Source organism: Wolbachia endosymbiont of Culex quinquefasciatus Pel (assembly GCF_000073005.1).
In the GTDB taxonomy this organism is placed as follows: Bacteria; Pseudomonadota; Alphaproteobacteria; order Rickettsiales; family Anaplasmataceae; genus Wolbachia.
This window is the reverse complement of the sequence record NC_010981.1, coordinates 1,326,572-1,384,242: the sequence shown is the minus strand read 5'-3', so window position 1 is coordinate 1,384,242 and position 57,671 is coordinate 1,326,572. Positions and strand designations below refer to the sequence as shown.

The 57,671-nt window shown below is 34.6% G+C and carries 47 protein-coding genes, 1 tRNA gene and 5 pseudogenes (2 of these 53 running past the window's edge); 25 read left to right on the top strand and 28 right to left on the bottom strand.

Annotation, left to right across the window (positions count from 1 at the left end; genetic code table 11):
* From WP_RS06530 to WP_RS07245, 13 genes are all read left to right on the top strand, one after another.
* Positions 1-33: the 3' end of a gpW family head-tail joining protein gene (locus tag WP_RS06530; protein ID WP_007301848.1), read on the top strand. 192 nt of this gene lie to the left of the window's left edge; the window shows 33 of its 225 coding nt (coding positions 193-225); the start codon falls outside the window, past its left edge; its stop codon occupies positions 31-33.
* A 26-nt stretch (positions 34-59) separates the two neighbouring features.
* Positions 60-1,091, top strand: coding sequence for a PDDEXK nuclease domain-containing protein (locus WP_RS06525; RefSeq protein ID WP_012482036.1), 1,032 nt, complete (start codon positions 60-62; stop codon positions 1,089-1,091).
* Positions 1,091-2,503 carry a phage portal protein gene (locus tag WP_RS06520; protein WP_007301845.1) on the top strand — a complete coding sequence of 471 codons (1,413 nt, stop codon included), beginning with the start codon at positions 1,091-1,093 and terminating at the stop codon, positions 2,501-2,503. Before WP_RS06525 ends, WP_RS06520 begins: the two co-directional genes overlap by 1 nt.
* 14 nt (positions 2,504-2,517) lie before the next feature.
* Positions 2,518-3,555 carry a S49 family peptidase gene (locus WP_RS06515; RefSeq protein ID WP_012482035.1) on the top strand — a complete coding sequence of 346 codons (1,038 nt, stop codon included), beginning with the start codon at positions 2,518-2,520 and terminating at the stop codon, positions 3,553-3,555.
* A 125-nt stretch (positions 3,556-3,680) separates the two neighbouring features.
* Positions 3,681-4,052 carry a head decoration protein gene (locus tag WP_RS06510; protein WP_012482034.1) on the top strand — a complete coding sequence of 124 codons (372 nt, stop codon included), beginning with the start codon at positions 3,681-3,683 and terminating at the stop codon, positions 4,050-4,052.
* 25 nt (positions 4,053-4,077) lie between these two features.
* Entirely contained in the window at positions 4,078-5,082 is a 1,005-nt protein-coding gene (locus WP_RS06505) for a major capsid protein (protein ID WP_012482033.1), read from the top strand.
* A gap of 74 nt (positions 5,083-5,156) precedes the next feature.
* Entirely contained in the window at positions 5,157-5,462 is a 306-nt protein-coding gene (locus tag WP_RS06500; RefSeq protein ID WP_007301839.1) for a head-tail joining protein, read from the top strand.
* A 1-nt stretch (position 5,463) separates the two neighbouring features.
* On the top strand, positions 5,464-5,955 hold the full coding sequence (locus tag WP_RS06495) for a phage tail protein (protein WP_007301838.1): 492 nt from the start codon (positions 5,464-5,466) through the stop codon (positions 5,953-5,955).
* Positions 5,952-6,428 carry a hypothetical protein gene (locus WP_RS06490; RefSeq protein WP_007301837.1) on the top strand — a complete coding sequence of 159 codons (477 nt, stop codon included), beginning with the start codon at positions 5,952-5,954 and terminating at the stop codon, positions 6,426-6,428. The genes WP_RS06495 and WP_RS06490 overlap by 4 nt, the downstream gene beginning before the upstream one ends.
* Positions 6,415-6,879 (top strand): phage baseplate assembly protein V, encoded by a 465-nt coding sequence (locus WP_RS06485; protein WP_012482032.1) that lies wholly within the window; start codon positions 6,415-6,417, stop codon positions 6,877-6,879. Before WP_RS06490 ends, WP_RS06485 begins: the two co-directional genes overlap by 14 nt.
* Complete coding sequence (locus WP_RS06480; protein WP_012482031.1) at positions 6,879-7,133, top strand: PAAR domain-containing protein; 255 nt, start codon at positions 6,879-6,881, stop codon at positions 7,131-7,133. The genes WP_RS06485 and WP_RS06480 overlap by 1 nt, the downstream gene beginning before the upstream one ends.
* A 37-nt stretch (positions 7,134-7,170) precedes the next feature.
* Positions 7,171-7,587 (top strand): DUF1016 N-terminal domain-containing protein, encoded by a 417-nt coding sequence (locus tag WP_RS06475; RefSeq protein WP_158307662.1) that lies wholly within the window; start codon positions 7,171-7,173, stop codon positions 7,585-7,587.
* Between the two features lie 48 nt (positions 7,588-7,635).
* A protein-coding gene (locus WP_RS07245; RefSeq protein WP_087740684.1) for an IS5 family transposase occupies positions 7,636-8,428 on the top strand; the annotation gives its coding sequence in 2 pieces (ribosomal slippage) (positions 7,636-7,899 and positions 7,901-8,428; 792 coding nt in all).
* Between the two features lie 95 nt (positions 8,429-8,523).
* Here the strand turns inward: WP_RS07245 and WP_RS06460 are convergent.
* Complete coding sequence (locus tag WP_RS06460) at positions 8,524-10,506, bottom strand: ankyrin repeat domain-containing protein (RefSeq protein WP_007301831.1); 1,983 nt, start codon at positions 10,504-10,506, stop codon at positions 8,524-8,526.
* Positions 10,507-11,401: 895 nt separating this feature from the next.
* A complete protein-coding gene (locus tag WP_RS07445) occupies positions 11,402-11,758 on the bottom strand; it encodes a hypothetical protein (RefSeq protein WP_012482029.1) in 357 nt (118 codons plus the stop codon).
* 149 nt (positions 11,759-11,907) lie between these two features.
* Between WP_RS07445 and WP_RS06450 the strand changes: the two are divergent.
* A pseudogene (locus tag WP_RS06450) lies at positions 11,908-12,978 on the top strand (C48 family peptidase); the annotation flags it as partial.
* Between the two features lie 1,133 nt (positions 12,979-14,111).
* The gene (locus tag WP_RS06445; RefSeq protein ID WP_007301954.1) at positions 14,112-14,984 is read left to right on the top strand and encodes an IS982-like element ISWpi16 family transposase; all 873 of its coding nucleotides are present in this window, start codon (positions 14,112-14,114) and stop codon (positions 14,982-14,984) included.
* A 188-nt stretch (positions 14,985-15,172) separates the two neighbouring features.
* Here the strand turns inward: WP_RS06445 and WP_RS06440 are convergent, their stop codons facing one another.
* From WP_RS06440 to WP_RS06430, 3 genes are all read right to left on the bottom strand, one after another.
* Complete coding sequence (locus tag WP_RS06440) at positions 15,173-16,000, bottom strand: hypothetical protein (protein ID WP_007302638.1); 828 nt, start codon at positions 15,998-16,000, stop codon at positions 15,173-15,175.
* 120 nt (positions 16,001-16,120) lie between these two features.
* Positions 16,121-16,945 carry a hypothetical protein gene (locus WP_RS06435; RefSeq protein WP_007302637.1) on the bottom strand — a complete coding sequence of 275 codons (825 nt, stop codon included), beginning with the start codon at positions 16,943-16,945 and terminating at the stop codon, positions 16,121-16,123.
* Positions 16,946-17,050: 105 nt separating this feature from the next.
* On the bottom strand, positions 17,051-18,199 hold the full coding sequence (locus tag WP_RS06430) for a hypothetical protein (RefSeq protein ID WP_007302636.1): 1,149 nt from the start codon (positions 18,197-18,199) through the stop codon (positions 17,051-17,053).
* A 173-nt stretch (positions 18,200-18,372) separates the two neighbouring features.
* Between WP_RS06430 and WP_RS06425 the strand changes: the two genes are divergently transcribed.
* Positions 18,373-19,245, top strand: a complete 873-nt coding sequence (locus WP_RS06425; protein ID WP_007301954.1) for an IS982-like element ISWpi16 family transposase — start codon at positions 18,373-18,375, stop codon at positions 19,243-19,245.
* Positions 19,246-19,494: 249 nt separating this feature from the next.
* Here WP_RS06425 and WP_RS06420 read toward each other — a convergent pair whose 3' ends face one another.
* The 5 genes and pseudogenes from WP_RS06420 to WP_RS06400 all read right to left on the bottom strand — a co-directional run bounded on the left by WP_RS06420 (position 19,495) and on the right by WP_RS06400 (position 28,278).
* Positions 19,495-20,358 carry a hypothetical protein gene (locus WP_RS06420; protein WP_007302635.1) on the bottom strand — a complete coding sequence of 288 codons (864 nt, stop codon included), beginning with the start codon at positions 20,356-20,358 and terminating at the stop codon, positions 19,495-19,497.
* A 146-nt stretch (positions 20,359-20,504) separates the two neighbouring features.
* Positions 20,505-21,698 (bottom strand): hypothetical protein, encoded by a 1,194-nt coding sequence (locus tag WP_RS06415; protein WP_007302634.1) that lies wholly within the window; start codon positions 21,696-21,698, stop codon positions 20,505-20,507.
* A 76-nt stretch (positions 21,699-21,774) separates the two neighbouring features.
* Positions 21,775-24,983, bottom strand: a pseudogene (locus WP_RS06410) (glycoside hydrolase/phage tail family protein).
* Between the two features lie 494 nt (positions 24,984-25,477).
* Positions 25,478-26,815, bottom strand: a complete 1,338-nt coding sequence (locus tag WP_RS06405) for an ATP-binding protein (protein ID WP_007302631.1) — start codon at positions 26,813-26,815, stop codon at positions 25,478-25,480.
* A 305-nt stretch (positions 26,816-27,120) separates the two neighbouring features.
* Positions 27,121-28,278 (bottom strand): ankyrin repeat domain-containing protein, encoded by a 1,158-nt coding sequence (locus WP_RS06400; RefSeq protein ID WP_007302630.1) that lies wholly within the window; start codon positions 28,276-28,278, stop codon positions 27,121-27,123.
* Between the two features lie 482 nt (positions 28,279-28,760).
* On the opposite strand from WP_RS06400, the pseudogene WP_RS07755 reads away from it, so the two are divergent.
* Positions 28,761-29,042: pseudogene (locus WP_RS07755) on the top strand (transposase); the annotation flags it as partial.
* 114 nt (positions 29,043-29,156) lie between these two features.
* Here the strand turns inward: WP_RS07755 and WP_RS06390 are convergent.
* Together WP_RS06390 and uvrA are read right to left on the bottom strand one after the other, a co-directional pair.
* Positions 29,157-29,861 carry a ComF family protein gene (locus WP_RS06390; RefSeq protein ID WP_007302628.1) on the bottom strand — a complete coding sequence of 235 codons (705 nt, stop codon included), beginning with the start codon at positions 29,859-29,861 and terminating at the stop codon, positions 29,157-29,159.
* Positions 29,862-29,912: 51 nt separating this feature from the next.
* On the bottom strand, positions 29,913-32,726 hold the full coding sequence (gene uvrA, locus WP_RS06385) for an excinuclease ABC subunit UvrA (protein WP_007302627.1): 2,814 nt from the start codon (positions 32,724-32,726) through the stop codon (positions 29,913-29,915).
* 325 nt (positions 32,727-33,051) lie between these two features.
* Between uvrA and WP_RS06380 the strand changes: the two genes are divergently transcribed.
* Complete coding sequence (locus WP_RS06380; RefSeq protein WP_007302626.1) at positions 33,052-34,353, top strand: ankyrin repeat domain-containing protein; 1,302 nt, start codon at positions 33,052-33,054, stop codon at positions 34,351-34,353.
* Positions 34,354-34,413: 60 nt separating this feature from the next.
* Complete coding sequence (locus tag WP_RS06375; protein WP_007302625.1) at positions 34,414-35,412, top strand: pyruvate dehydrogenase complex E1 component subunit beta; 999 nt, start codon at positions 34,414-34,416, stop codon at positions 35,410-35,412.
* Positions 35,413-35,414: 2 nt separating this feature from the next.
* On the opposite strand, the gene WP_RS06370 is transcribed toward WP_RS06375, so the two are convergent.
* Positions 35,415-35,771: a TrbC/VirB2 family protein gene (locus tag WP_RS06370; RefSeq protein WP_007302624.1), complete on the bottom strand. Its 357-nt coding sequence runs from the start codon at positions 35,769-35,771 to the stop codon at positions 35,415-35,417.
* A gap of 199 nt (positions 35,772-35,970) precedes the next feature.
* Here WP_RS06370 and lepB point away from each other — a divergent pair, with 199 nt between their 5' ends.
* On the top strand, positions 35,971-36,756 hold the full coding sequence (lepB, locus tag WP_RS06365; protein ID WP_007302623.1) for a signal peptidase I: 786 nt from the start codon (positions 35,971-35,973) through the stop codon (positions 36,754-36,756).
* Positions 36,757-36,759: 3 nt separating this feature from the next.
* Here lepB and WP_RS06360 read toward each other — a convergent pair whose 3' ends face one another.
* Genes WP_RS06360 through iscU form a run of 4 tightly spaced genes read right to left on the bottom strand, consistent with a single transcriptional unit; the run spans position 36,760 to position 39,850 of the window.
* The gene (locus WP_RS06360) at positions 36,760-38,646 is read right to left on the bottom strand and encodes an Hsp70 family protein (RefSeq protein WP_007302622.1); all 1,887 of its coding nucleotides are present in this window, start codon (positions 38,644-38,646) and stop codon (positions 36,760-36,762) included.
* Positions 38,624-39,082, bottom strand: coding sequence for an iron-sulfur cluster co-chaperone HscB C-terminal domain-containing protein (locus WP_RS06355; RefSeq protein WP_007302621.1), 459 nt, complete (start codon positions 39,080-39,082; stop codon positions 38,624-38,626). Before WP_RS06355 ends, WP_RS06360 begins: the two co-directional genes overlap by 23 nt.
* Positions 39,075-39,461, bottom strand: coding sequence for a HesB/IscA family protein (locus tag WP_RS06350; protein ID WP_006012614.1), 387 nt, complete (start codon positions 39,459-39,461; stop codon positions 39,075-39,077). Before WP_RS06350 ends, WP_RS06355 begins: the two co-directional genes overlap by 8 nt.
* A 5-nt stretch (positions 39,462-39,466) precedes the next feature.
* Positions 39,467-39,850: a Fe-S cluster assembly scaffold IscU gene (gene iscU / locus WP_RS06345; RefSeq protein WP_007302620.1), complete on the bottom strand. Its 384-nt coding sequence runs from the start codon at positions 39,848-39,850 to the stop codon at positions 39,467-39,469.
* A 177-nt stretch (positions 39,851-40,027) separates the two neighbouring features.
* Between iscU and ftsY the strand changes: the two genes are divergently transcribed.
* Both ftsY and WP_RS06335 read left to right on the top strand, forming a co-directional pair.
* Positions 40,028-40,939 (top strand): signal recognition particle-docking protein FtsY, encoded by a 912-nt coding sequence (ftsY, locus tag WP_RS06340; RefSeq protein ID WP_007302619.1) that lies wholly within the window; start codon positions 40,028-40,030, stop codon positions 40,937-40,939.
* A gap of 629 nt (positions 40,940-41,568) precedes the next feature.
* Positions 41,569-41,853 carry a hypothetical protein gene (locus WP_RS06335; RefSeq protein ID WP_007302618.1) on the top strand — a complete coding sequence of 95 codons (285 nt, stop codon included), beginning with the start codon at positions 41,569-41,571 and terminating at the stop codon, positions 41,851-41,853.
* Positions 41,854-41,960: 107 nt separating this feature from the next.
* Here the strand turns inward: WP_RS06335 and radA are convergent, their stop codons facing one another.
* Both radA and WP_RS06325 read right to left on the bottom strand, forming a co-directional pair.
* The gene (radA, locus tag WP_RS06330; RefSeq protein WP_007302617.1) at positions 41,961-43,304 is read right to left on the bottom strand and encodes a DNA repair protein RadA; all 1,344 of its coding nucleotides are present in this window, start codon (positions 43,302-43,304) and stop codon (positions 41,961-41,963) included.
* Between the two features lie 66 nt (positions 43,305-43,370).
* Complete coding sequence (locus tag WP_RS06325; protein ID WP_012482023.1) at positions 43,371-44,642, bottom strand: MFS transporter; 1,272 nt, start codon at positions 44,640-44,642, stop codon at positions 43,371-43,373.
* Between the two features lie 648 nt (positions 44,643-45,290).
* Here WP_RS06325 and topA point away from each other — a divergent pair.
* The gene (gene topA / locus WP_RS06320) at positions 45,291-47,741 is read left to right on the top strand and encodes a type I DNA topoisomerase (RefSeq protein WP_007302615.1); all 2,451 of its coding nucleotides are present in this window, start codon (positions 45,291-45,293) and stop codon (positions 47,739-47,741) included.
* Between the two features lie 174 nt (positions 47,742-47,915).
* Here the strand turns inward: topA and WP_RS06315 are convergent.
* Positions 47,916-48,302 (bottom strand): annotated as a pseudogene (locus WP_RS06315) (P44/Msp2 family outer membrane protein); the annotation flags it as partial.
* 72 nt (positions 48,303-48,374) lie between these two features.
* Between WP_RS06315 and WP_RS06310 the strand changes: the two are divergent.
* Positions 48,375-49,613 (top strand): IS256-like element ISWpi15 family transposase, encoded by a 1,239-nt coding sequence (locus WP_RS06310; RefSeq protein WP_007301911.1) that lies wholly within the window; start codon positions 48,375-48,377, stop codon positions 49,611-49,613.
* A gap of 33 nt (positions 49,614-49,646) precedes the next feature.
* Here the strand turns inward: WP_RS06310 and WP_RS06305 are convergent.
* The 8 genes and pseudogenes from WP_RS06305 to WP_RS06270 form a co-directional block, all read right to left on the bottom strand.
* Positions 49,647-50,081 (bottom strand): annotated as a pseudogene (locus WP_RS06305) (P44/Msp2 family outer membrane protein); the annotation flags it as partial.
* 100 nt (positions 50,082-50,181) lie between these two features.
* The gene (locus WP_RS06300) at positions 50,182-52,200 is read right to left on the bottom strand and encodes a type IV secretory system conjugative DNA transfer family protein (protein ID WP_007302613.1); all 2,019 of its coding nucleotides are present in this window, start codon (positions 52,198-52,200) and stop codon (positions 50,182-50,184) included.
* 30 nt (positions 52,201-52,230) lie between these two features.
* Complete coding sequence (virB11, locus tag WP_RS06295; protein WP_007302612.1) at positions 52,231-53,223, bottom strand: P-type DNA transfer ATPase VirB11; 993 nt, start codon at positions 53,221-53,223, stop codon at positions 52,231-52,233.
* A gap of 1 nt (position 53,224) precedes the next feature.
* Positions 53,225-54,736, bottom strand: coding sequence for a TrbI/VirB10 family protein (locus tag WP_RS06290; protein WP_007302611.1), 1,512 nt, complete (start codon positions 54,734-54,736; stop codon positions 53,225-53,227).
* A 16-nt stretch (positions 54,737-54,752) separates the two neighbouring features.
* Complete coding sequence (virB9, locus tag WP_RS06285; protein WP_029237539.1) at positions 54,753-55,544, bottom strand: P-type conjugative transfer protein VirB9; 792 nt, start codon at positions 55,542-55,544, stop codon at positions 54,753-54,755.
* Entirely contained in the window at positions 55,531-56,211 is a 681-nt protein-coding gene (locus tag WP_RS06280; RefSeq protein WP_007302609.1) for a VirB8 family type IV secretion system protein, read from the bottom strand. The genes virB9 and WP_RS06280 overlap by 14 nt, the downstream gene beginning before the upstream one ends.
* Positions 56,212-56,283: 72 nt before the next feature.
* Positions 56,284-57,369: a GTP cyclohydrolase II gene (locus tag WP_RS06275; RefSeq protein WP_007302608.1), complete on the bottom strand. Its 1,086-nt coding sequence runs from the start codon at positions 57,367-57,369 to the stop codon at positions 56,284-56,286.
* Between the two features lie 20 nt (positions 57,370-57,389).
* A tRNA-Leu gene (locus WP_RS06270) sits at positions 57,390-57,477 on the bottom strand.
* A gap of 190 nt (positions 57,478-57,667) precedes the next feature.
* Here WP_RS06270 and WP_RS06265 point away from each other — a divergent pair.
* Positions 57,668-57,671, top strand: partial view of a metallophosphoesterase family protein gene (locus tag WP_RS06265; protein WP_007302607.1) — the start only. 1,232 nt of this gene lie beyond the right edge of the window; only the first 4 of its 1,236 coding nucleotides appear in the window; it begins with the start codon at positions 57,668-57,670; its stop codon lies off the right edge, out of view.

Here is a 57,671-nt window from a genome sequence, read left to right as displayed (position 1 = left end):
ATTGTTTTTTCAACGAGTAAGGGGATCATATAATGATGAAAATCGTTGAAAGGAACCGTATGACAAAAATTATAGCAAAAGAATATACAGAATTTTTAGAGCAGCTGAAAGAACAGATTGCTATTAGTCGTTATAAAGCAGCAAGAACAGTAAATAAAGAGCTACTACTACTTTATCATTATATTGGAACACAGATTCTAGAAAAACAAAAGAGCCAAGGTTGGGGATCCAAAGTAATTGAGCAGTTAAGTAGAGACTTAAAGGCTGAGTTTCCAGAAATGAAAGGTTTTAGCACAAGAAATCTAAAATATATGAGGCAGTTTGCAGGGGAATATCAAGATATTGAATTTGTGCAACAACTTGTTGCCCAATTGCCATGGGGACATAATGTATTTCTGATGGACTTAGTTCGGGACAAAGAAGCGAGGCTATTCTACATAAAAGAAGCTATAGAACATGGCTGGTCAAGAAACATCATGGTAATGCAGATTGAACTTGGGTTACATAAACGTCAAGGAAAGGCTATCACTAATTTTAAAGAGAAGTTACCTTCACCTCAATCAGATCTAGCGCATTACACGTTAAAAGATCCATATATTTTTGATTTTTTAAGTATAGGAAAGGATGCTCATGAAAGAGAAGTAGAAAAAGGTCTTGTAGGACATATGGAGAAGTTTTTGTTAGAACTTGGTGAAGGCTTTGCATTTGTAGGTAGACAATTTCATTTAGATGTTGGTGATGAAGACTTCTTTGTCGATCTATTATTCTACCATCTAAAATTACGTTGTTTTATAGTAATTGAATTGAAAGATAATAAGTTTAAACCAGAATACGCCGGTAAAATGAATTTCTACCTTTCAGCAGTAGATGACTTGCTAAAACACGAGACAGATCAACCATCTGTAGGGTTGATTTTATGTAAATCTAAAAATGATGTACTAGCAAAATACACTCTAAAAGATATGACAAAACCAATAGGACTAGCAGAATATCGAATAACTGAAAGTCTACCAGAGAATATAAAGACAGCTTTACCAACGATAGAGGAATTAGAAGCTGAGTTATCTAAAGTTTCAGATAAAGAGAAGTAATGCTACTCAAATCATTCAAACAACTATTTAGTAAGCCAAAAATCAAAAGCTCAGCCTGGGATGCAGCAGGATCAGGAAGAAGATTTTTTCACTTTCAACCAGAGTTAGGAAGTATAAACAATTTGCTGTCTCAAAGCCTTGAAACTTTACGTAGTAGATCACGTGATATGGTGAGAAAAAATCCTTACGCTGCAAATATAATTGATACGATAGTAAGTAACTCTATCGGAACAGGAATAAAACCAAAATCAAAAGCAAAAGATGGAGAATTTCGAAAGAAAGTACAAGAATTATGGCTAAAATGGACAGACGAAGCAGATAGCTGTGGAATAAGTGATTTTTATGGATTACAAGCTCTAGTATGCAGAAGTATGATAGAGGGAGGAGAATGTTTTGTACGTTTAAGAACGAGAAAGCTGGAAGATAGATTTTCTGTGCCATTACAACTGCAAGTACTTGAGTCTGAACATTTAGATAATAAAACAAATCAAACTTTAGGAAATGGTAATGTAATAAGAAACGGGATTGAGTTCAATAGACTTGGGCAAAGAGAAGCATATTACTTATTTAGAGAACATCCAGGAGAAGGCTCATTTGGCGAATCAGTTAGAGTACCAGCAAACGATGTTTTACATATCTATAAACCACTGAGACCTGGGCAAATTAGAGGAGAGCCATGGCTTTCGAGTATACTGCTAAAGCTCTATGAACTTGATCAATACGATGATGCAGAATTAGTAAGAAAAAAGACAGCAGCGATGTTTGCAGGGTTTATTACGAGACTTGATCCTGAGGCAAATATTTTAGGTGAGGCGCAAGCAAATGAGCAAGGAGTAGCATTATCTGGCCTAGAACCTGGAACAATGCAGCTTTTAGACCCAGGAGAGGACATAAAATTTTCAGAGCCATCAGATGTTGGAGGAAGTTATGAAGCATTCATGAGACAGCAACTGAGGGCAATAGCAATAGGCACAGGGATAACATATGAGCAACTAACAGGAGATTTAACGGGTGTTAATTATTCATCAATCAGAGCAGGACTGATAGAGTTTCGTCGTAGATGCGCTATGCTGCAACACAACATTATGGTATTTCAATTTTGCAGACCAGTATGGAATAGATGGCTAGAGTTAGCAGTACTTTGTGGAGAACTCCGTATAGATGAAAAAGTGGCAAAAGCAGCGAAAGAAGAAGTAAAATGGATACCACAGGGATTTGATTGGGTGGATCCACTGAAAGACCAGCAAGCACAGCAAATGGCGGTAAGAAATGGCTTCAAGAGCCGCTCAGAAGTAGTATCAGAAATGGGTTACGATGTAGAAGAAATTGACCAAGAAATAGCAGAAGATCAAAAGCGTGCTGATTCTCTCAACCTTTTCTTTGATTCTGATGTTAGGACACAAACAAAATAAATCTCGTTTACTTTATGGAAATTTTACAAACCAACTGGCTATGTAGGCCGATGATGATAGAGCAAAAAAGCTTTGACCTGTTGTCACTATATAACGGAAAACAACCTATCTTTAAAAAGATAAAACATGCAGTAAATCAGAATATAGAAAAAACAGCAGTAATAGAAATACATGGAATTTTGACCAAAAAACCAGGAGCTTTTGACGTCTTTCTGGGAATGACATCATATGAGCAAATAGAAGAACAAATTACACAAGCATTAGCAGATAGTAGCATAGAGACAATTATACTGGAAATAGACAGCCCCGGAGGAGAGGTAAACGGTATATTTGACCTAGCTGACTTTATTTATGAATCAAGAGCAAAAAAGAGGATAATAGCGATAGCAAATGATGATGCATACTCTGCTGCATATGCTATAGCCTCTAGCGCTGAGAAGGTATTTGTGAGCAGAACTTCTGGTGTTGGCAGTATAGGAGTAATAGCAAGTCATATAGATCAAAGTGGGTTTGATGAAAAATGTGGAATAAAATATACCACAGTATTTGCAGGAAGTAGAAAAAATGATTTAAATCCACATGAGCCAATGACGTCTGAAAGTCTGGAAAGCTTACAAAAAGAAGTAGACCGACTATATGAAATGTTTGTGCAGCTAATAGCACGAAATCGAAACCTTTCTATAGAAGCAATCAAATCAACGGAAGCAGGGCTATATTTTGGGGAGAAAGCAGTAGAAATAGGTCTTGCAGATGGAGTTACAACATTTTTTGAATTTATCAATAATCATAGGAGTGTTAGTATGACAACTAATGAGTTAACTGAGGAGAACTGTCGTAGAGAAATTTTAGAGATAATAAGATTATGTAATATATCAAAGATGCCAGAAAAGATAGGAGAATTTATAGAGCAAGGCTCAAGTGTTGAGCAAGCCAGGGAAGTTTTAATGGAGTTACTTGCAGAGCGAACGAAAAAAACAGAGATACTGAGTGCAATACCACAGAATGCAGGAGAAGAATTGATGATGCAGGTAGCGAAAAGTCGGTGCATTTGATGGTCTTAACCGTGGTATATAATCGCCGCGGTAAATAAGTGTTCAAAACGCGCCACAATTATAACCGCTGCATATAACAACTACAAATATGGCGATAAAAAAATAAAAAAAGGAGAAAAGGAAATATGACATGTATAACCGAACAAAATAATCTAGGTGACTTATTAAAGTATGAGGCATCAAGTCTATATTCAAGAGATCAGATAACAGTAGCCAAGGGGCAAAATCTGAAGCTAGGAACAGTAGTTGGTTATGATACTAAAGATAATTTAATTAAAGCTTTAAATCCAACTGCCACAGATGGGACACAAACGGCGATAGGAGTGATAACAAGCGATGTAAACGCAAAGGAAAATAGTAAAGGAGTAATTATTGCTCGCGGTGCAATGCTAGCAGATTATGCAGTTGTGTGGCCAGCAGGTATCACTGAAGAGCAAAAAGCTGCAGCAATAAAGCAACTTGAAGGACGAGGGATCATTGTCCGCAAGGGAGTGTAACTTAAATTAATAAGGGGGAAAAAGAATGCAAAATCCATTTACAAATACAGCATTTAGCATGACGGCACTAACAAATGCGATGAATATATTGCCGATAAATTATGGACGAGTTGAAAATTTAAATTTGTTTCCAAGTAGGTCAGTAAGATTTAGACATATTACAATAGAAGAACATAACGGAGTTTTAAGTTTACTACCAACGCAAGTTCCAGGGGCGCCAGCAACAGTAGGAAAAAGAGGAAAAAGAAAGGTAAGAACGTTTACGATTCCGCACATTCCGCATGATGATGTAGTGCTGCCAGAAGAAGTACAAGGAATAAGGGCATTTGGATCAGAGAGTGAACTTAAAGCGCTGGCAGATGTAATAACTGATCATTTGCAGCTAATGAGAAACAAACATGCAATAACATTAGAGCATTTGCGAATGGGAGCGCTAAAAGGAATAATTTTAGATGCTGATGGGTCAGAATTATTAAATCTGTACAACGAATTTGAAATCACACCAAAAGTAGTAAATTTTGCACTAGGAACTGCAACAACTGATGTAAAGCGTAAGTGTATGGAAGTACTCCGGCATATAGAAGATAATCTAAGTGGTGAATATATGACAGGAGTTCATGCCTTGGTAAACCCTGAGTTTTTTGATGCACTAACTTCGCATAGTAAAGTGAAAGAAGCATACGAGAGATGGCAAGAAGGAGCAGCGCTTCGAAATGATATGAGGTCAGGATTTACGTTTTGTGGTATAACATTTGAGGAATATAGAGGGCAAGCAACTGACCCTGAAGGAACCGTGAGAAGATTTATTGAGAAAGATACAGGGCACTGTTTTCCACTAGGAACAGCAAGCACATTTACGACATATTTTGCACCAGCAGATTTTAATGAGACAGTAAATACTCTTGGACAGCCACTATATGCAAAGCAAGAACCAAGGAGGTTTGATAGAGGGACTGATTTACATACGCAGTCAAATCCTCTGCCAATGTGCCATAGACCAGGAACATTAGTAAAAGTCGTTGCAGCATAACAATACTGGTAGAGTAACTACAAGTTGGTGAGGCACAAGAGTAGTATATACCTTATTAGCATACTTATGAAAGAATGCAAGAGAATATTAAGAGATTACTAAAAGATTGTTTTGCCCATTTAGGAGAAGTGGCTTTGTATAAATCAAAGGATAAGTCATATATGGTACAGGTATTAAAGCAACAGCCAGATAAATTATACGAGATTGGTGAAGGACAATTTGTGGAAGAAACTTTAGCGTTAGAAGTAAGTGCGTTTGATGTGTTAAAGCCAATAGTAGGAGATGTTTTTGTTATAGGTGATCGAAGATATAAAGTACACTCACCGCCACTTAGAGACAAATCTGGAATAACGTGGAAAATAAAAGCGTCTGGGGTGTAAAATGTCTGTTCATATAGAAGTTGAGGTAATAGAAAATGTAAATGCTAAAAGAAAAAAAATAGAATTAGCAATAGTGAGAGCGTTAAACAGAACAGCACTATGGCTAAAATTGAAGACAGCAAAAGAAATTAGTGAGGAAAAGAAAAGTTTGATAAGAAAGAGATTAAGAATTTTTAAGGCAAAAACTAGCAGATTAGAAGTGTTAATTAGAGCAAATCTCTATGACATTAGAGCATCAACAATTGGTAAAATACAAAAAACAAGAAGAGGATCGAAAGTAGGAAAGCATGAGTTTATAGGAGGATTTGCAGCAGTTATGCCAAAAGGAAATAGCGGTATTTTTAAGCGTGAAGGAAGAACAGCATTGCCAATAAAGGAAGTTAAGTTGCCACTAGAACCTGAGGCTTCAAGGATAATAGGAAATCTTGTTAATTATGAGGTTGAGGAAGTATTTACAAAATTTTTTGAACGTGATATTACAGAAAGTGTATGAATTTCAAAGATTTGCATAACGCAATCTGCACTACGCTGAAAAGAGAAATACCAGCAATTCAAACTTGTGAAATTTATCCATCGATAAGAAAAGAATTATTAGCGCCAGCGTTATTTGTAGAGCTTGTGAGTTTAGAATCGGGAAAAGATCCTGGAACAGAGGAATTAGCGTTGAGAGCAAAATTTGAAGCACGAATTGTAGTTGATGGAACAGTCGAGGATTCCTCGGTAGTTGTAAGGTCATTAGCAGCAGAAGTAGCAAGAGTAGTAAATAAAAATACTTGGAACGTAAAGAATATTTCTCCTGCTGAATTTCTCTCTGCAGAGCCTGATGGATTTAGACCCGAATTAGATGCATATTTGGTGTGGATGGTTGATTGGAGTCATCAGCTTCATTTAGGTAAATCAGTATGGGAAGAGGGGAAAATTAAGCCACATAAAATAGCAGTAGGAGAAATGTATGTTGGAAAATAATTTTGCCATTGCAGAGTTACAGAGAAAAGTAGCGAATATCATTCGTATAGGAGTTGTAAAAGAAGTAGATTATGAAAAAGCAAAAGTAAGAGTGAAAATAGGTGAACTTTTAACAGATTTTCTTCCATGGATAACTTCTAGAGCAGGAGAGGAAAGAAGCTGGCTACCACCAAGCATAAATGAACAGGTAGTAATATTGTCACCATTGGGAGAGTTATCATTAGGAGTAGTACTAGCTGGAATATATCAACAAAAGTACTCTGCACCAGAAAATAAAAAAGAGGTGAGTAGCTTAACATTTCAAGATGGAACAAAGTTGTCATACGATAAAGATAAACATCATTTAGAGATTGAAGTAGTAGACAAAATAACACTGAAAGCTGGGGAATCAAGTATAGAAATGACAAAAAGTGGAATAAAATTGAAGGCAGATAAAATAAACCTTAATTGATGAATAAATCGGTTGTGCGAGTAGGAGATCATTGTGCAGAAGCAACATCACATTTTTGCATTAGCGGCAGTAATAATGTTTTTGTGAATGGTAAATCAGTTTGCCGAAAAGGAGATAATTTTACAGAAAGTAGAGTATTAACTGAAGGGTCAAAAACAGTGTTTACAAATGGGTATGGTATAGGAAGAGTTGGAGATTCAATATCTTGTGGTTCTAAAGTAATGAGTGGTAGTAATAATGTTTTTTCAGGATAAAAATAAACCATCTGTTATACTTACAAAAAGTAAGGTTATGAACATGGATATAACTACTAGCCTATTAGGAGACGTTAGTAATTTAATAGATAGAGCAAAGAATCATCTTTCTGTTCAATTCAACTCTACTCTAGTATTGCTAAACTGGCAAATTGGCTCCAGAATTGACCAAGATATTCTAAAGCACAAACGCGCAGATTATGGGAAGCAAATCATCTCCCAACTTGCAAAAGAACTTCAGATTAAATATGGACGTGGGTTTGATAGAGCGTCATTATTTCGTATGGTGCAATTTTCTAAATTCTTTCCTGATCAAGAGATTGTCGCGACACTGTCACAACAATTGAGTTGGTCACATTTTGTAGAAATTATTGCAATTTCTGATGAGCTGAAGCGTAATTATTATATAGAAATGTGTCGTATTGAAAGGTGGAGTGTTAGAACCTGTACATGATCTCAAGAAAGGAATAAACTAAGAGATAATGTATATAAGTTAGGATATATGAGGAGTGTATACCCAAGTGATATAAGTCGGGAAAGATTTGAGATTATATTACCAGATCTAGAATCCTGTAGAAAAAAAACAAAACCAAGAAAACTGGATTTATATGAGTTATTTTGCGGTGTACTTTATGTGCTAAAAAGTGGCTGTCAGTGGCGAATGCTACCAAAAGAGTTTCCAAAATGGCGCAATTGTTACGATTACTTCAAGAGATGGAGTAAAAAACCGAATGAAGATAGAGAAAGTGTTCTAGAAATTGTCTTAAAAAAAATTAGTTGGAGAGGTTCGTTTCAACAGTGGTCGGAATACAAAAACAAGCTTCTGCATCATTGATGCTCAAAGTGTAAAAAACACCGATATTGCTGAAGAAAAAGGTTATGATGCCGGCAAGAAAATTTCAGGAATAAAGCGTCATATTGCAGTAGATACGCAAGGTTTGCCACATGCAATTTATATTACTACAGCTAATATCGGAGATCGTACTGCTGCTGTAGAGATGATTTGTAACGCAAGAAAAAATCTTTCCGAAGTTCAAAATATACTAGTTGATGCAGGTTATACAGGAGAAAATTTTGCAACTCAAATAAAAACGACTATTGGTGCAACCGTTGAAGTAATAAAACGAAGTGAATTACATACCTTTGTTGTATTGCCAAAAAGGTGGGTTGTAGAGCGTTCTTTTGCTTGGCTGGAAAAGTGTAGACGGTTATGGAAAAATTGCGAGCGTAAACTCAATACTAGCCTACAAATGGTCGTTCTAGCTTTTACTGCCTTGCTCCTCAAAAGATTATGAACAGGCTCTTAGAAGACATTGGTACGAACTCCTTAATCTGTAAATTACAGTAGTTTATATTTAAATAATAATCTTCAACTTTTTAGCAAATTAATCTACCTAGAAACTTCTCTCCTAGGATCAGAAGTCCTTCTTAACTCTTCACGTTCTGTCCATTTGTTGTTAGACTCGCTTATTACTTCAGGATGCATTAATCCACCAGATCTAGCAAAAACACCTCGGTCTATAGCTTCAATAACCGATAAACCTCCCAATAAGCAATTTTGCCCTATCTTTTCATAATTTTCTATTCCTTCATTGCAATCTTCTATTGCTTCATTATAACTGTCTATTTCATCGAGTAGAAGTAGGCCTTCTTCACTCACCTCTACTTTTATCCAATTTTTATTTTCTTCATGAGGGCATAATCTAACTTCTAATTCTCCCAAACTAGTATAGAAAGTTAATACTATACTGCTGCCTTCCGTAAGATCTGTGTAATTCCTTATGCCATCTTCAGTTTTAATTTCTACTTCACTATTGCCGATCTTTACTATATTTCTTCCACACTTTACATCTCCATGGGTTAGTCCTAAATCCCTTGTTCCATCTGTAATCTGCGCAACATCTATTATACTGTCTTCTGAATATTCTAAGTAAAAAGTAGCGTTATCCATTTTTGCACAATTTAACTTGCCGTTGGTCGCATTTTTTGCGATTTTCAGAAATTTATGAGTATGATCAACACACTGTTCATGAGCTTTTATCATATTAGCTTTATGCTCTTTAAACTCCAGTTCTATTTCATCAATAACGTTTAAACTATTCCAGTCACTTAACCTTGCTCCTTTTGATATTAATGTACATACTATATTGCTAGCAACTTCATGGTTTTTTTCTAGTTGGCCAATTCTTTCTAGTATGTAATCTGTGAAACACTGACCTCCATCTTTAGTAAGATTCAATCCCACTCCAGACATGATAGCCTTATCGACAACTTTCTGTAATTCAGCTATGTTTGCAGCTTTTGGTATTTCACTTACAAACTGATTTAGTTGCCTTAGTTGATCTGTTAAACAAATGTCCAATAAACATTGATGTGGTACATAAGTTTCCTCTGTCTCTTGCTCAGTTACCATTAATTGTGATTGAGTTGCCGAGAGTAAATTTATCACTTCAGTATACATATAATCTTTAAGTATTTCTAAATTATTTTCTTCATCCCTAATACTCAAAATCATCTTTAAATCTTCATTGTTTTTATTTTTATCTAAGAACTTTTTCAGGTCCTCAACACCTTGAACGTTATATTTGGAAGAACCATTCTCAAGTTTAGATGTACCTTCAATTAGCTTGTTTAATTCTTCATACAATTTCTTTTGCTCTAAATTAAAGAAGCACTCTGCAACATCCAAAGTACCTTTATCAATTGCAATTTGTAGAGGAGTTTTTCCATTATTGTCCTTTATATTCAAATCAGCTCCATAGCTTACAAGAGAATCCACATATTTCTTTTCAACAGGATAAGTAGCAGCATAGTAATGTAGAGGTGTTTTTCCCTTATAATCTTGTATATTTGGTTCAGCTCCTGCTTTTAAGAGACAATCCACTAAAGTACAACTATCAAATGAATATAGGATTGTTGGAAGTATATGTAACAGTGTTAACTCTGACGCCCCTACTTTAAGATCGAGAACAGTTTTTAGATCTGGATTACTCTTAGTTTTCTGTAAAAATTGTTGGAGTGTTGAAGTATCACGACTATTAATAATATGAAATAACTTTTGAATTAACTTCTCCTGATTCTTTGTTAATTCTGATCTATGCGCTTTAATAACCCATTCTTTTTCTAATAAGCTCCAATTACTTGTATTATCCATTAAGTTCATATTAATCCAAAATAAACTTTGTTTAATGAGTTCGTAGTAGTCATCTTTACTACTTGTTGGTAATTGAGTTATTTCTAATTCCTGGTCATCTGTGCTTGACCATCTTTGCCCAGTGCTTGGTTTCCATTTCGGTTCCTGCTGATTTGTTTGATCACTTTGCCGATTGGTAAGTTTTATAATATGTTCTACAAATTCTTTAGTCTCAACCACAGCTACCCCCCTAATTCTAAATATAGGATATATTATGTATAATATATAATATTGGTCAAGCTTAATTTCAACATAATATTTTTACTACTCATATTTTTGTTAAGTTTTTATGGTGAGTACTACTAGGTGAGTACTACTACTAGGTTAAAAGTTGTTTATTACTGGAAGTTTTAGCCAGTTTTACTATAGATCAAAAAAATTGAGAACACCAGCTATATTTAATATATAGGAATATGATGCTTTAAAGGAGTACGGAAACTGCTGAAGTTTTTACAGCAAACCTGCATGGAGGAACTTCAGCAGAATAAACAAACACATGCCAGTATTAGTAGAGAATTATTTATAAGTCAACTAACTTTTTCAAAAAATACTTTAGTAAAAGTACCATGCTAGTTAAAGAATTGAATTATTGACTTTCTGCAAAAACATAAAAAACATCGTATATTTGTGAGAACAAGCAGCGTAAAAATAAGGTTATAAAAATAGAAGATTTAAATTATTTCAATAAGCTTAGACAAAACAGTTCGTATGTAGATATGGATGAAATGGTCTAATATGGCTAGTTTTAGCGTATAGCAAAGTCAGAATATAAAAAAGTTCGTATGTATCATTTGGTAGACCATGCCATCCCAAAACGAACAATTCTCAGCGCCCTTGGTTTTAACCACTGAAAATGGTCACATTGTTTAAATTTATTAATGCTATATACTACCAAATTAATAGTTGCTCATTTAAGAACCTCCTTCAACTTTACCCAACTCGACACATATACTTTTTGAAAAATTGCTGCAAGTAGAAAAAAACAGGTTACCCACCTTAACTTCTTTAAATTTGCTCACAATCTCTACTTGATGCATAAGGTTTTTGTTACACTCCTTTCATCTACCGATTACCTCTACCTACCGCCTTTACCTCTGCTAAGGTCAGAAACGCGACTAGCTTCAGGACCTTCTAAACTCGACTGTGGCAGGCCACCAAAATTACTGTAATCACTAACACTAAGCGATATAGGTGCTTCTACTGGTCCACACCCTCCTCCTACTCTGTGATATCCTAATTCTAGATAAGTACGTAGCAATGGATCAATTTGTCCTCTATTTTGAATGTATGCTCGCAATTGCACACCTTGAAATCCCGGATCATTCCTGAATAATTGTGAAATGCCCACTCTCATGTTCTGAAAGTAATTTCTATCTCTGTTGGGGTGGTCTCTTCCAAGAAAATCGCGTATTATATTTATGATATTCTGCACTTGCCCAACAGGATTTTCGTTTAGAACTCGATTAATATCACTAGCATTTTCTAATGCCCATAAACCACAATTCCAACCATCTGTTTGCTGACTAACAGAAACATTATTAATCCTGATATTATTATCTAAGTTATTTTGAATGATATCAGTTTAGTTACTTGCAAGGTACTAGAGCACAGGTAATAGAAACATTAAAGTCAAGAATAAGGGGAGGTGGTACTCCTACAGCACAAGGAATATTACAACAAATAAATGCTATCCTTCGTAGAAACAACGCTCGTGAGATAGAAGATGTGCATGATCTACTTGCACTAGACTTTGCAACAGATAATCAAAATTATCGTTATTGGCTACAAACTCATGACATGTTTTTCGCTGCACGACAATATACTTTCCTTGATAATCAATCTCATTCAACTAATGATCATTATGGTTTTGAAATAACTTCAGTAGGAGTCGATGGAAATCAAAATGATCCAACAGGTAGGGGCTTATTAAGTAGTCACATAACTAACTTTAAACAAAAAGTAGATTCGGGTGAAAAAGATAGATTAATTGCTATTATTAATGTAGGTAATCGTCATTGGGTTACATTAGTTATTGTACACCAAAATGGAAATTATTATGGGTATTATGCTGATTCACTTGGTCCAGATAGTGGTATTGACAATAATATTCGAGGAGCTTTAAGAGAATGTGATATTAACGATGATAATGTCCATAATATTTCCGTTCATCAGCAAACAGATGGCCATAATTGTGGCATATGGGTATACGAAAATGCTAGGGATATTAACCAAGCTATTGATCAAGCTTTACAGGGAAATAATAACTTTGGAGAGAAAGGTGAAGGTATTATAGGTTATATACGTGGTCTTCTTAGTGCAGGCATTGGAAATGACACTAGACAACCTCGAAGAAATGAACAATACTTTGAAGATCGGAGAAGAGATATTTCACAATTACTCCAAAATGATCCTAACTTACCTTCTCGCCGGAGTGATTTAATTCAAGCTCATCCAGGAATTCAACATGAAATTGATCCATTACTATTACAATTTTTAGGACTCCAATACCCACAGCGTGGAGGTGGAGGAGCATTACAATTAGGCGGAGAAAGAGTGATATCAATTGATTTTGGTAACCCGCAGTCTGCATTAGATAAAATTGATGGAGTGAGTAGAGTTTATAACCATAGCAATAGTAGAGGTAGTAGGTAGAAGTTAATAGGTGGATGAAGTTTTCTTTACTCTATATTTACGCATTGGTTGTAATCGGTCTTCTAGGTTGTTTCTGCATATTTTATCTTACTATTACCCACAAATATAAATGTTTGTTGCGTAGCTCTTAATGGCATAACTTTTGCTTGAAATAACTGTTTATATGGTGCAATTTACAGCTTTTAGTTGCTAAAATTATAACTCTTAGTTTAATAATTTTAATCCAATAAGCTTTCAGGTTAATAAAATTAAATTATTTGAGTAAATACAATACTATGTTTTTATTTGTGGGTAATAGTAAGATATTTTATGGTGGTGTTTATTAACAATAATATAGAAGACTATTATTAAGACTCTTGTCCGTAAAGCACCTTCATTTGCTCCTCTCATGAGAGTGATATTTCCTTCAAATCAGCTAGTTTTAGATGCTGAGGTTGTGTGCCGTTTAAAATGGCTTCCTTAATTTTGGGTATCAAATAATTTAAACGTAAGACCCATTGTAAAAGATAAGATTTAATTTGAAAGAAAAATTGATGTGGTTAAAACTTGACCTTGCGCAGTATAGGAATATTTTTTATAAAAAGAACAATATCGATTTGAAATGTAAAATTATCATAAATTTTTCTTTTTATTCTCAAATGAATTACTATTAATTCAGTAAACTATATTATTAATATCTCAAGTAAATCAACCATTTTCAGCGCTCAAAACCAAGTGCGGTGAGAACAAGTTTCTTTGGAATCAATTGGTCTACCGCTTGATTCGTGCGAACTTTTCAATATAATGATTTTGCTATACGCTAAAACTAGCCATATTAGCCCATTTCATCAATATCTACATACGAACTGTTTTGCCTAAGCTTATTGAAATAATTTAAATCTTCTATTTTTATAACCTTATTTTTACGCGGCTTGTTCTCACAAATATACGATCTTTTTTGCAATTTTTAAAAGAGTCAATAATTGAATTTTTTGTGATGCTAAATGAGAGAACCTTTTGAAAATATTCTACCAATAAAAAAGCTTGTATCTCCTACCTAACCTCAGTTATGGATTAGAAAATAGATAAAAGTATAACTAAGAAGAGGGAAACAGGGTAAACTCGAGTATTTTAGTAATAATAAGAGGTTACCCATGAAGAAAGATATTACAGAACTGTACTGTTGCGTCGAGGATTTTTGTCGTGCGGTAGATGATAATTTTGCAAATAGGTTCTTATCAAACGGCAAAAAACCAACCAGAGTACCAGAAATAGCGCACTCAGAAATTCTAACCATAATCCTGTTATACCATAAATCACCATGTAAAAACTTCAAGGCTTTTTATCTTTGTTATCTTCAGTTATTCTATAGATCAGAGTTTTCAAAGCTGCCTTCATATCACAGATTTATTGCCTTAAAGCCGCGAGTTTTGTGGTATTTAGCATTACTTTTGCAATGGTTCTGTGAACAAGCGAAAATGACCGGCACTTCCTACATCGACACCTCTACGATTGCCGTTTGCCACAAAAAAAGGATCTCTAGGAATAAAGTTTTTAATCATCTAGCAGAAATTAGTAAGAGTACGTATGGTTGGTTTTTTGGCTTCAAGTTGCACTTAGTGATTAACGAAATTGGTGAAATTCAAGCACTTACCCTAACCAAAGGTAACGTTGATGACAGAAAACCTTTACCAACTCTCACTAAAAGACTGACCGGACTTTTGTTTGGAGATAAGGGCTATATAAAGAAAGAGCTTTTTGAGAAACTCTTCGATAGAGGCCTAAAGTTAGTCACTAAAGTAAAAAAAGGTATGAAAAACGCACTAATTTCACTTAAAGAGAAGATTTTATTAAGGAAAAGGTCGATTATTGAGACTGTTTTTGATTCCTTGAAAAACAAATTTGAGATTGAGCATACAAGACATAGATCGCCAACAAATTTCCTAATTCATGTTTTTTCTGTTCTGATTTCCTACTCCATGCAGTCCAAAAAGCCTTCTATTTCTATGCCTTTCTTTATCGGCTAATCCATAACTGAGGTTCATAATGTCATCCCAGTTTCCTCTTTACTCTTGTCATCCCAGTACTTGATACTGGGATCCAGAAGACTGATTAGTCAATCAGAACTGGTCACGCGCTGGAATGACATCATTTTTTTTTGCATGAAAAGACTGGATTTTCATGATACCCACTTATTAGTTTCGTCTAATTTATTTTACCACTCTGCTGAACGGATACATTCTAACTGAGAGCAAAGCACACTTACATCATTTAACACCTTCAGTGGCTCCCCTAGACTATGTTCCACTTTTGTCTCAAATTTAAATCCCAAATTTCCAAAAAATTCTTGAAAATACTCAATAGTAATGTCACACAAACTTCTACCACTTGCTTTATAATTTTTCAGCTCTTTCGGAATAATAAGAGACACTTTACCATCTTCATATGTTACATTTCTACCCTTACAGTTCAGTTTAAATTCTACTGAACTGTAAAAACCTGGTGTTTTGATATCACTAGCAAGATCACTGCTAAGTACCCTTATACATTCCATGCTAAAACTGAGTTTTAGACAATTGGAACTATGGCAATCCATACTATAAGTTATTATTATATCAGAATCTAACACAAGCAAGCCAAGTGGAAAAAGAGCCTTTAATAAATGCAGAAACAAAAAATGATTATATCCTTCTTGATGATAACTAGTTATCAATTCTTCTATAATAGAGTCATTTGGAACTGTTGCACCAACACGTATAAACATTTCCATAAAGACTACTTTAAGAAACAAACAATAGTTTCTTTTCCCTTTTTCATTCCCTAAAATGAGATCTTTATGTTTTGAATATAGCTCCTCGATAAGCTCATTGGTTATTTTTTGTTTGTTGATAGTAAGGTTGTGTGATCTATCAAGGTCAATATATGTGTTGTAACCAGAGTTTATGCTACTCCAACCACCTGATTTCATTGGTATAGATTTTAAATCAGAATACTTGAGCTTTTTTACTTCAGATTTCAATGCGTTAACTATTTTTTTTGACATATCACAATCTTATATTATATACGTATTACGTACTTTTCATCATAAGTAAAGGTTTTCTGTAAAACTTGATTTACTTTTTATTATACTCACCTTATTAAAAAAAGCGGAGATTTCAATATCTTATTTTAAATTCTTCAAGTTTAGATTCTTGTCTTTGGTTGTATTTATATCACTTAATACTCCAAGTGGCTTATCCAGATTATACTCAAAATTTTCCTCAAAAAAGTGAAATCCAAATTTTTCGCAAAATTTCTGAAAATACTCAATAATAACGTCAAACAAATTCTTATCATTTGCTTTGTAATTTTTCAGCTCCTTAGGAATAGTGAGAGAAACCTTACCTTCTTCATATATCACATTTTCACCTTCACATTTTAGTTTAAACTCCACTGAGTTTTGTAAATCACATACTAAAATTTTATTACCGTTATATATACCATCATTTACGCTAAAACTGAACTTCAGATAATTTGGATCTTCACAACTTATACAGGTCCTTTCTCTGTAAGAAGGAATTAAATAGTGGAATGAATACATGCACAATCCAAAAGAACGAAGTGCTTGACTTTGAGAAGAAAAGAATTGCTTGTACCCAGACCTGTTATAATAAGTTATCAATTCTTCCATAATAGAGTCATTTGGAACTGCTGCACCGGCGTGTACAAATACTTCCGTGAAGATTTGCTTAAGAAACAGACGATAACTCCCTTTTTTGTCCTTATCTTCTGTAATGAGATTTTCATGTTTTAAATATAAATTTTTAATGAAATCATTAGTTATTGCCTTCCCATTAATAACAAGGTCACAAACAAATTCATATTCACTATTGAAGTCCATATCCAAATCCTTATATGTTCTATAATCAGAACTTTCTGTAGACTTCAAATCAGCATATCTCCTCTCCCTCGCCTTATCTTTCAACTCATTAATCATTTTTTTTGACATATATACTATTAATAGCTCTTATACTATAATATATATATAACTATTAACCTTTTAATAATATAGACTATCAACTGTAACCTGAGTTACTTTCCGGTTTACACTTGATTACTTTAACGATAGATTTTCCAATTCCATCTGATCTACTTGTACTTTTTCTAACTCACTTTTTACCTGCTTATGGTATAAGTTTTCTCTTCTCGCCCAAGATAGATCACTATCTATTATATAAACGTAATTGCCATTGTCCTCTTCGAAGCAAAACAGCTTCAGTTTACTTTCGTCTTGACCAATTAATTCACTACGAATTACTTCTACAGTATAAAATTGACCCAAATTCATACTTACTTCAGGATGTTGCATATACCTTAACACCCGTGGCTCATATAATTTTCTTATCTCACCATTTTTGAGATCACCTATTGTACACTCTATCTTCTTTAATCCGTATTTAATAACTCTCACTAATCTCTTCGTCTCATAATCCCACAGCTGTTCTTCTTCCAATCTTTTACATGCGGTAAAAAATTGTGATTCTTCTCTTTGCATAAACCGAGATAAACGTTCTGCCAACTCATAGCACATTTTTTCTTGACTCAGTATTTCTCTTTTATATTGAGCTAAAATATTAATCGCTATACTTGGACAACTTACTGCAATCAAGTCATTATTTAAATCCGTTTTAATAATTTTGCCGCTCTCTTGATTAACATGTACAGTAACTTGCCCTAACAAAATTCCCTTAGAAATCGTTATGTCTTTTCCTATATGAGTGTCAATGGCTTTTAAAGAATCAAAGTCTATATATATTGCACCTTTCTCTCCTGTCATTTTTTCTGAAAGAGCAAGAGCAATCAATCTAAAGGTATCTATTTCAACAGCAAAATACATCCTTTGCTCCTCTGACATATTATACATATTCTTAAAGAAATCCTTTATGCTAATGTCTTCACCATCTACCTTCCATCCTGTATCTATTTCGCTCCAGTCGTATTGGTGTAAATCTACAACATGCACTCCTTCCATTCCTTTCAGTTCACGCTTTAAATCATCTATTTGATTTTCTTCAAATCCAGGACCATTTATAACCAGATATATGTCCCTCTCCTCTTCATTTGTTAATTTATGATTTTTGATTATATCTAAGTAACTAAGATCACTATTCTTACCATTCAGTAGAGACGCACCATATACTCTTGGCACCCAAGTTAGTATTATTGGTGCTTTATTTGATAATTTTTTTATATTACCGATCATTGTTTTACCTCACAACATTCACGGCATAATAAAACATTAGTAAAAAAATTCAACCAATTGCTTTCACATTCTTTTAAAAACCTCAGTTATGGATTAGAAAATAGATAAAAGTATAACTAAGAAGAGGGAAACAGGGTAAACTCGAGTATTTTAGTAATAATAAGAGGTTACCCATGAAGAAAGATATTACAGAACTGTACTGTTGCGTCGAGGATTTTTGTCGTGCGGTAGATGATAATTTTGCAAATAGGTTCTTATCAAACGGCAAAAAACCAACCAGAGTACCAGAAATAGCGCACTCAGAAATTCTAACCATAATCCTGTTATACCATAAATCACCATGTAAAAACTTCAAGGCTTTTTATCTTTGTTATCTTCAGTTATTCTATAGATCAGAGTTTTCAAAGCTGCCTTCATATCACAGATTTATTGCCTTAAAGCCGCGAGTTTTGTGGTATTTAGCATTACTTTTGCAATGGTTCTGTGAACAAGCGAAAATGACCGGCACTTCCTACATCGACACCTCTACGATTGCCGTTTGCCACAAAAAAAGGATCTCTAGGAATAAAGTTTTTAATCATCTAGCAGAAATTAGTAAGAGTACGTATGGTTGGTTTTTTGGCTTCAAGTTGCACTTAGTGATTAACGAAATTGGTGAAATTCAAGCACTTACCCTAACCAAAGGTAACGTTGATGACAGAAAACCTTTACCAACTCTCACTAAAAGACTGACCGGACTTTTGTTTGGAGATAAGGGCTATATAAAGAAAGAGCTTTTTGAGAAACTCTTCGATAGAGGCCTAAAGTTAGTCACTAAAGTAAAAAAAGGTATGAAAAACGCACTAATTTCACTTAAAGAGAAGATTTTATTAAGGAAAAGGTCGATTATTGAGACTGTTTTTGATTCCTTGAAAAACAAATTTGAGATTGAGCATACAAGACATAGATCGCCAACAAATTTCCTAATTCATGTTTTTTCTGTTCTGATTTCCTACTCCATGCAGTCCAAAAAGCCTTCTATTTCTATGCCTTTCTTTATCGGCTAATCCATAACTGAGGTTAAAAGAAGACAATTTTATTGGCATCCGTTCAGCAGAGTGATAGAATCAGTTAGACGAGAAAAGAAAACTATAGGGTCAATTTGTGACACTAAAATCCAGAAAATTTAATTTCAAACCAGCACTTTCTTCCTTGTCATTCCAGCACGTGACCAGTTCTTATTGCCTGCTCTGGACCCCAGTGTTAGCTACTTGAATAACAATAAAGGGAGTCCTCATTCCCCTAAACAAATACTTTTATTGTGCTTTGCGCTTCAAGCCATTGACGGCATATACATCTGGCTCATCTATCACCTTCAGTGGCTTGCCAAGGTTGTGCTCTATGTTTATATTATGCTCAGAATCATACTCTATCCTTGTATCAAACTTAAAGCCCAATTTCTCGCAGAGCTTTTTAAAGTATTCAACAAGCTTATTAATAATATCAGTAAGCTTATCAAGCAGACTGTCATCGCCAGCTTTGTAGTCTTTTAACTCTTTAGGGATTGTAAGCAACACTTTACCATCTTCATATGTCACATTTCCATCCTTACATTTTAGTTTAAACTCTGCTGAACAGGATAAATTGCATTTTATAATCAGACCATTATCAAAGACACATTTAGTTCTTTGACTAAAACTGAACTTTAAACAATCAGGTTTATCACAATCCATACCAATTGTTTGTTCTCTTTCATTACCTAGTATCAACAAATCAAACGGATTAAGAGCACTCTGCTGCTGATAACACAAACAACTAGAATATCCTGCCTGATTATAGTTAGTTATCAACTCTTCAATAATAGAGTTATTGGGAGTTGCTGCACCAACATGTTCGAACATTTCTATAAAAACTCGTTTGAGAAATGGACGATAGTTGTTCTGTCCATTTTCACCTTCTAAAATCATACCCCTATTATCTGAGAATAGTGTATTGATAAAATCATTAGTTACTTTTTGTCCATTAATAGTGATATCACTGCATCTATTGAGATCTTTATATGTTACATTGCCAGAGTAAATGTCATACCAACCACTTGAGCTTAATCCTTTAGCTCCTAAATCAGCATATTTGAGCTCTTTTACTTGAGATTTTAATGTATTAACTATTTTCCTTGACATAATAAGCTTTATAATTACTTTATATGTATATAATATTAACATATACTGCGTTAATTGTCAACTGTAAGAACTTTTGCTCCGTAAAGTTTTCAGTCTCTGCTTTAAAGAACTTTCTATTCTTGAAATAGAAAGTTCTTTAATCAATGCTATATAAGTGATAGCTCTCCCATTGCTACCCTGTCTACTTCTGCTCCTTCCAGCTTATTATCTACTCGTTCACGGTATAGATCTTTTCCCTTCATCCAGGATAGGTCGCTCTCTTGCTTAAAAACATAATTACCATTATTACAATTAAAAGAAAATGATGGACATTTGCTCACTTTTTCGCCATCACATAATTGAACAATAAGAACTCGTCCTGTACTCATTTGAGCAGAATTTAAGCTAAATTCACCAAGCCCGGTGTTAATATACTGAAAGTTTTCGATATTATATAGCTCTTGTATTCCATTGCTTTCAAAGTCTGAAACGCATTTTTTAATTTTTTCTTTTACTTGTTTAATTATTTCATTTTTGAGTTCTTCATCTTTTGTTAATAAGGAAGCTCCTTTAGCAAGTTCTTCTTCTTGTTCTAAAGCTAGAGATAAGCGCTTTTTAACCTCATTACAAGCTTCTTTTTGGCTCAGTATTCTATCTTTATAATCAGACAAAATGTTAACTGCTATACTTGAATTATTTATCACAATGCAATCATTATTTGTACAAATTATTAGATTTTTATATTCGTCATAATGATTTGAGTTCTTTATATCTACCGCACTTTTGTAGTTCATGTTCCCTTCTTGATCAAGAAAACCTGCTATAACATTTCCTAATAAAATTCCTTCAGGGATTGTTATATCCTTCCCTATATGAGAGTCAATGGCTTTTAAAGAATCAAAATCTATATATATCCCACCTTCGTGTCCTGTAAACTGCTTTAAGAGTGCCAGAGCAACTAATCTAAAAGTATCTATTTCAACAGCAAAATATGTTCTTTGCTCCTCTGACATATTATACATATTCTTAAAGAAATCCTTTATGCTAATGTCTTTACCATCTATTTTCCATCCTGTGTCTATTTCACTCCAGTCATATTGATGCAAGTCTATAACATGTACTCCTTCAATTCCTTTCAGCTCATGTTTTAAACTATCTATTTGATTTTCTTCAAATCCAGGACCATTTATAACCAAATATATGTCCCTCTCCTCTTTATTTGTTAATTTATGATTTTTAATTATTTCTAAATAATTCAGGGTACTATTTTTACCATTCGGTAAAGATGCACCATGTACTCTTGGCACCCATGTTAGTATTATTGGTGCTTTATTTGATAATTCATTTACACTATTAGTCATAATTTTACCTCACTATATTGCTATATTTATAATATAGTGGATTTTTTAATAAAGTGTAAATCAATATACCTGTTGGTTAGCTGAAGTTCTTGATCAATAGTTTCGCTTTCGTATTATCCAATGAATCACCGTAGGTGACTGCTTTGAGATAAAACTTTTTACCCCTTTGTACTTCGAAAGAAATTATTGAATGATCAAGCAGAACGAATTTTTCACCTGCAGTGTGTTCATATTTCTTAGTGCCTTTTTGACCTCTAATTAGGCCACTCAATTTGTATTTATTCTTATCTATAAGCTTTGCACTTTGGAATTTTATTACCTCTTTTCCAACCAGCGCTAACACAGTTGGATTCATGACGTCTAGCTTACCAAAACGTAGCACTACTGTAATTCCCTCATCGGTAAATTCGATTACATATCCGTAAGTAGATTGTATATTTGCGCTCGCGATGGGCTTATAATTTTTATCATCATACGAAATAAAAAGTGTTGCTCCTTTCCAACCTTCCTCTTCACTAATTAAAGTAAAACTTGCGATATTACCTTTAATATGCGGTAAATCTATCATTTCTACGATAGATTTACTGATGTGAGAAGGAGGGTATTCTTTAAGCATAAGTGATCTTGTTGAAGGAAAGGAGAGCTTGTATATAGAGGGATCATAACCAACTCCCATTACTTGAATGGACATGCTTTCAAACTTTGTTTTTATAATTCTCATCGTATGTCTTTTCTCGCCATCTGAAATTGCTATGACATCACTTGGTAAAAGCCATGCATATTTTATCGGGAGCTTAAAGTTGTATACATTTCTCTCTTGCCACGAAGAATAAAGTAAAACTTCAGCTATATTTTGCGCCTCCCCTTCCTCCATAATGAGAGGTATTTCAACTGTTGCAGCATTGCCCTGCTTTGGCAGTTCAGCATATTTCACATCAATTGGATAGCCAAAATTGCGGTTAAAATAGACAACATTGACTTTACTATTTAAATCTAGCTGACTAATATTAACAAGTTTTGCAACGTTATTGGTAACCATCTCGCCAATTGGTATTTCAGTTTTCACTCCCCTGCCCTTTTGAATAAATTTCAGTTTTGAGTTCTGTTCAACCACATCAAAAAATAGCACCTTCGCAGCATTTTAATAATTGAGCGTACGGGTTGCTGATCATTTATTACATACCCAGATAGTAATCCTTTAACATCACTTGTATCAAACTGATCGCCTTTGAGACCTACCTTTTGCAACAGATCAGACAAAACATCGGAAACATTAAGTTGTGAAATTTTTCCCTGAATCCAGTGCCCGGTCTGCCAGTTATGGCAGTCAGCCCACATGTCACATAAATTGGGGAAATAAGGAAATGGCCTTGCATCCCACGCCCAGAGGAACATTTTCTCCACCATTTCTGAGCTTTGCCACTTTTTTAATGTTCCTTCGATTGCAGTTTTCTGCGAAAGAAAGCTCACCTCTCCGTTTGAGTATCGTGGATATTTACTCTCTATACTACCTTTATCAACAAACACATTGGGCTCATTAGTGCAGCCGTTCATACTGGGAAATCCATATTCGGTAAACCATATTTTCTTCATTTTTGGTTGCCATTTTGTTTTACTACCACCTGGATTTACATGAACTTCACTCCACCATTTCTCGATATTTTTCCACGCATATTCGCTGTCATTATACTTTATTTTCTCAGGATCACTTTTTGAGTAATCGTAAAAATAATCATACCCTACCCCACTGCTCCAACCACCCGCTACATCTTCCGCGGAATAGCCAAAAGGAGGTTCTTCGCCATCGGTGAGTGGAAAATAAGCATCGATGCCAACAACATCGATAAACTCTGAAGACCATAGTTCATCCATATTATACCAACCATCATATGAATGATACTCACTCCAATCGGCAGCGTAAGTTACGTTTACTTCTTTTCCAAGCTGAAGCTTTACTTGCTTTGCAACTTTAACTAGCTCTGCTACTGCGGGATAGTTACCCTCTACATCTTTTACTCTGGTGAGCTGCGCAAATTCAGATCCGATGATAAACCCTTCCACTTTAGTTTGTTTGGCAATGCTCGTGTAATGCCCTATGAATTTGCTATACCGATTCTCAAAAAAATCACTTATATCCTGAGGAGTACCGCCCAATTTTCCTCGCCACTCTTTGTTTTTTGTGTCAAGCAAGAACATTGGGTAGAGCATTACCTTATAACCTCTGCTATGCAGCTCTTCTATATATCTTATTAGTGCTGCATCACTAACCGTACCGCCATATCTTGGATTACCATTATCATCCTTTGAAATAAGCTGGGCATTATCTCTGGTTATATTTCCTACTTGCCAATCATCAGGCACTATAGCAGAATCGTCTTGAAATTCAACTGCAGGATATATTTTACAATCTTTGATATTCAAACTGCTTGCAAACCAATTAACCACTACCGATGCCCATTCAACATTTGGTAAACTTTCCTTCAATTGGTCCAAAGAAAGCATAGAATCGCTCTTTTTTGTGTGATTATTGTGATTTACTCTTTGTGCCGGTCCATAGGGAATATATTGACTACTGCTTATTTTTTCTCGTGCAATTTTCTTCTGTATTTTCGTATCATACACAAACTCCCCTGAACCTGGTATGATATTGATATTTTTAATGTTTTCTGCTACTGAGAATCCACTGAGCTTCAGTGCAGTTTGCACTTCAAATGTAAACACCGGAACACGATTACTATAGTCTGCCAAAGGAAAATTTTTGATGACTATGTAAGATATCCCTCTGTAAGCTGGTATATCACCTTCGATTGATAACATAAACGGATCAGGGTTTTGGTCTTCTCTACCGTGGTAAAAAGTATAATCTATTTGGTCAAAGCTAAGCGATTTTGTACCCGCCCAGATTCTATTTAATTTTTCTACTTTCCCCTTGCAAATTGCAATTGCGAGTGTTGCATAGTAGTTATATGTAATATTTATACCTCTTCCTGTTTTATTTTGAGTGGTTATCGCCTCCTCTTTTATTGGCTGTGACCAAATAATGTTTCCAGCAACGCGAGCAGTGCCATAGATAATTGGAATTGCTTTGCCATAAGTTGAGGTTTGAACTTGCAGATTTTTCAGCCTCGCCCCATGCGTTATCTTTTGGTCGGCATCAAGACCAAATATTGCATTATCAAGCTGTGCACCAAGCAGAGCACCGAGTCCTGAGCCGACAATCTGGCCAATTGGACCAAAAATACTGCCCGCTTTACTTAAAATTGATGATAAAATTATTGTAGACATAATATTCTCCTTTTTGATAGATTGTTTTGAATTTTTGAAAGAAGATCCCAGACTGGGATGAAATTGGGACCTACTGTATAGTAGTGTCATGCAACTGGTATCCAGGAAAAAAAGCGAGTAGCCCTTTTCCTGTCATCCCAGTACTGGGATCCATTGTTCTTTATTTCTGTATTTCAGCGTCACGCGCTGGAATGACATTAAATGATTTTTCTTTGAATTTGAGTTATGCAAGCAGCTCCTTTGTTGTCATGCAAGTAGCCCCTTCGATGTCACCCGAGTAGCCCTCTTCCTGTCATCCCAGTACTGGGATCCAGCCTTTCTTACCAACAAAAAACTTGGCATAACTTGCGTGCTCAAAAAATTCCTGGATTCCAGTACTGGAATGACACCCTTTTAGAAGTTCAATGACCCTTCTGGATAAAAACTATTGTCAAGCACTGGAATGACATGATTCGACTTGCATGGCATCATCCCAGACTATGTAGTAATTCTCCTTATTCCTCAATTTGCCGATTACTTCCTCGAGAAGATACATCACTCAATGAAGAGCTTACTGATGAACTTCTAGATAAGCTTCCAGATGATAGCCTTATATCCTTGTTTTTAGTTTTCCCGTTACTATGTTTCTTATCTGGCTCATCTTTTATGTTATGCTCCTTCTTGAAATTTTTACAGAAAGTGCGAAGATATTTTATTTCGCCTTCCTTTTCTGTAGTTTCGCTTATTTTATCGATTAAGCAAATCAGATTTGCCATTGAGAATCCCTTACTAGCCTGTACAAGAATTTTCATATCGCTATCTTTTAATTTTTCGAGCCGTTCTTGTAATATTTTTTGACGTGTATCGTCTTTATCCAGCCCAGGAACCTCAATACACTCCAAACGACCACCCCTAATAAGCGCAGGATCTAAATGATTCTTATGATTAGTTGCAGCAACTACCGTTATATTTTTTGAGGATAAAAACTCTTTATCCAATTTAGTGAGTAAATAAGTTAAAGGCCCTGCATCCTCATGAACAGTTCGCTTTTTACCAACTCCGTCAATCTCATCTATAAAAATCATACAAGGACTGTTTGTCTCTGCTTTCTCAAAAACTTGATCTATATTCCTTTGACTAGACAAGCAAGACGCAGAAACAGACATAAACGCAAACAGAGATTTAGTTTGATTTGCAATTGCCTTACTAATACTAGTCTTACCAGTTCCTGGTGGACCGTACAAGAGATATCCTCCGCTTTTTGACTCACAAATTCCTCTCAACTTTTCTTTTATGTCACTTGGTAATATAATATTATCAAATGTTGTATTCCATCCTCTTGCTTCACCTTTTGCGTAAAATTCCATATTCAGCTTTGCTTCTACTTCATTTTTTGTTGTAGGACTATTAATTAACCTTGCAGAAAGATCACTAACCTCTTTTTTTAACCCATTCACTTCATCTTTCGTTACAAAATTCTCTGAAATTCTATGAACTTTTTCTTCTAGACCACTAAACCCGTATTTATTTTCTTTATCCTTTCCATCTTCTAATTCTTCTTTAATTGGAGTTAGCTTATTTTCTTCTTTCCTTAACCCTTTATTCGGCTCTTCGACTTCAGCTTTCGAGTTTTCTTGAGATTTTTTACTTTGTTTAATCATTTTATATGAAAACACAATTACTACTGCAGAAAGCGCAAATAAAATAAAAATAACAGGGGGAGCTATATTTAAAGCTGCAACTGAAGATAAAAATGCAACGTAAGGAGCTACAGCAAAAACTCCAGATGTAATTAATGTAAGAGAAGCAATAGCACCAGCTATAAAAAAAGGTATATTAGCTCTACTAGACATATTTTAGCTTATAAACAGTTAATTTATAAATAATACATTTAAAGAGTACAAGCTTTTCATAGTAAAGCAAGACTAACTTAAGGCATCCTTAATCAATCTATGATCGAGGTATTATGCAGTATTAAGATATAAGATGGTATGTTGTATTTTTAATTCAGTGTTCTTTTTCTATCATTCCAGGGTACTGGAATGATAGATGCTATGATAAGAAATTCAATAACTTAAAGTAGGTAATTAAAGCCTCTAATTAAGATCTAAATCTATAGTTATTATAAGCAACACTAAAGAAGTGCGGAAGTAAAAATTTACAAAAGAGCATTATGTATACGTATGCTTTGTAGACCTACATTTTGCCACCCTTCTGTTAAGCTTTGCCTCCCTTCCATTACGTCTTGTCGCTCTTTTATTTCTTTTATTTCGTTATCGAATTTTGACATTAGATATTTAGCATAACCAGATGTTAATGCTGTTGATGCAGATACAGCTATTGCTACCATAACAGACGTTAATGTAATTTCCATTGTCTCGGTTATAAAAAGCGTCGATGTTACAAAATTCCCTAACATGGCAACTAAGCCACCAACAACTACACTACCTTGAACTACTTTATTTTTTAAAAACCCTTTTATACTCTCTACCGTATCTTCTTGGTGATTTATAATGGCATAATACAAAGGAGTTTTCTGCAAACTATCTTTTTCATAAACATCTGCACCTCTGTCTAGTAGAGCATCTACTATCTCTAAATAGCCATTTTTAGCAGCATAATGCAAAGGAGTACTACCATTTCCATCTTTTACATGAACACTTGCGCCTTCAGCTAATAGAGCATCTACTACCTCTACATGGTTACTTAAAGTAGCATAATGCAAAGGAGTACTACCACTTCTGTCTTTTACATTAATATCTGCACCTGTTTTTAGTAGAACATTTACTACATCTATGAATTTATATATAGTAGCATAATGCAAAGGAGTACTACCACTTCTGTCTTTTACATTAACATCCGCACCTCTCTTTAGTAGAGCATTTACTACATCTATGAGTTCATATATAGTAGCATAATGCAAAGGAGTACTACCACTTCTGTCTTTTACATTAACATCCGCACCTTTTTTTAGTAGAGCATTTACTGCACCTACACATCTACTATAAACGGCATGATGCAAAGCAGTCTCTCTATTTTCATCTTCTACATGAACATCCGCATGCCTATCTAATAAAACATTCACTAAATCCTTACAGCCAGCTGCTGCAGCTGCAATTAATAATGTAAATTCGGCATCAGGATCACTTTGGATGAATGTATGATTTATACTAAAATTTTTATTTTCCCACTCTTGATACGCTATTGTATCTTCCCTTCGCAATACCTCTTTTATTTTATTAATTACGTTATCTTTATTTACACTTGCATCTTTATCAATTGCACTTAATATCTTTTTCAGATTTTCAAAATTCATCTTTACCTCCTATAACTTTACGTTGCAGTTACTACACAATTACAAACAAAAGTAAACACATTTTTGGAAATTATTTAGAAAAAGAATCCATTAAAAAAGTCAGTGATTTGCAATAAATAACTGATCCATTTAATTGAAAGAAATATGTGATGTAACTATAGTCATTATAAACAACAATAGAAAAAACACGGAAGTAAAAAATTTATACTGATCTTATCATATTTATTATTAGCATAATTATAAACATGGGAAAGCAAATACAAGTCAACTTATCTAAAAAAATAGTGAGAGGGTCTTATCTGGCGCAAAATGGATGGCCAACCTTAGTGAAAATTATTTTGCATCATTGAATAATAACAGCATTAAACCAGCCAGCTCTATAAGAAAACTAATAGAGGCTTTTTTACTTGTTCCAATTATTACATCCAGTGCTATTACACTAGCATGTACCTATTTTTTTCTGAATGCAGTGAGTATTCAAAAATATGATTGCAGCTTTGAATAAGGGAAAAATTATGGCGCCTATGATTTTTGAAGGCTATTGCGATACAGACGTTTTTAATAGCTAGTTCAAGCTTTTTGCTGGGTGATTTTGGATAATGCAACTTTTCATAGAAAATAAGTGACTTTGTTAAAAGTGTCGGTGCTGAAGTTATATATCTGCCTCCATATTCTCCTGATTTTAATCAAACCATTGGTTTGTTATAAAAAATTTAGCCAGAAAGAATATTCAGCTATTCGAACTATTAGAAAAAGAGCTATAATTATAGACTCCGTATACACTATAACTAGACTTTTTTTCAGAGGAATGATACACAAGTTAGTACTAAGACACTAAACAGTTTTCAAAAATGAAAATTATACCTTAAAGCTGATTTTCATACAGTTCTTGCAAGCGATAGCACTCTCACTTCTCTGGCACCAGAGTTTAAAATTTCCTGAGAGCAAGACCTTGCGGTTGCGCCAATTGTTACTACATCATCAACCAATATCACGATTTTGTTTTTGATAATTTCGCTGTTACTTACTTTAAAAGTATTTTTCAAATTTTTTTCACGCTGTTTAAGTGAAAGACCAGCTTGAGATTTGGTGTGACGAATACGTTTTATTGCAAATGGTGTATAAGATAAATTAGATAACTTACTTAATTCCTTCGCGAGCAATGCTGCTTGATTATATTTACGTTTAAATAAGCGTATTTTATGTAGCGGTATGGGAACTATGACCTCTGCATTTTGAAATATGTCTTTGTTAGCTTTGTACATCCACTTTGCATAGACTTTCACATAATTTAAATTATCAAAAAATTTAAAATTTATAATCATATTTTTGCTATGTTCATCATAAGCAAAAACTGATCTTAATACTTTAAATGGTGAAGGGTTACTGATGCATTTACCACATGTATCAATGTTATCTGGAATTACTACACCACAAACATTACAGTAATGCTTAGTTAAAAAATTGATTTTTTTATTGCATTCACTACATAAATCATAACTTTTATCAATTATACGTTCACAACTTACGCATACGTTTGGAAATATGAGATCTGTAGCTTTTTTTAATAAGAGAAGATTCATGAATTAAATATGTTAGGTATACCTTTTAAAATGCTCCTCATAACCTAATTATTAAGAAATAGTCGATACTTGATCCAATAAATATGTTTTAAGATACTTGCCTGTAACGCTTTTTGGAGTCTGTGCAACTTTTTCTGGAGTTCCTACAGCAACCACTTCGCCACCTTTTACTCCACCCTCTGGACCAATATCTATTATGTAATCAGCAGTTTTTATAACATGTAAATTGTGCTCAATAACTATAACAGTATTTCCTAAATCAACTAGCCTATGGAGTATTTTCAGTAAATTATTTACATCTTCAAAATGTAACCCAGTTGTTGGCTCATCGAGAATATACAATGTTTTCCCGGTAAATCGCTTTGATAGTTCCTTAGACAGCTTTATTCGTTGTGCTTCACCCCCGGACAACGTTGTTGACGACTGTCCAAGCGTTATATAGCCAAGCCCTACTTCCTGTAAAGAAATCAACTTTTCCTTTATCATTGGAAGATTTTCAAAAAAGTCACATGCTTGATCTATTGTCATATCAAGCACATCAGAAATTGATTTTCCCTTGTAAGTAACTTCCAATGTTTCTCGGTTATACCTCTGTCCTCTACATTGCTCACATTTCACATAAACATCCGGTAGGAAATGCATCTCGATCTTTAAATGCCCATCACCTTTACAAGCTTCACATCTTCCTCCCCTGGTATTAAATGAAAATCGGCCTATATTGTAACCTCGTGCCTTCGACTCTGGGAGACCTGCAAACCAATTTCTGATGTGAGTAAACATACCAACATATGTTGCTGGATTTGATGCTGGGGTCCTACCAATTGGCGATTGATCAACTTCTATAATTTTATCTATATACTCAAGGCCTTCTATTTTGTCGCATTGACCATGCCTTGCAGATGAATGATTTATCTTGTGTGCTGAGTATTTATATAATGTTTCTATCACTAAACTTGATTTCCCTCCTCCTGATATTCCAGTAACACAAATAAAATTCCCTATAGGAAATTCAACATTTATATTTTTTAAGTTGTTCTCACAAGCATTAACTACCTTTATGAACTGAGTTGTTTGCTTTCTTCTTTTTGAAATTGAAATTTCCTTCTTTCCACTTAAATACTGTCCTGTTATGCTCTCTGAATTTTTTTGTAACTGATCTGGTGTTCCTTCTGCAACAACTTTTCCTCCGTTTACACCAGCTCCAGGACCAATATCAATCACATAATCAGCAGCCATTATTGTGTCTTCATCATGTTCAACAACAATCACAGTATTACCCATGTCTCTCAGATTTTTAAGTGTGGCAATTAATCGATCATTATCACATTGATGAAGGCCAATTGAGGGTTCGTCAAGCACGTATAGCACTCCTGTTAAACCAGAGCCAATTTGCGAAGCAAGCCTGATCCTCTGGCTTTCACCACCAGAGAGAGTGCTAGATTCACGGTCAAGTGTAAGGTAATTTAGCCCTACATTCTTTAAAAATGTCAGCCTTTTGATTATTTCGTTTAATATTTTATTTGAAATTTGCTTATGTTGTTCTGTGAGCTTGTCTGGCAAATTTTCAAACCAATCAAGGGATTCATCGACGCTGAGCCCTGATATTTCACCTATGTGTTTTTCATCAATTTTCACTGTAAGTGCTTCTTTTCTCAATCTATAGCCAGCACATTCTTTGCAGTCAGTAACAGAACAATACCTATCAATAAGTGATGCATCGTAATCCATCTGGCGTTCTAGGATACTGACCAAACCTTGAAATTTCATTTCTCTAGAGCCAAAAAGTATTAAATCCTTCACTTTTTGGTCTATATTCTTCCACGGAACATCAAGACTAAATTTGCAATTTTCAGCCAGTGACAGAATTGCATTTTTTAGCAATCCATAGTTTGTATGCACTTGAAGGAATATTGATCCAATTGGCTTTAAAGCACCTTCAGATATCGAGAGCGTTTCATCTGGCACTATTAGCTTTGCATCAACACTTAGCTTTTTACCGAGCCCATTGCATGAACTGCATGCACCGTAGGGGCTGTTAAAAGAAAACAATCTTGGCTCTATTTCTTCAAGAGTAAAGCCAGACTCAGGACATGCAAAATTCTCTGAGAAAGTTAAAGTTTGACCATTTTTATACTCGGAATTGTGGTTATCAGGTAAGTTAACTATTTCTGCATACATTAAGCCATGGGCAAGTCTCAATGCTGATTCTATACTGCTTGGTAGTCGATTTCCTATATCATCTGATATGGACACTCTATCTGCAATCACAAAAATATCATGTTTCTTGTTTTTATCGAGCTTAGGCAAGTCATCTATATCACATATTTCACCGTTTATTTTTAGTCTTACGTAACCCTGCTTTTTAATTTCCAGTATCTCTTTTAGATGCTCTCCCTTTCTACCACGTACAATAGGAGCAATTATATATACTTTAGTTTCTAAAGGTAATGCTGTAATAGTATCTACAATTTGAGATACAGTCTGTTTCGTTATTGGCAATCCAGTTGCGGGTGAGTAAGGAATGCCTATTCGCGCATATATTAAGCGTAGATAGTCATAAATTTCAGTAACGGTTCCAACAGTTGATCTTGGATTTTTTGAGATCGATTTTTGGTTAATTGATATTGCAGGAGAGAGGCCTGTGATCGATTCAACGTCAGGTTTATCTTGAATATTAAGAAATTGACGTGCATAAGCCGATAGACTTTCGACGTATCGGCGTTGGCCTTCTGCATAAATCGTATCGAATGCGAGGCTAGACTTACCAGAACCACTTAGTCCAGTTATAACAACTAACTTATTTTTTGGTATATTGACATCAATACCCTGCAAATTATGCTCTCTTGCACCTTTAACTCTGATCATACTTCATGTACCTTTGACCATTACAGCCTCAAAATACATAAACTTACAACAACTTTCTACTAATTTTTTCAACTATTACGGAAAACGAAGTAGCACAACTAGTGCAAAACATTTTGCCATACAACTATATAAACATCTGTTTTCGCCAAGTTAGTTCGTACAACAAATGGTGTCATAAAAGTATGTTTTCTACAATCTCATCAAAAACATGCTTACCAATTTTTGGAAACAGGAAATTTTATTTTATATAAAATATAGAATTTTGATAAATTTAACTTTTTTGTGAGATTATGCAGCGATAAAAATAAATTTAGAGGGAAAGGTTATGGTAATAGAGAAGGAGAAGTTTTTTGAAATAATAAATGAGGTAAGTGAAAGTAGCGATTTGGATGAAGATAATTTACTTGAAAAAATAAAGAATGAGTTAAAAGGAAAAGATGCAGGAGAGTACAACAAGTTTAGTAAAAATTTTAGTAAAGAACATCAATTTAGTATAAAAATTTCAGAAGAAGCTGCAGAAGATTGGACGTTGTTACATCTTGCTACAGCATGCAACAATATGTTAATAGTGGAACTTTTACTAAAAAAGAAAGCAAGTGTTAGCGCTCGAGTAAAAGATGGCTCTAAAAATGATGGGCTAACTGCTTTGCATATTGCTGCTTCTTGTGGACATGAAAGCATGGTAAAACAACTACTAAGTGATGATCGAGTTAATCCTTCATTAAAAAGCAAAAATAAGACTCCAAGGGAGGTGGTTGGTAATATAGAAAATAAAGAAGCTATAGTAAAAATGTTAAAGGAAGCAGAACAAAATTTTTGTACAAAGCATGAGAAAAAAACTGCTGCACCAGCAGATGTTATAAATTCTGTGAAACAATATGATACCATACGTAGTGGTGCACAGGCTCCTGTTACGTGCGAAAGTAGTGACAGTTTAGTAAGTGAGCAAGACTTACGTGTTAGTGTTAAGAATATGGTAGAAAAATTTGAGTCACCGCAAAGAAAAAGTGCTACATGTAGTGGTAAACAGACTCCTATTGACGAAAGTGTTAGTAGTGATGACAGCGGTCTAGAACTTGAAACTACATTTAATACCTCTTCCTGCTCCGAAATAAATCACGACGAGGCAGTTGATAATCAAACTTTAGAAAGTTTGCCATCTCAAATTCAGTTGCGAGATAGCCAAATCCAGAAATTACAAGAGGCAGATGAGGAATTAAAACGGGTAAAGAATTGCATGGGTGGACATGAGAATAGGTTAGAAGTACTTGATAAACTCAGTGAAGAGAATCAATCACTAAAACAACAAATACAAGATCTAAAAAGTAAAAATACAACACTTAATAGTGAATTAAGCAAAACCAAAGCAAATAAAGTATTACTAGAAAAAACAGAAAAAAGACAACTGTCTTTCTTAAAAATTGCTTCTGTAAACTTTACAATCATGTTGACAGTAGGTGTTGCCTTTAGTATAGCCTTCCAATTACCAATTCTATTGATGATTGCAACTTCTGTGATGTCTTCATTGATAGTAGGTGGAGTTACATACGCACTATCACCGCAACCTACTGAATTAAAAGAAGTAAGTATTCAATGCTCAGTGCAACATGATGCTTGTAAAACTTAACTTGTGCGCTTCCTGGTAATTTTGATATAGTTATTTCAGTTGAAATCTACAGGTTTACAAATGGCAATCTTAAGTGTAAGAGAAGCTTTATGCACAGCGATCAGAGAAGAAATGCAAAATGACCCTGATATATTTATCATGGGTGAAGAAGTTGCAGAGTATGATGGTGCTTATAAAGTAACGAAAGGATTACTGAAAGAGTTTGGAGAAAATAGGGTAGTTGATACACCCATTACTGAACATGGATTTGCTGGTCTTGCTGTTGGAGCAGCATTTGCTGGACTGAGGCCAATAGTCGAGTTTATGACTTTTAATTTTTCTATGCAGGCTATCGACCAAATTGTGAATTCCGCAGCAAAAACAAATTATATGTCGGGTGGACAACTTGGATGCCCTATAGTATTTCGTGGACCAAATGGAGCTGCAGCAAGAGTTGCCGCACAACATTCTCAGTGCTTTGCATCTTGGTATTCGCATGTTCCAGGTTTGAAAGTAATAGCACCTTACTTTGCCTCCGATTGCAGAGGTCTGCTTAAAGCTGCAATTCGTGACCCTAATCCGGTAATATTTCTAGAAAACGAGATCGCTTATGGACATGAGCATGAAGTTCCTGACTCTGAGCTATCAAATAAAGATTATCTACTTGAGATAGGCAAAGCTGCTGTTATACGGGAAGGAAAGGATGTAACTATCACTGCTTTTTCATTGAAACTAATGGATGCGTTAAATGCGGCAGATTTACTCTCTAGTGAAGGAATAGAAGCTGAAGTTATCGACCTCAGAACCTTAAGACCACTTGACACTGAAACAGTTATTAACTCTATTAAGAAGACCAATAGATTAGTAAGCATAGAAGAAGGTTGGCCATTTGCAGGAATAGGAGCAGAACTCTCAGCCATGATTATGGAACAAGGATTTGACTACCTTGACGCTCCGGTTGTACGGGTAACCGGCAAGGATGTCCCCTTACCTTATGCTGCAAACCTAGAAAAGAAAGCATTACCACAAGTGGAAGATATAGTTGAAGCTGTGCACCAAGTCTGCTTTAGAAAGAAATAGTCCTATTGACTCTTTTTTTTATCTCCCGTTCCACATTCTTCCATAAAAGAGGCATTTGTAGAGTTTATACCACCCATTACTTTTATGACAATAGTTTTAGCGCCAAAAAACACAGCGCAAAATACACCGAGGGCGAAAAGAGCAGGCCACGGCATTCTACCAAATATTGCAAGTAAAGCTGCTCCTATTATCACTACGGTCATAAGCGGTCCACCTATTCCCCAAACGTAGCCAATAATATTACATATTACTTGAGCAGTTGTATCGTCATTAGAGTTAGCAGCACTTCCAACATGAGAAAAAGAAATAAATAATACTATAAGTAGAATACAAAAAACCTTTCTAATTGTAGGGTTCATCCCTATACCTTAAGTTTAAATACTATAATTATATCTAAAATAGTATAATTTTTAGTAAAACTAGCATTGTGATTTATACAATATTGCATAGCAAATGATGTCTATTGGTTATCAATCACTGTCAATTACTTGAGAGCTTATTTCGACTTTCGAAAAAGAGCAATAACACCCATGAGTAAAATTTCACATTACCACTTTTATGTGTTATGATAAGCTTAAATTTATAAAGAAAATAAAATTGAAAGAATTGAGAGAGAACCGGATAGCAAGAACGAGAAAGTTTTTATCTTCACTGTTTTTTTTGCTACTAATTGCGCTATCAATACGTAGTTTTTTATTTGAGCCATTTCATATTCCTTCTGGTTCAATGAAAAGCACTCTACTTGAGGGAGATTATATTTTTACTAGTAAATATTCATATGGTTATAGTAAACACTCTTTTCCATTTTCTCCAAACATCTTTAGCGGTAGAATCTTTTATACCCCTCCGGAGCGTGGTGATATAATAGTTTTCAAGCCTACAAGAAATGACAGCATTAGATTTGTTAAGCGGGTAATAGGAATACCGGGCGATAAAGTGCAAATGATAGAGGGGGAGTTATATTTAAATGATCAGAAAGTAAAACGAAGACAAATTGAAAATTTTTTTGATTATGAGTCAAAGCGTAATATAGCAAGATACATCGAAACACTCCCGAGCGGCAAGGAGCATGAAATTCTAATAGATAATCTTTCTAATAAGTTATCATACAATACTCCAGTTTATTATGTGCCTGATGATCAATTTTTTGTTATGGGAGACAATAGAAATAATTCTTTTGATAGCAGGTTTTCTGAAATTGGGTTAATACCAACTGAAAATATAGTTGGACGCGTAAGCATGGTTGGTTTATCGTTTAAATTAGGCAAAGTTGATTGGTTGCCGTTTGATTTTAGGTTACCTATTGCTCTGAGATTTGACAGGGTACTTCACAAAGTTGTATGAACTCTATCTGTCTGCTGATTCGCATAATTCTAAAGCAGAGTTTTCTAACTCAGAGATAGCATTATTAATGTTGTCTAAGTCATTTTCCTGTAAAGCGTCTTTTGCGTTCTGTAGTAAAATTTTTAACTTTTGCTCAGTAGAAACATTTTCAACTAGATGTATGAGCTTGTTACCGTTAATTTTAGCCTCTGCAAGGGAACGAGCCTTCATGTCTTCATCAAAGTTACTTACTGACTGATTGACCATATCTTGAATATCTTCTTCATTTAAGCCAGAGCTTGAATTTATTTTAACTGTCTGTTCGACTCCAGTAGTTTTTTCTCTTGCAGTGACAGTCAATATTCCATCAATGCTAACTGTAAATCCTATTTCAACTTTTGCAGAACCTGCAGGCAATTGTGGTATACCTTTGAGTTCAAATCGTGCTAGAGATTTATTATCTTTTATCATTTCACGTTCTCCTTGACAAACGTGAATTTTCATTGCTGTTTGCCCGTTAGCGTAAGTTGTAAACTCTTTTATTTCTGAAACTGGTAGTGGTGTATTTCTTGGTATAATTTTTTCAACTATTCCCCCCATAGTTTCTATGCCAAGTGATAAAGGCAGCACATCAAGGAGAATATTCCTATCTTTTGAGTTTGAAGTTAAATAATGAGCCTGCAAAGCTGCCCCATTGGCAACTGCTTTGTCCGGATCCACATCATTCAGCACTTTATTGCCAAAGAGTTTGATTAGTGAATTTTGCACTAATGGCACTCTAGTTGCGCCACCAACTAAAATTACCCCTTTTATATCATCGATTTTAAGATCTATGTTGCTTATAGTACGAGTAACTATATTTATAGTCTTATTAACCAAAGGACTGATTGCTTGCTCGAATTCTTCTTTGGTAATTTTGCACTTAAATAATTCACCATTGATGCTGAATTCAAAAGTGCCAGAGGTATCTTCACTTAGGTACTCTTTTATAGCACGTATATTGCAGATACCAGTTTTAGTGTATGAATGTTGTAATTTGTAGGTAGTTGTATCAGATGGTGCAGTGCTTGACACTGGAATCCAGTTCTTATTATATAACTTTCTGGTGTGTTCACTTGCAATCAAACTTTCTGGATCCCAGACTGGGATGACACTAGAGCATTTTTTATTTAAACCTACCTGTTCTCTATACTTTTCAAGCACGATTAAACTAAGTAGATGATCAAAATCATCACCACCAAGTTTAGTATCACCACCAACTGCAAGAACTTGAAACACTCCTTGATGTAATTTTAATATTGAAATGTCAAATGTTCCACCACCGAGGTCATAAACTGCATATATGCCACTGTTATTGTTCTTTTCAATGGAGTAAGAAAGTGCTGCAGCGGTTGGTTCATTAATGAGGCGAAGAACATCTATGCCAGCTAATTTTGCTGCATATTTGGTTGCGTTACGTGCTGAATCATCAAAATAAGCTGGTACAGTAATCACTGCTTTGTTAACTTTCATCCCTGTGAATTTTTTTACCCTCTTGCATAGAGTTTTTAGTATCTCAGCAGAGATCTCAATAGGAGTGAGATACTTTTCTTCTGAGCATTTTACCCTAATAACTTTTTCACTTTCGTTATCTATTTCACAATTGATACCTTCTTTATGCAAGTCTTTAACACTTTTACCCATTAAGCGTTTTATAGAGCAGATAGCGTTTTCGCCAACATCGTAGCCTACTTTTAGTACATCCTTTTCATATGAAATGACAGAAGGTAATAGTTCACGACCTTGCTCATCTTTAAATATTTCTACATTGCCAGCTTTATTTACCATGGCAATTAAAGAGTTAGTAGTTCCAAGATCTATACCAAAAACTACCTCATTTAAACTTGGTTCAGAAATTTGAACTGGCCGCATTTTCCTTTATCTCCTCAAATGACTTATATAAATATCTCAATCTAAAAACTTGCGTAGCAGCTTCATCAAAATTTTTTGTAGCAAAAGCATTAATTAGGTTTTTAGTACAATCTTTTACCTTTTCATCAATCATCCTACTTGCAAATTGTAAATCATCGCAGTCTAGAAAGTATTCTCTTATTTCCATTGATTCATTTAATATTTCAGGATCAAGATGCTCTTTTTTGCTTTTTACGTCAAAAAGATCCAACAAATGTTCGGCACGCTTTAGCGGTGACTTCAGTACCTGATAAGCTTTGTTGATATTTTCCATACTTTTGGACTCTCTTTCATTTATATCAGTTTTGCTTAGCTCAATATATTTTTTCTCCAGCTCATCAAAGCTGATGTTAAAAGCCGGTTCAATTCCAAATAATGTGAAATGGTTGCTAGACATGAAAACTCTCTCCACAACCACATTTTCCTTTCTCATTAGGATTTTTGAAAATAAAACCTGATGAGAATTTTTCCTCTACATAATCCATTTCAGAGCCAAGGATAAACATGATAGATTTTGGATCGATCAGCACCTTGACTTTTTGATCATCACTGCAGCTTTCTTCAATTACCGACTCCAAAGGACGAACATCATATGCATACTCAATATCATATTTTAAACCAGAGCATCCTTTTTGCTTAATTAGAACTCTTATTCCTATTGCTTCTTCAAGGTTAGCATGCTTCTTTTTGTCCAATAAAAACCTTACCCTCTCTACTGCATTTGCGGTTAGAGTGATAGGTTTTTTAACAGAATTTACTCCTTGAAATTCACTCATATTCCTCAATGTTTTTGTTTATTTTGATAATCATGAATAGCAGCTTTTATAGCATCCTCAGCAAGTACTGAACAGTGTATCTTTACTGGCGGCAAAGACAATTCTTCCACTATTTGAGTATTCTTTATCTTTGTTACATTCTCAATAGTTTTTCCTTTGATCATTTCTGTAAGCAAAGAACTTGAAGCTATAGCAGAACCACAACCAAAAGTTTTAAATTTTGCGTCTTCAATAACACCTTTATCGTTGACCTTTATTTGCAGTTTCATTACATCTCCGCATGATGGTGCACCAACTAAACCAGTACCAACATTTGGATCATTTTTATCCAGAGAACCAACATTCCTTGGATTTTCGTAATGATCTAAAATTTTCTCATTATAACTCATAGAACTACCCGTAAACCATTACTTACATTATAACATATTTAGGTTAAAAACTAAAGTAAAATACACTAGCAAGCAGTACATTTTACTCACAAAATATATAGGTTACGAGTGTATTTACTTTACAAATACATATAGTGCATGTCATTCTTTATATGGTAATTTTGAAAGGAGTATTTCTTGAGTTTATTCAGTAATCTTTATCAAGGACTATTAAAAACCTCCTCCCGTTTTAGTGGTGGAGTAAAAAATATTTTTTCTGGCAAAAAAAAATTAGATCAGTCGCTTTTAGATGATCTGGAAGAGCTGCTGATTAGCATGGATATAGGTCATAAAACTTCTAGATTGCTTATTGATAAGCTCGCAAGTATCAAATTTGAATCAGAAGTTGAGCATAGCGTTATCACACAGCAGTTAATGAGCGAAATAGAGTCGATATTAAACCCTGTAGTGCAGCCGCTCATTTTGAATAAAAAACCACACATAATAATGGTGTGCGGAGTGAATGGTAATGGAAAAACTACAACTATAGGTAAACTTGCCTATAAATATAAGGAAAAAGGGAAATCCGTTATGCTTGTTGCGTGCGACACATTCAGAGCTGCTGCGAGTGAGCAACTAAATATTTGGGCAGAACGTTCTGATTGCTCTATTGTTACTGGAGAACACGGTAGCGATTCTGCAAGTGTGGCATATAGAGCTGTAAATCAAGCGATAAAAGATAGCGTTGATGTTGTTTTAATTGATACAGCAGGAAGGCTACAAAACAATGTAAATCTCATGCAAGAGCTGTCAAAAATACATAGAACGATAAAGAAATTGGATGATACTGCTCCTCATGATGTTATTTTGGTTCTTGATGCAACTACTGGCCAAAATGCTTATAGCCAATTAGAGGCCTTTAGTAAAATGGTTGGTGTTACCGGGTTAATTGTAACAAAGCTAGATGGTACTGCCAAAGGTGGAGTAGTGATTGGGCTTGCAGAAGCTTATAAGGTGAAATTACACGCTATAGGAATTGGTGAAAGTATAGAAGACCTGAGGGAATTTACTGGCAAAGAGTTTGCTGAAGCGCTGTTTAAATGTGATTGAAGATCTCTTTAATTTTCTCATATGACCAAGCTTAATTATCATGAGAAGCCGTTTTTAGATGGTCTCATTCCAGCATGTGACGCTGGTTGCAAGTGATTATTGGGTTGGGTGAGCCGTTAACGTATAAAAATTACTTCCGCATATTTTCAATCTCATTATAATTACAAATAGAGATATTTTAAGAGCTCAAAATCTATCTTTAGTCTGCAGACTTTTTAATCAAACTTATTAAAAAATGTATTCTTCAGTGTATATCTGTCGTATGTGCACTGCATCTTTTTTCTAACTCTTTTTTACACAGGAGGATTTTATGTCCAGAATTCCAGACACTTGACCTTTACTTTAAAACCAACTGGTACCTACGGTTTTTATAAAAAAAATACGAAAAATAGAAATACTTTAAAGAATATGAAATAAGGATCTAATTTAAAACTGTTTCAATTATAGTTAATAGCAAAATTAAGGTTTTTTTATCAATCTTTATTCCACCTTTGCATTCCTCAATGATATGAATTTTTTCATAAGGTATCATAAAGCTATGTTGCTTTGAAAAATATTATGCTAATATCAGCATAATATTCACACTTATATGTTAAAATTATATTAAACTTTTAATTAAGGAATATATTATGACGGAAAATATATTAAGTTATGGTCCTACGTTAGAGCAAAAATCTTTATGTGATAAAAAATGTAAAGATGGATTTTTGGTAAAATATAATAGTCTAACAGAATTGGAAAACTGCCTTAAGGAATGTGAGTCTTCTCATTCTATCTCATCTCATTCACAAAAATTAATGTTTAATGATCTAAGTAAGAAATTAGAAGTTAATGCAAGCAATCTCCTTGGTGATAGCATAAAATTATCATTTATAGTAGATGAAATACATGCTCAAGATCCAATGAATTTTTAATTACAGTAAAAACAGTAAAAAAAGAAGCCAGTGTCACCTACTTGAATGACATTATGGAAGCTGGGATGACATCCTTCTCACAAGCAAAATGTTCATGCAGATAATATTTAATTGTGATTGAAGATCTCTTTTAACTCTTTTATATGACCAAGCTTAATTATCTCAATATCATGAGAAGAATAATTGCCATTTTTAGGCATAATCGCTTTTTTAAATCCTAACTTTTGTGCTTCCCTTAGTCTGAGATCAGCATGCGAAACATTTCTAATTTCTCCTGAAAGTGCAACCTCACCGCAGATTATTGAAGAAGTTGGTAGCGGTAAATTTACTAAACTTGAAATAAGAGAAGCAGCAACAGCAAGATCAGCTGATGGTTCCTGTATTTTGAGTCCTCCCGCAATGTTTAGGTATACTTCTTTATCATGCAAAAACATTTTACAACGAGCACTTAGAACCGCGATTATCATAGCTAATCTATTAATATCCCAACCAACTACTGCTCTTCTTGGAGTTGCCATATTAGTCCTTGCTATTAATGCTTGCACTTCCATTAAGATTGGTCTTGAGCCTTCAACTCCTGCAAATACGGCGCTGCCAACTACTTCTCTATCATGTACGGTCAAGAATAATGATGATGGATTATCAACAGGCATGAGTCCTGCTTCAGACATCTCAAAAACACCAATTTCATTTGCAGGGCCAAATCTATTTTTAATAGTGCGTAAAATGCGATATTGATTACTATTTTCACCCTCAAAATATAGTACTGTATCTACCATATGCTCCAGGGTTTTAGGTCCTGCTATTTGTCCATCTTTCGTTATATGGCCAACTATTAAGAGAGAAACACTATATTGCTTTGCAAGAACAGTCAATTCATGAGCGCAGGTACGGACTTGAGTTACAGTTCCTGGTGCTGATGTGACTTTGCTATCATACATAGTTTGTATAGAATCAATTATCAAGAACTTAATACTTTTATTTTTCCTTATTGTTGCTACTACATCAGTTAAAGATACTGTAGATAAAAGCTTAATTTTAGGTTCATTTATCTTAAGACGCTTTGCTCTGAGGCTCACTTGCTCTAAAGATTCCTCGCCAGATACATAAAGACATTCAAAAGAGGAAAGTTGTACAACATTAGCTGCAATCCTAAGCAAAAGAGTAGATTTGCCAATTCCAGGTTCACCACCAATTAAAATGCTAGCACCTTGAACGATACCTCCACCAAAAACTCTATCTAACTCTTCTATTCCTGTTAAAAAACGATCGGGGGTAATAATTTCACTATCTGATAACGCTTTTATTGAAATTGGTGCAGATGTACTTCTCGTTTCTGTTTTTAGTACTATTTCTTCGACAACCGTATCCCAACTGTCACATGCAATACACCTTCCTACCCACCTTCCAGTGCTATGACCGCAGAATTGACATACGTATGCAGTTTTCATAAAAGCCAAAATTATAATTCTAATAAAAATTAGCTAAATAAGTGAAATAAATTTAAATAGAGAAAATTACCAATCACACTTTTTATCTTGTGGTTTTATTTGCAATATTGCTACTAAGCTGACTAATAAGCAAAAAATTACATAAAGCCCAGCAGCAAAGTCTATTTTAGGAAACATTATAGTAAACCCAGTGCATATCATAGGAGTAAATCCACCATGCAGGGCATAAGAAATGTTACGTGATAAACTCACACCACTAAATCTAACATTAGTAGGAAAAAGCTCAGCAGTAACTATCCCTATAGGATTAATACCCCTCTCGATTATAGAAAGAGCCATAACACTCAACATGATTATAAGATAGCTTTTATAGTAATATGCAATAGATAACATAGGACAACATAATACCATTGTTATCACTATAAATAAGATTGCAGTGCGTTCTCTTCCTGTTTTATCAGCTAAAATTCCAAGCATTATTGAAGATATCGGCATTAATATACTGGTTATAATGAGTACAACTTCGTTGACATACGTTGTTACATAAGTTTCAACAGACACTATTTCTTTTGCAATTGTTCTAAGAAATATGGTAAATCCAACAGCAACATTAACAGGTACAGATATTAAAATGGCAAGTATCAGGGCTCTTTTATAGCGTTTTGTAAGCTCTATTATTGGTAAATTAGGTAAATTTCTTTGTTCTCGATTTTTTTCATACACTGGAGTTTCTCCTAGTGTATATATACTATATGCGCTTATTAATCCTAAAATGGCTGAAAAAATAAACGGCAGCCTCCAACCCCAAGCGTTAAAATCAGTGGTTTTTTTACAGATGATCACTGCAACCACAGAGAGCAATATGCCAATAGAGCGACCAAAACTTATTATTCCAAAAAACATTCCTAGTTTTTTCTTATTAGGTAAATGCTCTATGAGATAAACAGAGCTACCTCCTTGCTCAGCGCCAAGTGCAACCCCTTGTATCAGATGGATTGTAAGAAGCAACATAGTAGAGGTTATTCCTATTTTACTATAACTTGGAATAAACGCAACGAGACTAGAAGGAATTGATATTAGCAAGATAGCAATCGTTAACGCCATTCTCCTTCCATACCTATCACCAATGTGACCAAATACAGATGCACCAAGTGGTCTTACCATTGCACCCATTCCTGCAATTCCAAACAATTGCAATATGCTGTAGTAGATATCTTTTGCATAACAAAATTCTCTACTAATTATATTAACCAGATCAATAAAGAGCATATGGTCATACCATATTGCGATTCTACAGAGTATTGTTGCAATCAATACTCTTGTTTGTTGATTGTACACTTAGTTTAATTTGTAAATGTCTACTTATTTTTATTTTGGCTGCTTTTTAGAACTTTGCAACTCAAGCGTATGGCTTATATGTAAATATTATTAAAATTGGAACTTGCATAACCAGCCAGTCTGGGATCAAATAAAAAAATCTGGTCATCCGCTGGAATGACATGGTGGAATGTGTCATTCCAGTACTCCTTTTCTTGTCATCCCAGTGCTCCGACACTGGGATGACACCTCTCTTAAATTACTTTAGCTACAAATATCAAGAAATTTACCAAGTAGAAAAAAGACAAAAGAAACCCCCTATTAGCTAGCTCTAATCCTGAAAATTGGCCTGTCTTAAACAGCCCGTTTCAGCTTATATGGTTAAAAAACTGGAAGTTTTGTAAAGAAATAAGATGCACATAGTGCAAAAAATTAAAAATAAGACGACAACTGCGTTATGCTTTTGTCGTTTAATCTGCACAGACGAAGATAAATAGTATAGCGTTATCCTTATGGTAAGGGAGTTGAAAAAATTTATAAAGCAGGTTCTTTCATTAGTTTTTTTGCAAACATCAAACAATTACTTAGAAAAATTGGAAAGACCATTAAAATATTTTTTTACTTTTTATTCTATATATTTCAACATATTACCTTTAAGTACTAATAATTATGGCATTATTAATAGTTGAGTCGCCAGCAAAGGCAAAGACGATAGGTAAATATTTGAGTAAAGAATTCAAAGTGGCTGCATCTTTTGGCCACGTCAGAGATCTGCCAGCAAAGAATGGTTCTGTTGATCCTGATAATGACTTTGCCATGAAGTATGAGATTATTGAAAAAGCAGAAAAGTATGTAAAAGAGTTAGTCAAGGAAGCTAGTAAAACATCAGATATATACCTTGCAACAGATCCAGACAGAGAAGGGGAAGCAATAGCTTGGAATGTGATAGAGGCACTAAAGGAAAGAAAAGCAATCAATGATGAAAGTAACATTCATAGAGTAGTCTTTAACGAAATAACAAAAAGAGCAGTGCAAGAAGCTATAAAAAATCCACGTGAAATTAATATGGACTTAGTGCGTGCACAGCAAGCACGCAGAGCTTTGGATTATCTAGTTGGATTTAGCTTGTCACCGCTGCTGTGGACAAAATTGTCGGGAAGCAAATCTGCAGGGCGAGTGCAGTCTGTTGCATTAAAGCTTATATGCGAACGAGAAGATGAAATTAGTAAATTTATAACACAGGAGTATTGGAGCATAAAGGCAGAAATGCAAAATAGCAAAGATGAGGCTTTTTTTGCTATGCTAAGCCACTATGACAATAAAAAGCTAGAAAAATTTGATATTAAGAATGAAGAAGAGGCAAAGAACTTAGTCAGGGAGATCGAGTCAAGGCAGTATGCTGTAAGCACAGTAGAACGCAAGCAAGTTAAGAGAAACCCGCTTCCTCCATTTATCACCTCAAGTCTTCAGCAAGATGCAGTGAATAAACTGTATTTTAATGTGAAAAATGTTATGCGAGTAGCGCAAAATTTATATGAAGGTATCAATATTGGTGGTGAAACCGTAGGGTTGATAACTTACATGCGTACAGATGGGTTTCATATTGCAGATGAGGCTATAAACTCAATCAGGGGATCAATTAAGTCATTATATGGTGATAAATATTTACCGCAGTCTCCTCGTAAATATGTAAAAAAGGTCAAAAATGCTCAAGAAGCACATGAAGCAATCCGGCCAACTGATATTAATAGAACACCGGGTAGTATTAAGGATTACTTAACGCCAGAGCAATTTAAATTATACGATTTAATCTGGAAAAGAACCATCGCAAGTCAAATGGAATCGGCGATTCTTGATCAAGTGGTAGTTGAAATTAGTTCTATTGACCAGAAAGTGATTCTGCGAGCAAGTGGATCAAGTATATTCTTTGATGGTTTTTATAAAGTTTATCAAGATAACATAGAAGCCGAAAATGAAGGCCTGCTACCTGCCATGAAGGAAGAGGAAGCGTGCAAGTTGATTTCTGTTGATCCGAAACAGCATTTTACTCAACCGCCACCTCGTTATAGTGAAGCGAGTATAGTAAAAAAAATGGAAGAAGTCGGTATAGGTCGCCCATCAACTTATGCAACAATTATTTCGGTATTACAAGATCGTGAATATGTTTCATTGGATAACAAAAGATTTATTCCAAGCAGCCGCGGTAAGATCGTGACTATATTTTTGGAAACTTTTTTTCAGCGTTGTGTAGAGTATGACTTTACAGCACAAATGGAAGAAAGGCTTGATTCAATCTCAAATGGACATGCAGATTGGAAAAAAGAACTAGGCTATTTTTGGGTGCCATTTTTTAATCATGTAAATTCTGTTAAGCAAATGACACATGATGAGATTTTTAGTGGTATTCATGATTTGGTAGTCAATTGGTTTTGCTCAGAGGAAGGAAAGGAAGAAATAGGTAAAAAATGTCCTAATTGCTCTGGTGGTATATTGAAATTAAATTTTGGAAAAGCCGGTGTGTTTCTTGGATGTTCTAACTATCCTGCATGCAATCATACAAAAGAAATTACGGGCAGTAATGACAATTCAGAATATCCAAAAAGTTTGGGTATAGATGATGTGACAGGCCAAGAGGTAATGATCAAAAAAGGTCCTTTTGGACTTTATCTGGAGTTTAATAGTGAGTCAGAAAAGAAAAAAAAGATTTCTGTACCAAAAGATATAAATGTTAATGATATTGATCTAAATACCGCCACTCGATTACTTTCCCTGCCGAAAATAATCGGAGAGCACCCTGAAACTGGAAAAGAAGTAAAAATAGGTCTTGGACGATTTGGGTACTATATTCTCTATGATGGTCGATACTTTTCTCTTAAAAAAAGCTCTAAGGAGGTATTAGACACACAATTAAACGAAGCTATACAAATTATTGAGAGCAGCCCACGCAAAGAGCTAAAATCTCTTGGTTTTAATGAAAAGGGAAAAGAAGTTTTTATCTGCAACGGTAGGTACGGATTCTATATAAAATGCGGTAAAACAAACGTTGCTTTGGGCAAGAATGCAGATATTGAAAGTATAGATCTGAAGAAGGCTTTAGAGTTAATTAAGAATAAAAAGTAGACTTCTTGCATAACCATTCTTTATATGTTCTTTATTGTTGTTCCAGCGCTACACGCTGGAACTGAGAAAAAAAGAGACTGAATGACAGGAAAGAAGTTACTGCGGCCGCTACTAAGTCAGCAGCTGCAGTAGTGTAACGCAGACATGCTACCAGGAAAATAGTCTCTATCAGAGTTAAGCTTTGCTGGCAAAATGAAAAGTAAGACCAGCTTCTATACCGTGTGTGTGAAAAAAGCCATTCTGTATGGTAGTAGTCATTTTATTATCACCTGTTTGTTGAGCCATTTTGTTTGTTTTAGCATCCAACTTTAAAGTTTCCGGTTTGTATTCACTGCTACCAATAACACCAAAACCTCTATATCCGATGTGCATATTTACATCTTCATTTATATGATAATCAAAGCCAGCCTTTAATTGACCTGCAGGTCTTATTGACGATTTTTCAAACATTGTCATTCTTGTTGCACCAACTCCAATACCAACATAAGGAGAAAAAGAGAAACTCTCACTTTTCCAATGATGATAAACATTTGCCATTACAGATATGTTCTCAATTTTGTCGGGAGTGTTAAATAAACTGTGTCAAACCGAAAAAAAAGTAATAAATTGATATAAAAAAATGGAGGTTTGACAATGAGTCAGAAAGTAGTAAACAGAACTACCGGTTTGGTAGATTATAAAGAATTAGAAACAAATATCCTGTCGTCTATACGAGAAGGAAGACCGTTGACAGGAAGAGATGGAGCATTAACACCGTTTATAAAAAAGTTGCTGGAGGTAAGCCTGGAAGGTGAAATAGAAAACCACTTGTCGGCCGAAAGCGAAGAGAATAATCGAAGAAATGGGAGGAATGCAAAGACTTTACGTACAAGCGCAGGGTCATTTGAGCTTTTGACGCCAAGAGATAGGGAAGGAAGTTTCGAACCACAAATAGTCAAAAAAAGGCAAACAAACTTACATCCAGAGCTTGAAACGAAGATTTTGAGCACATTTGCCAGTGGTATGGGCTATAGAGATATAGTGTCACATGTTGAGGAAATTTATGATCACAAAATATCGGCGGCAGAGATATCAAGTATTACTGACAAATTGCTACCAGTAATCAACGAATGGCGTAGTCGCCCGCTGCAGTCTGTATATCCGATAGTTTTCATGGATGGCATGTTTTTTAAAGTCAAAGAGGACGGGCATTGCGTAAGTAAATGCATGTATAACATATTAGGCATAGATCAAAATGGCAAAAAAGAAGTATTAGGTTTTTATTTGGCTGAAAGTGAAGGAGCTAACTTCTGGTTGGGAGTGCTAAATGACCTCAAAGAAAGAGGAGTAGAAGATATCCTTATTGCCTGCGTTGATGGGCTGAAAAGCTTTCCTGCAGCTATAAACAGTGTCTTTCCTAATGCGGAAGTGCAGATGTGTATAGTGCATCAGATACGCAACTCACTGAAGTATGTGGCCAGTAAAGATGCGAAGAGTTTTTTGAGCGATTTAAAGAAGGTATATCAAGCTTCAAGCAAGGAAATTGCCGAGAATTATCTGTTGGAATTGGATGAAAAATGGGGCACAAAGTACCCTATGGTTATAAAATCTTGGCAGAATAATTGGGAAAACTTGTCTGGTTATTTTAAGTATTCTGGTCCAGTTAGGAGGATAATCTACACCACCAATCCCATAGAGGGGCTACATAGGCAAATTAGGAAATTCACTAAGACCAAAGGCTCATTTACCAGCATAAATGCCTTGTATAAGCAGGTATATTGTGCTATAAAGAAGGTAGAGGAAAAGTCGACGATGCCTGTACATGATTGGGCATTAACTATCTCTCAACTTGATGTTTTCTTTCCTGGCAGATTGAAAATTGAGTTGAACTAAAAATGCGGTTTGACACAGTTTATTTAACACTCCCATTTTGTCATGGTGAATAATTGATCCATATTGATTGCCGCCTTCTGTGTACGATATTGTCATCTGGCCGCTTGTTAAACGAATATTATCCACTTTCACTGAAGAATACATTCCTTCTAATTCAGCTCTATAGCTATTATTACCTAATTCCCCTGTATAACCAAGTGCTACATTTGCAGCAAAAGGTGGATTATAATCTCCTTCATACTTGTTTAGTAGCTGACCTTCTGTACTCTGAGCACCCCTGTCATTTACAGATACCTTATTGGCATCTGTAGCATCTTTACTTCCAATTTTTGCTTTCAACTTACCAAAGTTCAAATATTGACCGTAATATCCACCACCAAAGTAAAATCCTTCTGTTTCACTTGCAAAAGATTGTTGTGACAACAATAAAGCAAGTGCTGTAACTGCTAATGTTTTTTTACTCATCATGATTATTCCTCTAGTTAAAATAGCTAATCTAGTACTAATTAATTAAAAATGATTTAATATGAAAAAACTAATTATTTTCTAAGCTAAAAAATAGGTAAAATTAACCTCTATCCTCGATTTTATTGCCGTCTAGTTTGTCCTCATCTTCAAATTCATCATCATCGTCAAATTCATCCTTACTGTCTTCATCATCAAACCCATCATCGTCTTCCTCATCATCAAACCCATCACCACCTTCAAACTTATCATCAATATCCTCGTCTTCAAATCCATCTTCAATCTCTGGCTCATCGTATATTGCATCTTCAGTTCTAGCTTCAACAGGATAATCAGCAGCTTCAATAGCATTACTCTCTTCTTCATTACTAATCTTATCTTTGTTAGCAGCAGAAAAGACCTTGTTTGGATCATATGGCTCTTGTGTAGGCACACGTGTTGGTTTAATCAGCCTTCTTGTGAATGTGCTATCACTATAGTACAAAATTTTCTTTGACTTAATTGGATAAGTCGATTCTATCAAAATTATCTGATCATCACGTGGCAGCATAATAATTTCTTGAGGTAAGAGCAATGCTCTCTGTGTTTCAGAGATATGCAATGATCTTGATGCAGGATTCAAGTCTAAAAATTTAGGTTTGTTTAATGATTCTTGTTGTACAGTTTTGTTTCCTATAAGCTGAGATATCAAATTAGCCGTTTCAATATTATTGGCTGCAAAAGTTATTCTATAGGTTGAGTTTGATAAAAAGGAGTTCATTCCTGCTTCTTCATATATTCCTTTAAGCTGTTCAGTATCTTGAACAATTAAAAATAACCTTACTCGATAGCCACGAAAGTATGCGATGCCCGTTTGAAATTGCTCCATTTTTCCAAGTGTTGGAAACTCATCCATTAAAAATAATACGCCGTAAGGCTCGTCATCCGATGGCAATTTTCTACATAAAAACTCAGTTGCCTGTTGGTAAAAAACCTGCATTAAAGGCCTGAGCCTAGTTAAGTTATCAGGAGTTAAACCAACATAAACTGTAGTTTTCTTCTTTTTAAAATCCAAAATATTAAAATCACTTGATGCAGTTGCAGTATCGATCAATGGGTTTGCCCACAATTCAAGCGACGAGTTCATAGTTGACACAACACCTGATCTTTCTTTGTCAGCCTTTTGCAAAAAAGCTGCAATGTTCATATACGCTACCGGATGTATTATTTTACCCATTGTGTCCAAAACTACAGCAAGATTGTAAACTACGTCATCGCTACGCATCGTACGCACAACCTCACCAAAAGATTTAACTTTCTCTGGTGCAGCAAGTAAATATAGTACCACCCCAACAAATAAGCTTCTTGCTTCGTTTTGCCAAAAATCTTGTTCAGGCATGATTAGGTTAGCTATTTTTTGCACATCGTCAACCATCTGTCCAGGTTTTTCACTAATCCATTCCAGTGGATTATAACAATGGCTTACCCCATCTGGCTGCGCTGGGTTCCATACATATACTTTTTGTCCTTGTCGCTCTCGCCAACCACTTGTTATTTCATAGTTTTCTAATTTTATATCATGCACAATTACCGAATCATTCCAAAATAACAAATTAGGAATTACAAAACCAACACCTTTACCAGAGCCTGTAGGTGCAAAGAGCAATGCATGCTGAAACCCATCAGCAATAAAATATCCTCTCTTATCTTTACCAAGCAATAGACCTTTTTTGCTTCTTAATCCCGCTTTTCGTATGTCTTTCTCTGATGCCCACTGTGAATCTCCATGAAGTGATTCTTTCTTTTTAAATGGCCGCCACTCAATTAGTCTTTCTCTCACATTCCACAAAATAATCATCAAAACAATTTTAGGCAGTACAGAAGATACAACTAATTTAATTTTGAGCTCAAAGCTATATAGCTCTGGATGATGCCAACAATATTGTATATGATCAAAAATTGTCGGCCAGAGAGCTTGAGGAAAAGGTGTCAAGCTAGGATTAATTGCTCTAAAATCTACACCATCTGGACCGTCAACAAACAGGTAGAATAATATACCAGACAAATAGAAGCAAAATTCAAGTATGCTAAAAGATACTACACCTCCTATGAGAATATTGCGTAGGTGATTTCCATTACTCATAAACTACTTTTTCTTAACTTACGTATAAATTTAAGTATTTTCATTTGAAGATCTAGTAAATAATATTTCAGAAATGCTTCTTTTTCCACCACTGGTCCTTTTGAGTTGAATAACAATGTCAATTACATTTCTAATGTATGGTATGATCTGATCTGGGGGAATTCCAAGATTTGCTTGCATAACCATAAGTTTTATTTGCTCAAGAGCCATTGCCGGACTATCCGCATGAAGAGTTGATATTGACCCTGGGTGGCCAGTGTTTATTGCTCTAAGAAAACTAAAAGCTTCTGCTCCACGCAGCTCACCAACTATTATTCTATCTGGTCTTAAACGTAAACATGCCTCTATCAAATCTTGAGTGGTCACTTTTGCCCTACCCTGACCTCCTTTAGAAGCAATAAGATGTACTCTATTCGGATGATCATTCAAAACTATCTCTCTTGCATCTTCAACAGTAATAATTCTTTCTTCAGATGGAATAGCACGCAAAGTAGCATTAGTAAAAGTGGTTTTACCAGTGGAAGTTCCACCACTAATTATGATATTTTTCTTACTTATTACAGCATATTCTAAAAACTCTTTTATTTTTTTTTGTTTCAGTAGCAAATCTAGGTGACGATCTACTGGATTATCGGTCACTCCTATAACAGTTTCAGAAAAAGCCCCCATTTTTTCATAATCATCCAATGCCAATTGCATAGAAGAAGGTTTACGAATTGAAATGACTACTTTATCAGGCTCACATGCTGGAGGAAACACTATCTGTATACGATAACCATTTGGTAATGTAGCTGAAAGCAGCGGTGTCTCTTCGCTCAGTTTTTGTTCTGTAGCTTGAGCAATCAACCTGCTAAGAGATTTTAAATGATTAAGATCAAATATTTCTAACTTTTCGCATCTTATTTCACCGCGATTTTCAATCCATACTTCCTTCGGTTTATTTATTGATATTTCATTTACACCTTCCTCTTGAAATATCCCTTGTAATGGCTCCAAGTATGTATCAAGTGCAGCATAGTTCATTTCAGTTATTTAATATTGACTGTGGAGGAAATACTATATCTTGGTTAACAAATACTTTCAATGCAGTTCCTTGATTAACATAAATAGTTGGTTTTTTATCTACACTCCTATCAACTATATCTCGCATGTCTTTGGAAAAATCATTGATTGACTTCCCGATTGCTTCATCATAAACAGATTTGCTTCTTTTCTGAGTTTGCCTCAACAGTTGACGTACATCGTCTAAAGTTATACCGATATTGTCACTAGTAATTGTATCAACTCCACTAGCTCCAGAACTTTTTATCACACTTACTATTTCTTCCTTTATTATTCTCAGCAAATCCTGATCACTTTTAGCATTTCGAATTTTTTCAATAGCCCTAATACCCAATTTCCATTTTTCGTCTCCTACCTTCCCAACTTCAGTTTTTATAGAATTCTCCAATCTCTCAACAATAGCCCCTTTGAGAGAAGAAATATCTATTTCAGTTGCAGTAATAGACTTCACTGCATCCATGGCAGTTAGCGCATCGATAAGATTAGAGGCTTTTTGTCCTACAACAGCTGAACCAATCGAAACACCAGCAAGTGCCACTGAAGAGAATAATGCACTTGCTATTTTATTATCAACTATTCCAGCTATCCCTGCCCTTCCAAGCTCATCGGTACCAGATGATGCAATAGCAACATCTATACCATGAGGAAGAATGATCCTATTCCAATTTATGTTCACGCGGGCTTTTGCAACATTTGAGTCGAATGAATAACCACCTATTAACCTTGAACCTTTTGGTATTAAAATTGTATCACCAGTTTCTGCATAAACGTCTCTACTAACAACAGCACGGAGCATTCCTTTTAAGTCAGAACTTATTGCAGTTTCAAGAATAGCGTCAATAACTTTACCTTGAATAATCATTAAACCAAGCTTTCCAGCTTTGGTAGCTTTGCTCGACTGTGCTGAGGTATTGGATAAAACAGCATCTGTAGCTTTACCTTCCCCACTACTACCTGAAATTGCTAACATTTGTGCACTACGTCTGTCTCTAGGATAACCGCCACCCCCTATTGTAGGAAATGAAGTAGGCAAATTGCTAATAACATTACCAGAAGGAAAATTTTGCTTTGGTAAAACAGGTATATTTGACAAGGGAATTTCTTTTAGTTGCTCTTCTTTTTTTGTCACTTCCTCTTTTTTGATTTGTTTTACTTCTGGTATGACTTGTGGGATAGGAAGAGGAGGTAAGGGTGGCAAGAGATCAGTTGCTATCCTCTCGGAAACTACTACATTATCTGGAACTTGTTCTAACTTTCCTTTCAATTCTTGAATGTTTTGCTTTGTTTCCTCTTTTTTAACAATCTCTGGACCCTCTTTATTAGAAGGACTAAAATAAAGATAGTACACTCCACCAACTAAGAGCGCTACCATAACTATCATCAATGCCTTATAACCTTGATTAGAGCCAACTGTTACTACCTTGCTTTCTATCTCTGATTCATCTTCTACACTATTATGCCTTTCTTTACTCATATTATATGTACCAGAACTAAAGTGACCTATTTATAACTTCAACTTCACTACCTTCATAACGCATTAATAGCTTTTTATGTACTCCTTTTATTACAACATAATCATCAAATAACAGCCTTTTACAGGATTCGCCTTCTATAAAAATCTGAGGAATTTTATTACTATTTCTAAACTTTAAATAGGTTAAATAACCATCATCGAATAACTCAATTGGAACTATATCTATGTTACCACCTTCATCAATATATGTATAGTTGTACCTCGTATTATTTTCTTGTATTATTTTTTCTGGCTTTTCTGTAATGTATTGCATTTGAGTAGGTAAAGAAACCTCATCTAAATCAACATCAAATTCATCTTCTTCTTGAGGATAATAAAAACGTATTACGTAAGATATATCCTTTTCAACGGAATAATCATGATCCACTTTTTTAGCATCAGTATCTGGGTATTTATCGTAATTTGGTCTTGAAATTAGATCAAAAATGTAATTTCTCTTTTTAGTTGTCGTAATAATCATGTTAGTGCGACTACTGACTTCAAATGGCATGACAAGCAGTTTATTATCATAAGGATTAATTTTCCAACTTGATGCATCACCAACAGCAATATTTTTGACTTTTTCCCCTTCTGCAAACTCAATATAAGAATAGTAACCTTGACTAAAAATTACTGTAAACACCTCATTAGGGCTATATACAAAAGTCTTTATTCTACTATCTACAGAAATAGGTTTATTATTAATAGATGCATTTAAGTTGCCACTTATTAGTAAAGCTAAAACTAACAATATCCTACACATATTCATCATCTACTCTATATGAAATAACTTGAAACCCTAACGGGTTAATATATCTTTGCTGATCATTCATTTCAAGCGATGCATATTTATACGACATCACAACTATCTTATTTTTCCTTGAGGAATTTCCATCTTTTCGTGTAAATTCTATAGAAAATCTCACTTGAAGAGCATCATTACCTAATTTTTGAATTGAACGAATTTTCAACTCACCTTTAGCATCTGAATATAAATTAAAAAGGTCATTCATATTCTGCGATTTTATATAGTTGCTAAATTCACTATATACACTAGGCGAAGAAAACAACCTTACTTTTGTATAATAATTATAATTATAATTATATGGGTCAAAAACCTCCCTTGCTTTTATATACTCTGAAATAAAATAATCGTTCAGCGTTTCATTTGCAGAATATTGTTTTACTGTAACAGGATCAACCAATTGCACTATGCCTGACTTTTTGTCAATTTCTATAACGAATGGCTCAATAGTGCTACTTGTGCTAATTTTAAATATAGCTAATATGCTTATAGAAATTGCAACTAGTAATATTAATGTAAATAAAAGTAAAGTATTTCTCTGAGCAACAACTGTGCTATAGCGACTTGAATTCCAATTTATATCCTTATCCAATGACTCATTACTTTTTTCTTGTTTTAAAAATTTCAGCATCTCAATATTCTTAAAAATCTTAACTTATATTAATTAACATAGCAAGCTAACAAAGTAGTTATAACAAAAAAGCTAATAAACCCTTAATCCATGGCCTAACTTGCCAAATTTTGTTTCCATATATGAATGATTATATTCATTGCGTTCCATAATAAGTGGTACACACTTTGTAACTTCTATACCGTTATTTTTCAACTCTGATAACTTTCTACCATTGTTTGTAAGTAATTGTATTTTGTTAATGTTCAATTTCTTAAGTATTTTAGCTGCAACAGCAAAGCTCCTTTCATCATCTTCAAAACCCAATACTCTATTTGCATCAACAGTATCAAGATTATATTTTCTTTGCATACTGTATGCTCTTAACTTATTAGTTAAACCAATGCCTCTCCCATCTTGCATCAAGTATAATATAATGCCATTCCCAAAGTCGGTCATTATTTGAATCGCTTGATGTAACTGGCTTCTGCAATCACATGATAAGCTGTCTAATAAGTCTCCTGTATAGCATGCAGAATGAATTCTCACTAATGGCTCATTATCTTTATCTGGATTGCCAATGATAATTGCATAATGTTCTCTTCCGCCACTTTTGGTTCTATAAGATATGATATCTACTTCTTGAGTCTGCTTTAAAAATAATGATGTTTTGCACACTTCATACACACTATGATTTTGTTGAAAATCATTCACAAGTAACGTATTTAGTGCAATAATGTCATTTTCTTCACACCAATTTCGCATTTCATGTTTATTCTCAAAAGTCATATCAGCCACTAACGCGTATGGCAATAATTCTGAGAACTTAAGCAAGGCAACAGCATACGCATCTATTGTCTTTGAGCATTGCAACTCTTTTATGCTACCTTCCTTTGAACAGTTTATTAAATGGAGCAGTTCATCAAAATTGCTTATCAACAGACGTTTGCTACTATGTTCTTTACTCTGACATATGTATTTTACCTTACTTGCAGTCAAAGTAACATACACATTACCTGATATAAGCTTATATTGACTAAATAAATTTTTTTCTAAAGTTTCAGCAGCAGCAAGCAATAGATAGTTATTTTCATCATCATATATTAAAATTGGAAGACCACGCCTGACTTCACTGATGGCCCTTTCTACTTTATTTCTACTTTGATTTCCTATAAACATTTCACCTACACCAAACAACTTGGTGCGGTCGAGAAGACTTGAACTTCCAAGGCTTTGTGAGCCACAGCGACCTCAACGCTGCGTGTCTACCAATTCCACCACGACCGCACTTTATTCTAGTTTCTATATAATTACTTTAAATTACTTAATCATTTTAGGGTTTTTCATCTAAAGTGTCAATCTGATACTAGGATAATTTAGGAAATGCCTGTATAATTTAGCTATGAATTTTATGGTTACAAACTTTAATCATTTAAGATAATCTTAATACTAATTCTTAATTTAGGTCTTTATACAAATGA

Bases quoted from the DNA above. Each gene is read 5' to 3' on its own strand.
- radA (WP_007302617.1), bottom strand. From the start codon at position 43,304: ATGAAAACTGCATACGTATGTCAATTCTGCGGTCATAGCACTGGAAGG.
- uvrA (WP_007302627.1), bottom strand. From the start codon at position 32,726: ATGATCAGAGTTAAAGGTGCAAGAGAGCATAATTTGCAGGGTATTGAT.
- WP_RS06425 (WP_007301954.1), top strand. From the start codon at position 18,373: ATGAAGAAAGATATTACAGAACTGTACTGTTGCGTCGAGGATTTTTGT.
- WP_RS06485 (WP_012482032.1), top strand. From the start codon at position 6,415: ATGTTGGAAAATAATTTTGCCATTGCAGAGTTACAGAGAAAAGTAGCG.
- WP_RS06475 (WP_158307662.1), top strand. From the start codon at position 7,171: ATGAACATGGATATAACTACTAGCCTATTAGGAGACGTTAGTAATTTA.
- WP_RS06360 (WP_007302622.1), bottom strand. From the start codon at position 38,646: ATGCGGCCAGTTCAAATTTCTGAACCAAGTTTAAATGAGGTAGTTTTT.
- WP_RS06500 (WP_007301839.1), top strand. From the start codon at position 5,157: ATGCAAGAGAATATTAAGAGATTACTAAAAGATTGTTTTGCCCATTTA.
- WP_RS06350 (WP_006012614.1), bottom strand. From the start codon at position 39,461: ATGAGTGAATTTCAAGGAGTAAATTCTGTTAAAAAACCTATCACTCTA.
- virB9 (WP_029237539.1), bottom strand. From the start codon at position 55,544: ATGAATATGTGTAGGATATTGTTAGTTTTAGCTTTACTAATAAGTGGC.
- WP_RS06390 (WP_007302628.1), bottom strand. From the start codon at position 29,861: ATGAATCTTCTCTTATTAAAAAAAGCTACAGATCTCATATTTCCAAAC.
- WP_RS06495 (WP_007301838.1), top strand. From the start codon at position 5,464: ATGTCTGTTCATATAGAAGTTGAGGTAATAGAAAATGTAAATGCTAAA.
- WP_RS06335 (WP_007302618.1), top strand. From the start codon at position 41,569: ATGACGGAAAATATATTAAGTTATGGTCCTACGTTAGAGCAAAAATCT.
- WP_RS06430 (WP_007302636.1), bottom strand. From the start codon at position 18,199: ATGATCGGTAATATAAAAAAATTATCAAATAAAGCACCAATAATACTA.
- WP_RS06375 (WP_007302625.1), top strand. From the start codon at position 34,414: ATGGCAATCTTAAGTGTAAGAGAAGCTTTATGCACAGCGATCAGAGAA.
- WP_RS06400 (WP_007302630.1), bottom strand. From the start codon at position 28,278: ATGAATTTTGAAAATCTGAAAAAGATATTAAGTGCAATTGATAAAGAT.
- WP_RS06280 (WP_007302609.1), bottom strand. From the start codon at position 56,211: ATGCTGAAATTTTTAAAACAAGAAAAAAGTAATGAGTCATTGGATAAG.
- lepB (WP_007302623.1), top strand. From the start codon at position 35,971: ATGTGTTATGATAAGCTTAAATTTATAAAGAAAATAAAATTGAAAGAA.
- WP_RS06275 (WP_007302608.1), bottom strand. From the start codon at position 57,369: ATGTTTATAGGAAATCAAAGTAGAAATAAAGTAGAAAGGGCCATCAGT.
- WP_RS06445 (WP_007301954.1), top strand. From the start codon at position 14,112: ATGAAGAAAGATATTACAGAACTGTACTGTTGCGTCGAGGATTTTTGT.
- WP_RS06300 (WP_007302613.1), bottom strand. From the start codon at position 52,200: ATGAGTAATGGAAATCACCTACGCAATATTCTCATAGGAGGTGTAGTA.
- WP_RS06505 (WP_012482033.1), top strand. From the start codon at position 4,078: ATGCAAAATCCATTTACAAATACAGCATTTAGCATGACGGCACTAACA.
- WP_RS06520 (WP_007301845.1), top strand. From the start codon at position 1,091: ATGCTACTCAAATCATTCAAACAACTATTTAGTAAGCCAAAAATCAAA.
- WP_RS06435 (WP_007302637.1), bottom strand. From the start codon at position 16,945: ATGTCAAAAAAAATGATTAATGAGTTGAAAGATAAGGCGAGGGAGAGG.
- WP_RS06420 (WP_007302635.1), bottom strand. From the start codon at position 20,358: ATGTCAAGGAAAATAGTTAATACATTAAAATCTCAAGTAAAAGAGCTC.
- WP_RS06415 (WP_007302634.1), bottom strand. From the start codon at position 21,698: ATGACTAATAGTGTAAATGAATTATCAAATAAAGCACCAATAATACTA.
- virB11 (WP_007302612.1), bottom strand. From the start codon at position 53,223: ATGAACTATGCTGCACTTGATACATACTTGGAGCCATTACAAGGGATA.
- topA (WP_007302615.1), top strand. From the start codon at position 45,291: ATGGCATTATTAATAGTTGAGTCGCCAGCAAAGGCAAAGACGATAGGT.
- WP_RS06515 (WP_012482035.1), top strand. From the start codon at position 2,518: ATGGAAATTTTACAAACCAACTGGCTATGTAGGCCGATGATGATAGAG.
- WP_RS06490 (WP_007301837.1), top strand. From the start codon at position 5,952: ATGAATTTCAAAGATTTGCATAACGCAATCTGCACTACGCTGAAAAGA.
- WP_RS06405 (WP_007302631.1), bottom strand. From the start codon at position 26,815: ATGTCTAGTAGAGCTAATATACCTTTTTTTATAGCTGGTGCTATTGCT.
- WP_RS06310 (WP_007301911.1), top strand. From the start codon at position 48,375: ATGAGTCAGAAAGTAGTAAACAGAACTACCGGTTTGGTAGATTATAAA.
- WP_RS06510 (WP_012482034.1), top strand. From the start codon at position 3,681: ATGACATGTATAACCGAACAAAATAATCTAGGTGACTTATTAAAGTAT.
- WP_RS06290 (WP_007302611.1), bottom strand. From the start codon at position 54,736: ATGAGTAAAGAAAGGCATAATAGTGTAGAAGATGAATCAGAGATAGAA.
- iscU (WP_007302620.1), bottom strand. From the start codon at position 39,850: ATGAGTTATAATGAGAAAATTTTAGATCATTACGAAAATCCAAGGAAT.
- WP_RS06370 (WP_007302624.1), bottom strand. From the start codon at position 35,771: ATGAACCCTACAATTAGAAAGGTTTTTTGTATTCTACTTATAGTATTA.
- WP_RS06355 (WP_007302621.1), bottom strand. From the start codon at position 39,082: ATGTCTAGCAACCATTTCACATTATTTGGAATTGAACCGGCTTTTAAC.
- WP_RS06380 (WP_007302626.1), top strand. From the start codon at position 33,052: ATGGTAATAGAGAAGGAGAAGTTTTTTGAAATAATAAATGAGGTAAGT.
- WP_RS06480 (WP_012482031.1), top strand. From the start codon at position 6,879: ATGAATAAATCGGTTGTGCGAGTAGGAGATCATTGTGCAGAAGCAACA.
- WP_RS06525 (WP_012482036.1), top strand. From the start codon at position 60: ATGACAAAAATTATAGCAAAAGAATATACAGAATTTTTAGAGCAGCTG.
- WP_RS06440 (WP_007302638.1), bottom strand. From the start codon at position 16,000: ATGTCAAAAAAAATAGTTAACGCATTGAAATCTGAAGTAAAAAAGCTC.